The sequence below is a fragment of the Georgenia satyanarayanai genome, assembly GCF_900116375.1.
GTDB classification, from domain to species: Bacteria; Actinomycetota; Actinomycetes; order Actinomycetales; family Actinomycetaceae; genus Oceanitalea; species Oceanitalea nanhaiensis.
On the sequence record NZ_UETB01000001.1, the window covers coordinates 781,959 to 837,231 of the forward strand.

Annotated in this window: 58 protein-coding genes (2 of these 58 only partly in view); 26 read left to right on the forward strand and 32 right to left on the reverse strand. The window is 73.2% G+C overall.

What is annotated here, in order from left to right:
• From DSZ44_RS03465 to DSZ44_RS03475, 3 genes are all read left to right on the forward strand, one after another.
• Positions 1–244 carry the final stretch of a zinc-dependent alcohol dehydrogenase gene (locus tag DSZ44_RS03465; RefSeq protein ID WP_110851154.1) on the forward strand. It extends 905 nt beyond the left edge of the window, so the window shows 244 of its 1,149 coding nt (coding positions 906–1,149); its start codon lies beyond the left edge, outside the window; its stop codon occupies positions 242–244.
• 12 nt (positions 245–256) lie between these two features.
• Positions 257–838 (forward strand): hypothetical protein, encoded by a 582-nt coding sequence (locus tag DSZ44_RS03470; protein WP_110851155.1) that lies wholly within the window; start codon positions 257–259, stop codon positions 836–838.
• A 183-nt stretch (positions 839–1,021) separates the two neighbouring features.
• A complete protein-coding gene (locus tag DSZ44_RS03475; protein ID WP_110851156.1) occupies positions 1,022–2,194 on the forward strand; it encodes a GDSL-type esterase/lipase family protein in 1,173 nt (390 codons plus the stop codon).
• Positions 2,195–2,351: 157 nt separating this feature from the next.
• Here the strand turns inward: DSZ44_RS03475 and DSZ44_RS03480 are convergent, their stop codons facing one another.
• On the reverse strand, positions 2,352–3,371 hold the full coding sequence (locus tag DSZ44_RS03480; RefSeq protein ID WP_220035069.1) for an adenosine deaminase: 1,020 nt from the start codon (positions 3,369–3,371) through the stop codon (positions 2,352–2,354).
• A gap of 760 nt (positions 3,372–4,131) precedes the next feature.
• Positions 4,132–4,284 carry a hypothetical protein gene (locus DSZ44_RS18185; protein ID WP_181424519.1) on the reverse strand — a complete coding sequence of 51 codons (153 nt, stop codon included), beginning with the start codon at positions 4,282–4,284 and terminating at the stop codon, positions 4,132–4,134.
• Between the two features lie 309 nt (positions 4,285–4,593).
• Between DSZ44_RS18185 and DSZ44_RS03490 the strand changes: the two genes are divergently transcribed.
• Positions 4,594–5,493, forward strand: coding sequence for a ribonuclease Z (locus tag DSZ44_RS03490; protein ID WP_110851158.1), 900 nt, complete (start codon positions 4,594–4,596; stop codon positions 5,491–5,493).
• Positions 5,494–5,518: 25 nt separating this feature from the next.
• Here DSZ44_RS03490 and DSZ44_RS03495 read toward each other — a convergent pair whose 3' ends face one another.
• The 4 genes from DSZ44_RS03495 to DSZ44_RS03510 form a co-directional block, all read right to left on the reverse strand.
• A complete protein-coding gene (locus tag DSZ44_RS03495; protein ID WP_110851159.1) occupies positions 5,519–7,327 on the reverse strand; it encodes an amidase family protein in 1,809 nt (602 codons plus the stop codon).
• A complete protein-coding gene (locus DSZ44_RS03500; RefSeq protein ID WP_146237465.1) occupies positions 7,324–8,064 on the reverse strand; it encodes a cohesin domain-containing protein in 741 nt (246 codons plus the stop codon). The genes DSZ44_RS03495 and DSZ44_RS03500 overlap by 4 nt, the downstream gene beginning before the upstream one ends.
• A gap of 144 nt (positions 8,065–8,208) precedes the next feature.
• Positions 8,209–9,315: a GmrSD restriction endonuclease domain-containing protein gene (locus tag DSZ44_RS03505; RefSeq protein ID WP_258369184.1), complete on the reverse strand. Its 1,107-nt coding sequence runs from the start codon at positions 9,313–9,315 to the stop codon at positions 8,209–8,211.
• Between the two features lie 176 nt (positions 9,316–9,491).
• A complete protein-coding gene (locus DSZ44_RS03510; RefSeq protein ID WP_110851161.1) occupies positions 9,492–10,400 on the reverse strand; it encodes a serine hydrolase domain-containing protein in 909 nt (302 codons plus the stop codon).
• Between the two features lie 66 nt (positions 10,401–10,466).
• Here DSZ44_RS03510 and DSZ44_RS03515 point away from each other — a divergent pair, with 66 nt between their 5' ends.
• On the forward strand, positions 10,467–11,261 hold the full coding sequence (locus DSZ44_RS03515) for a deoxyribonuclease IV (RefSeq protein ID WP_110851162.1): 795 nt from the start codon (positions 10,467–10,469) through the stop codon (positions 11,259–11,261).
• Between the two features lie 37 nt (positions 11,262–11,298).
• On the opposite strand, the gene pgi is transcribed toward DSZ44_RS03515, so the two are convergent.
• The 4 genes from pgi to DSZ44_RS03535 all read right to left on the reverse strand — a co-directional run bounded on the left by pgi (position 11,299) and on the right by DSZ44_RS03535 (position 16,847).
• Positions 11,299–12,933, reverse strand: coding sequence for a glucose-6-phosphate isomerase (gene pgi / locus DSZ44_RS03520; RefSeq protein WP_110851163.1), 1,635 nt, complete (start codon positions 12,931–12,933; stop codon positions 11,299–11,301).
• Positions 12,934–13,010: 77 nt separating this feature from the next.
• The gene (locus DSZ44_RS03525) at positions 13,011–14,159 is read right to left on the reverse strand and encodes an FUSC family protein (RefSeq protein WP_110851164.1); all 1,149 of its coding nucleotides are present in this window, start codon (positions 14,157–14,159) and stop codon (positions 13,011–13,013) included.
• The gene (locus DSZ44_RS03530; RefSeq protein ID WP_110851165.1) at positions 14,156–15,700 is read right to left on the reverse strand and encodes an FAD-dependent oxidoreductase; all 1,545 of its coding nucleotides are present in this window, start codon (positions 15,698–15,700) and stop codon (positions 14,156–14,158) included. The genes DSZ44_RS03525 and DSZ44_RS03530 overlap by 4 nt, the downstream gene beginning before the upstream one ends.
• Positions 15,651–16,847: a carboxylate-amine ligase gene (locus tag DSZ44_RS03535; protein WP_110851166.1), complete on the reverse strand. Its 1,197-nt coding sequence runs from the start codon at positions 16,845–16,847 to the stop codon at positions 15,651–15,653. The genes DSZ44_RS03530 and DSZ44_RS03535 overlap by 50 nt, the downstream gene beginning before the upstream one ends.
• 62 nt (positions 16,848–16,909) lie before the next feature.
• Here DSZ44_RS03535 and hrpB point away from each other — a divergent pair, with 62 nt between their 5' ends.
• Positions 16,910–19,417: an ATP-dependent helicase HrpB gene (gene hrpB / locus DSZ44_RS03540; protein ID WP_220035090.1), complete on the forward strand. Its 2,508-nt coding sequence runs from the start codon at positions 16,910–16,912 to the stop codon at positions 19,415–19,417.
• Here the strand turns inward: hrpB and DSZ44_RS03545 are convergent.
• The 4 genes from DSZ44_RS03545 to exaC all read right to left on the reverse strand — a co-directional run bounded on the left by DSZ44_RS03545 (position 19,414) and on the right by exaC (position 23,119).
• The gene (locus DSZ44_RS03545) at positions 19,414–20,475 is read right to left on the reverse strand and encodes a mechanosensitive ion channel family protein (RefSeq protein WP_110851167.1); all 1,062 of its coding nucleotides are present in this window, start codon (positions 20,473–20,475) and stop codon (positions 19,414–19,416) included. The genes hrpB and DSZ44_RS03545 overlap by 4 nt on opposite strands.
• A gap of 27 nt (positions 20,476–20,502) precedes the next feature.
• Positions 20,503–20,805, reverse strand: a complete 303-nt coding sequence (locus DSZ44_RS03550) for a YciI family protein (RefSeq protein ID WP_110851168.1) — start codon at positions 20,803–20,805, stop codon at positions 20,503–20,505.
• 171 nt (positions 20,806–20,976) lie between these two features.
• Positions 20,977–21,501, reverse strand: coding sequence for a DUF779 domain-containing protein (locus DSZ44_RS03555; protein ID WP_110851169.1), 525 nt, complete (start codon positions 21,499–21,501; stop codon positions 20,977–20,979).
• 52 nt (positions 21,502–21,553) lie between these two features.
• Positions 21,554–23,119: an acetaldehyde dehydrogenase ExaC gene (gene exaC, locus DSZ44_RS03560; protein ID WP_110851170.1), complete on the reverse strand. Its 1,566-nt coding sequence runs from the start codon at positions 23,117–23,119 to the stop codon at positions 21,554–21,556.
• A 158-nt stretch (positions 23,120–23,277) separates the two neighbouring features.
• On the opposite strand from exaC, the gene DSZ44_RS03565 reads away from it, so the two are divergent.
• Complete coding sequence (locus DSZ44_RS03565; RefSeq protein WP_220035070.1) at positions 23,278–23,973, forward strand: DUF5701 family protein; 696 nt, start codon at positions 23,278–23,280, stop codon at positions 23,971–23,973.
• Positions 23,974–24,085: 112 nt separating this feature from the next.
• Here DSZ44_RS03565 and arfB read toward each other — a convergent pair whose 3' ends face one another.
• On the reverse strand, positions 24,086–24,511 hold the full coding sequence (arfB, locus tag DSZ44_RS03570) for an alternative ribosome rescue aminoacyl-tRNA hydrolase ArfB (protein ID WP_110851171.1): 426 nt from the start codon (positions 24,509–24,511) through the stop codon (positions 24,086–24,088).
• Positions 24,512–24,868: 357 nt separating this feature from the next.
• Here arfB and pepN point away from each other — a divergent pair, with 357 nt between their 5' ends.
• The gene (gene pepN / locus DSZ44_RS03575; protein ID WP_258369187.1) at positions 24,869–27,496 is read left to right on the forward strand and encodes an aminopeptidase N; all 2,628 of its coding nucleotides are present in this window, start codon (positions 24,869–24,871) and stop codon (positions 27,494–27,496) included.
• Here the strand turns inward: pepN and DSZ44_RS03580 are convergent.
• From DSZ44_RS03580 to DSZ44_RS03615, 8 genes are all read right to left on the reverse strand, one after another.
• Complete coding sequence (locus DSZ44_RS03580) at positions 27,493–28,257, reverse strand: SCO1664 family protein (protein ID WP_110851173.1); 765 nt, start codon at positions 28,255–28,257, stop codon at positions 27,493–27,495. The two genes, pepN and DSZ44_RS03580, sit on opposite strands and share 4 nt — an antisense overlap.
• A complete protein-coding gene (locus DSZ44_RS03585) occupies positions 28,254–28,805 on the reverse strand; it encodes a DUF3090 domain-containing protein (RefSeq protein ID WP_110851343.1) in 552 nt (183 codons plus the stop codon). Before DSZ44_RS03585 ends, DSZ44_RS03580 begins: the two co-directional genes overlap by 4 nt.
• 10 nt (positions 28,806–28,815) lie before the next feature.
• Entirely contained in the window at positions 28,816–29,514 is a 699-nt protein-coding gene (locus DSZ44_RS03590; RefSeq protein ID WP_181424520.1) for an MSMEG_4193 family putative phosphomutase, read from the reverse strand.
• Positions 29,515–29,572: 58 nt separating this feature from the next.
• Positions 29,573–30,352 carry an ectoine/hydroxyectoine ABC transporter ATP-binding protein EhuA gene (ehuA, locus tag DSZ44_RS03595; protein ID WP_110851174.1) on the reverse strand — a complete coding sequence of 260 codons (780 nt, stop codon included), beginning with the start codon at positions 30,350–30,352 and terminating at the stop codon, positions 29,573–29,575.
• Positions 30,339–30,989, reverse strand: a complete 651-nt coding sequence (gene ehuD / locus DSZ44_RS03600; protein ID WP_110851175.1) for an ectoine/hydroxyectoine ABC transporter permease subunit EhuD — start codon at positions 30,987–30,989, stop codon at positions 30,339–30,341. Before ehuD ends, ehuA begins: the two co-directional genes overlap by 14 nt.
• Positions 30,986–31,708 carry an ectoine/hydroxyectoine ABC transporter permease subunit EhuC gene (gene ehuC, locus DSZ44_RS03605; RefSeq protein ID WP_110851176.1) on the reverse strand — a complete coding sequence of 241 codons (723 nt, stop codon included), beginning with the start codon at positions 31,706–31,708 and terminating at the stop codon, positions 30,986–30,988. The genes ehuD and ehuC overlap by 4 nt, the downstream gene beginning before the upstream one ends.
• 13 nt (positions 31,709–31,721) lie before the next feature.
• A complete protein-coding gene (locus DSZ44_RS03610) occupies positions 31,722–32,648 on the reverse strand; it encodes a transporter substrate-binding domain-containing protein (protein WP_110851177.1) in 927 nt (308 codons plus the stop codon).
• Between the two features lie 337 nt (positions 32,649–32,985).
• Positions 32,986–33,975, reverse strand: coding sequence for an LLM class F420-dependent oxidoreductase (locus DSZ44_RS03615; protein ID WP_110851178.1), 990 nt, complete (start codon positions 33,973–33,975; stop codon positions 32,986–32,988).
• 87 nt (positions 33,976–34,062) lie between these two features.
• Here DSZ44_RS03615 and clsA point away from each other — a divergent pair, with 87 nt between their 5' ends.
• The 11 genes from clsA (at position 34,063) to DSZ44_RS03680 (ending at position 44,164) form a co-directional block, all read left to right on the forward strand.
• A complete protein-coding gene (clsA, locus tag DSZ44_RS03620; protein ID WP_110851179.1) occupies positions 34,063–34,668 on the forward strand; it encodes a cardiolipin synthase ClsA in 606 nt (201 codons plus the stop codon).
• Positions 34,665–35,519 (forward strand): DUF881 domain-containing protein, encoded by an 855-nt coding sequence (locus DSZ44_RS03625; RefSeq protein WP_258369188.1) that lies wholly within the window; start codon positions 34,665–34,667, stop codon positions 35,517–35,519. The genes clsA and DSZ44_RS03625 overlap by 4 nt, the downstream gene beginning before the upstream one ends.
• Before the next feature lie 53 nt (positions 35,520–35,572).
• Entirely contained in the window at positions 35,573–35,905 is a 333-nt protein-coding gene (locus DSZ44_RS03630) for a small basic family protein (RefSeq protein ID WP_110851180.1), read from the forward strand.
• The gene (locus DSZ44_RS03635) at positions 35,902–36,657 is read left to right on the forward strand and encodes a DUF881 domain-containing protein (RefSeq protein ID WP_110851181.1); all 756 of its coding nucleotides are present in this window, start codon (positions 35,902–35,904) and stop codon (positions 36,655–36,657) included. The genes DSZ44_RS03630 and DSZ44_RS03635 overlap by 4 nt, the downstream gene beginning before the upstream one ends.
• Positions 36,658–36,760: 103 nt before the next feature.
• Positions 36,761–37,213 (forward strand): FHA domain-containing protein, encoded by a 453-nt coding sequence (locus DSZ44_RS03640; protein WP_110851182.1) that lies wholly within the window; start codon positions 36,761–36,763, stop codon positions 37,211–37,213.
• A complete protein-coding gene (gene ftsR / locus DSZ44_RS03645) occupies positions 37,210–37,974 on the forward strand; it encodes a transcriptional regulator FtsR (RefSeq protein ID WP_258369190.1) in 765 nt (254 codons plus the stop codon). Before DSZ44_RS03640 ends, ftsR begins: the two co-directional genes overlap by 4 nt.
• A gap of 61 nt (positions 37,975–38,035) precedes the next feature.
• The gene (locus DSZ44_RS03650; protein ID WP_110851183.1) at positions 38,036–38,506 is read left to right on the forward strand and encodes a bifunctional nuclease family protein; all 471 of its coding nucleotides are present in this window, start codon (positions 38,036–38,038) and stop codon (positions 38,504–38,506) included.
• A gap of 234 nt (positions 38,507–38,740) precedes the next feature.
• Positions 38,741–39,256, forward strand: a complete 516-nt coding sequence (locus DSZ44_RS03655) for a MerR family transcriptional regulator (protein ID WP_110851347.1) — start codon at positions 38,741–38,743, stop codon at positions 39,254–39,256.
• Positions 39,257–39,400: 144 nt separating this feature from the next.
• Entirely contained in the window at positions 39,401–40,792 is a 1,392-nt protein-coding gene (locus DSZ44_RS18700) for a DUF2510 domain-containing protein (protein ID WP_110851184.1), read from the forward strand.
• A gap of 373 nt (positions 40,793–41,165) precedes the next feature.
• Positions 41,166–42,929 carry a hypothetical protein gene (locus DSZ44_RS18040; protein ID WP_146237466.1) on the forward strand — a complete coding sequence of 588 codons (1,764 nt, stop codon included), beginning with the start codon at positions 41,166–41,168 and terminating at the stop codon, positions 42,927–42,929.
• A 71-nt stretch (positions 42,930–43,000) separates the two neighbouring features.
• Positions 43,001–44,164 (forward strand): class I SAM-dependent methyltransferase, encoded by a 1,164-nt coding sequence (locus tag DSZ44_RS03680; protein ID WP_110851187.1) that lies wholly within the window; start codon positions 43,001–43,003, stop codon positions 44,162–44,164.
• A gap of 80 nt (positions 44,165–44,244) precedes the next feature.
• On the opposite strand, the gene DSZ44_RS03685 is transcribed toward DSZ44_RS03680, so the two are convergent.
• From DSZ44_RS03685 to DSZ44_RS03700, 4 genes are read right to left on the reverse strand one after another with little or no spacing between them, the layout of a single operon-like run.
• Positions 44,245–44,670: a hypothetical protein gene (locus DSZ44_RS03685; RefSeq protein ID WP_110851188.1), complete on the reverse strand. Its 426-nt coding sequence runs from the start codon at positions 44,668–44,670 to the stop codon at positions 44,245–44,247.
• Positions 44,671–44,686: 16 nt separating this feature from the next.
• On the reverse strand, positions 44,687–45,337 hold the full coding sequence (locus DSZ44_RS03690) for a dihydrofolate reductase family protein (protein WP_110851189.1): 651 nt from the start codon (positions 45,335–45,337) through the stop codon (positions 44,687–44,689).
• A gap of 55 nt (positions 45,338–45,392) precedes the next feature.
• Positions 45,393–46,265 (reverse strand): CPBP family intramembrane glutamic endopeptidase, encoded by an 873-nt coding sequence (locus tag DSZ44_RS03695; protein WP_110851190.1) that lies wholly within the window; start codon positions 46,263–46,265, stop codon positions 45,393–45,395.
• A gap of 55 nt (positions 46,266–46,320) precedes the next feature.
• A complete protein-coding gene (locus DSZ44_RS03700) occupies positions 46,321–47,136 on the reverse strand; it encodes an alpha/beta fold hydrolase (protein ID WP_258369191.1) in 816 nt (271 codons plus the stop codon).
• A 156-nt stretch (positions 47,137–47,292) separates the two neighbouring features.
• Here DSZ44_RS03700 and DSZ44_RS03705 point away from each other — a divergent pair, with 156 nt between their 5' ends.
• From DSZ44_RS03705 to DSZ44_RS03735, 7 genes are all read left to right on the forward strand, one after another.
• Positions 47,293–47,844, forward strand: coding sequence for a TetR/AcrR family transcriptional regulator (locus tag DSZ44_RS03705; protein ID WP_110851348.1), 552 nt, complete (start codon positions 47,293–47,295; stop codon positions 47,842–47,844).
• A gap of 50 nt (positions 47,845–47,894) precedes the next feature.
• Positions 47,895–48,614 (forward strand): VOC family protein, encoded by a 720-nt coding sequence (locus DSZ44_RS03710; RefSeq protein ID WP_110851192.1) that lies wholly within the window; start codon positions 47,895–47,897, stop codon positions 48,612–48,614.
• A gap of 87 nt (positions 48,615–48,701) precedes the next feature.
• Positions 48,702–48,929 (forward strand): hypothetical protein, encoded by a 228-nt coding sequence (locus DSZ44_RS03715; protein WP_110851193.1) that lies wholly within the window; start codon positions 48,702–48,704, stop codon positions 48,927–48,929.
• 101 nt (positions 48,930–49,030) lie between these two features.
• Entirely contained in the window at positions 49,031–49,555 is a 525-nt protein-coding gene (locus tag DSZ44_RS03720) for a hypothetical protein (RefSeq protein WP_146237467.1), read from the forward strand.
• A 130-nt stretch (positions 49,556–49,685) separates the two neighbouring features.
• Positions 49,686–50,627, forward strand: a complete 942-nt coding sequence (locus DSZ44_RS03725; RefSeq protein WP_110851195.1) for a hypothetical protein — start codon at positions 49,686–49,688, stop codon at positions 50,625–50,627.
• A gap of 54 nt (positions 50,628–50,681) precedes the next feature.
• Positions 50,682–50,921 carry a PspC domain-containing protein gene (locus DSZ44_RS03730; protein ID WP_110851196.1) on the forward strand — a complete coding sequence of 80 codons (240 nt, stop codon included), beginning with the start codon at positions 50,682–50,684 and terminating at the stop codon, positions 50,919–50,921.
• A 101-nt stretch (positions 50,922–51,022) separates the two neighbouring features.
• Entirely contained in the window at positions 51,023–51,316 is a 294-nt protein-coding gene (locus DSZ44_RS03735) for a DUF4287 domain-containing protein (protein WP_110851197.1), read from the forward strand.
• Here the strand turns inward: DSZ44_RS03735 and DSZ44_RS03740 are convergent, their stop codons facing one another.
• The 5 genes from DSZ44_RS03740 to DSZ44_RS03760 all read right to left on the reverse strand — a co-directional run.
• Positions 51,317–51,793, reverse strand: coding sequence for a hypothetical protein (locus DSZ44_RS03740; RefSeq protein ID WP_110851198.1), 477 nt, complete (start codon positions 51,791–51,793; stop codon positions 51,317–51,319). It abuts the gene before it with no gap.
• A gap of 38 nt (positions 51,794–51,831) precedes the next feature.
• Positions 51,832–52,257 carry a hypothetical protein gene (locus DSZ44_RS03745; RefSeq protein ID WP_146237468.1) on the reverse strand — a complete coding sequence of 142 codons (426 nt, stop codon included), beginning with the start codon at positions 52,255–52,257 and terminating at the stop codon, positions 51,832–51,834.
• A gap of 184 nt (positions 52,258–52,441) precedes the next feature.
• Positions 52,442–54,814 carry an ATP-binding cassette domain-containing protein gene (locus DSZ44_RS03750; protein ID WP_110851200.1) on the reverse strand — a complete coding sequence of 791 codons (2,373 nt, stop codon included), beginning with the start codon at positions 54,812–54,814 and terminating at the stop codon, positions 52,442–52,444.
• A gap of 24 nt (positions 54,815–54,838) precedes the next feature.
• The gene (locus DSZ44_RS03755; protein WP_110851349.1) at positions 54,839–55,246 is read right to left on the reverse strand and encodes a VOC family protein; all 408 of its coding nucleotides are present in this window, start codon (positions 55,244–55,246) and stop codon (positions 54,839–54,841) included.
• Positions 55,247–55,251: 5 nt separating this feature from the next.
• A protein-coding gene (locus DSZ44_RS03760) for a helix-turn-helix transcriptional regulator (protein ID WP_181424521.1) crosses the window boundary here: on the reverse strand, positions 55,252–55,273 show its 3' end. 422 nt of this gene lie beyond the right edge of the window; only the last 22 of its 444 coding nucleotides appear in the window; its start codon lies beyond the right edge, outside the window; the stop codon is at positions 55,252–55,254.

The following is a 55,273-nucleotide window of genomic DNA, read 5'->3' on the forward strand; positions in this document are numbered from 1 at the left end:
GCCGATCTTCAGCGCCGTGAAGTTCGGCGACGCACTCAACAAGGGCCTCACCCTGCGGATGAACCAGGCCCCGGTCAAGCGGCAGTGGCCACGCCTGTTCGAACACATCAGGAACGGGCACCTCAAGCCGAGCGAGATCGTCACCCACCGCATCCCGCTCGAGCACATCGCCGAGGGCTACCACCTCTTCTCGGCCAAGCTCGACGGCTGCATCAAGCCCCTGATCGTGCCCAGCGCGAGCTGAGAGGAGACAGACATGAGCGAGCGCATCCCCGTCTACACCTCCGCCGCACCCCCGGTTCCGTCGGCCGAGGAGCTGCGTGCCCGCATCCCCGGGTGGGGCGTGGACCTCGACCCCGCGGACCGGCCGTCCTACCCCAAGGAGCGCGAGGAGCCCACCGGCGCGCACTGGGACCTGCCGGAGCAGCAGGAGGAGACCTACCCCCGCGAGCAGTCCATCGAGCACATGAGACTCACCCCCGTCTTCGGCACCGTGGCACCGCTGCACGGGCTGTCCGGCGCGATCCGCCGCTACGCCTACGAGCGCTTCAGCGAGGCCCGCGCCGCTCACTGGCTGCTGCTCATCGCCGGGGACCGGGTGGACGCGTTCGAGAGCCACGTGAGGTCCCTCGCGAGCGGCCGGCCCGACAACCCGGTCACCGAGACCGGCGTCGGGACCGAGCTCACGCACGACGGACTCTCCGCGCGCCGGGAGAGCAAGCGAGCGGACGTCAACCACCAGTGGATCGACCCGATCCTCGTCGCCGGACCCTGGGTGCTCGCCGGCGCCGCCGCGGTAGCAGGCGCGCGCCGCCTGCTGCGCGGCCCCAAGGACTGATCCGCCCCGGCGCGAAGGCCCCCACCGCTCGCGTCGCACCTCCCGCTCGTGCGTCGCCCCTTCCAACGCCTCGGGACGAGCGAGAGGTAGGACCCCAACGTTGCGGGCGGTCCCGGTCCGCGCGGTACGGTGCTGGGCGCCGCCGTGACCGGCGAGCGGCACGGGCGACAGGAAGCAGGCGGCGTGAGCCAGAGCTGGACGACGACCCCGATCACCACCGACGTGCTGCGCGGAGTCCTCGAGCTCGAGCGGGGCGCCCACGGAGTGGTGCCGCACCGGCTGCCGGCGTGGGCGCGGGCCCAGTGCGCCGACCCGCAGCTCCACCTCGCCGAGGGACAGCCGGCGGGCGCCCGGCTCGCCCTGCGGACCGCGGCCACCGCCGTCGAGCTGGACGTCCTGCCCACCCGTTACGGCTTCCGCGGTGCGCCGCCCCGGCCCGAGGGAGTCTTCGACCTCCTCGCGGACGGCGTCCTGGTGGCTCAGTCCGTCGCCCCCACGGCCACCACCGTGACCATCGACACGACCACCGGCGCCACCGAGCACCGGCCCGGCGAGGTGGGCACCGTGCGCTTCACCGGCCTGCCGGCAGGGGACAAGGACCTCGAGCTGTGGCTGCCCCACAACGAGGCGGTCGAGCTCGTCGCGCTGCGCACCGACGCCCCGGTCCGGCCCGCCACGGGAAGCGGACGGCCGGTGTGGCTGCACCACGGCAGCTCGATCAGCCACGGCTCCAACGCCGAGCACCCCACCGGGACCTGGCCGGCGCTCGTCGCGCTCGGCGCGGGTCTCGACCTCCTCAACCTCGGGTTCAGCGGCAGCGCCGTGCTCGACCCCTTCGTCGCACGGACGATGCGCGACACCACGGCGGACCTGCTCAGCGTGAAGATCGGCATCAACGTCGTCGGCGGGGACGTCATGCGCCGCCGCGTCTTCGGGCCGGCGGTCCACGGCTTCCTCGACACCCTGCGCGACGGGCACCCGACCGCGCCGCTGCTCGTCGTCTCCCCGCTGCACACCCCGATCCACGAGGACACGCCCGGCCCCGGCGCGTTCGACATGGAGGCGATGGCCGCCGGCCGGACGGCCTTCCGCGCCACCGGCGACCCGGCCGAGGTCGCCGCCGGGAAGCTCACCCTCGCCGTCGTGCGCGAGGAGCTCAGCGCGATCGTCGCCCAGCGGGCGGCCACCGACCCCCACCTGTTCTACCTCGACGGGCGTGAGCTCTACGGGGCCGGCGACTACGCGCAGCTGCCGCTGCCGGACGAGCTGCACCCCGACGGCGCCACCCACCGCCGCATCGCTGAGCGCTTCCGCGCCCGGGTCCTCGGCGGTGCGTGGGGTGCACGCAACCCGTAACAACTCAGCTCTCGGCGGGAGGGAGGCCCCTCCCTTGCCAGCCCCTCCCTCGGCGGGAGGGAGGCCCCTCCCTTGCCAGCCCCTCCCTCGGCGGGAGGGAGGCCCCTCCCTCGCCAGCCCCTCCCTCGGCGAGAGCTGAGTTGATCCTGATCGGTGGTCAGGCGCCGGCGTAGGCGTCCAGCTCGGCGAGGTACCGCTCGCGCTCCCGGCCGCTGAGCCAGGCGATGTCGAAGGAGTTGCGGGCCAGCCGGGCGAGCTGCTCGCGGCCCAGCCCGGCGACCTCGGCGAGGCGCTCGTAGTTCTCCGCCACGTAGCCCCCGAAGTAGGCGGGGTCGTCGGAGTTGATTGTCACCTTGACGCCCTGCTCCAGCAGGCCGACGATCTCGGTCTCCTTGACGCCGTCGACCACCCAGCCGTTGGAGATCGGGCAGCACGTGAGGCCGAGGCCGCGCTCCTGGATGGCCGCGACGAGCTCGGGACGCTCGAAGGCGTTGGAGCCGTGGTCGATGCGGTCCACCCGGATGTCCTCGATGACCTGACGGATGTGCTCGTGGGTGCCCTCCTGGTCGATGTCGCAGTGCATCGTCAGGAGGTAGCCCTCCTGACGGGCGCGGGCGAAGACGGCGGCGAACTTCGCCGGCGGGTTGCCGCGCTCGTCGGAGTCCAGGCCCACGCCGAGGATCCAGTCCCGGTAGGGGAGGGACTCCATGAGGGTGCTCATCGCGTGCTCGGCGGTGAAGTCGCGCAGGAAGCACATGATGAGCTCGGCGTGGATGCCGAGGTCGCGGCGTGCGTCGACCAGCGCCCGGCGCAGGCCACCGACGACCGTCGCGAACGGCACACCTCGGGAGGTGTGCGCCTGGGGGTCGAAGAAGATCTCGGCGTACCGCACGTTCTGGCTCGCCGCCTTGGTGAGGTACGCCGTCGCGAGGTCGTAGAAGTCGTCGGCGGTGACGAGCACCCGCATCGAGTCGTAGTAGACCGTGAGGAAGGAGGCGAGGGAGTCGAAGTCGTAGGAGGCACGCACCTCCTCGGCGGAGGAGTGCTCGAGCTCGATCCCGTTGCGCTGGGCGAGCGCGAACTTCAGCTCGGGCTCCAGGGTGCCCTCGATGTGCAGGTGCAGCTCGGCCTTCGGCAGGCCGGCGATGAAGTCCTGCAGCTCGCTCGTCACGGTCACGCGTGTGCTCCTCTGTCGGTCCGGTGCCCGGCACGCTCGGCCGGCGCACCCGGCAGGCTACCGGGCGTCTGCAGCAGTGGGGCAACCCTGGCCGACAGCGCCGCCCGGTGACACATGGGCACCTCTTCCCATCGCCAGGCAGCGAGCCACCGCGGCATGCTGGCCCGGCGGGCGTCTGGCACCCCGCCCAGCGGGCAGCGGCCCGCGTGGTTCTCGACACGGGAGCGCCCATGGCTGACCTGCGGATCGATCTCGCCGCGCTACGTGCGCTCGGCGCCGACCTCACCGTGGCCCGAGCACGATGAGGGCCCGCACCGCGCCATGCTCGGCCCTCCGGCTGCCATGACGCGCGTCGAGGAGCTGGAGTTCGCCCGTCCCGTCGTCGTGTTCGACGGCGGGACGCCCTACTGGCACCTCGTCGAGGCGCTCGGGACGCTGCCGCTCACCTCCGACGGCATCAGTGCCTTCATCCGCTACGAGGACGAGGTCGCCACCCGGTACGGCTACGTGGTCTCGCGCTGGGTCACGCAGAACCAGGGGCAGCAGTACGCCGGCGTGCTCGTCTACTCGGTGCTGCCGACGGATCCCGGCGACGCCCCGGGACACCCGTCCGACGACCCTCGCTTCCGCGAGACGACCGAGGCCCACGCGACCACGCACGTGGAGGCGGCCCAACGGCTGGCCGGTCCCGCGAGCGACCCGCGCGGACGCGCGCTCTGGGCCGCGGCGGGACCCGGAGGACCGTTCGTGCCCGTCTCGGTCACCCCGTTCGGCCGGCCTCGCTCACGTCACCCTCGAGGCGGCGGGGCTCCTTCCACAGCGCACGGACCTGCTCCTCGCGGCCGAGGATCTGCCCGAGCGCCTCGCGGGCTCGCCCCACCCGGTCGCTGCGGACGTCTACGGCTACACCCACCGGACGCGCGAGAAGGTGGCCGCGCGAGTCGCAGCCCGGCGTGCGAGGCCGGCGGCGACTCTGCTGATCGGCACACTCGAGCAGTTCGACGCCGCAGGGGGCACCGGTGACCACCGTGGACGGCGAGGGGCGGTCCTCGACGCCGCCGGCCGCGGCGACCGCCGCCCCGGCCGAGCGGCGCAGCAGGAAGGCCCTCACCGGCCGGGGCCGCGCACGGCTCCGGGGCGGTGACGAGCTCGTGGGCGCCCGCACGCTCCGCGGGCTGAGCACCGTCGGGCCGTCCCCCCGCCGAGCGGGCACACTCGGCCCATGCGTGAGCTCGTCGTCCTCGGGACCGCCTCCCAGGTGCCCACCCGCACCCGCAACCACAACGGCTATCTGCTGCTGTGGGACGGGCGGGGCTACCTCTTCGACCCCGGCGAGGGCACGCAGCGCCAGCTGACCTACGCCGGCGTCTCGGCCACGCAGGTCCACCACATCTGCCTCACCCACGTCCACGGCGACCACTGCTACGGCCTGCCCGGCGTGCTGTCCCGGATGGTGCTCGACGGCGTCACCCACCCCGTCCACCTCCACTACCCGGCCGGCGGGGAGGAGACGGTCCGGGCGCTGGTGTCCGTCGCGACGCCCGGCCTGGACCTGCACCTCCACCCGCACGGGGCGGCCGGGGAGGTGGCGCCCGGGCTGGAGGTGCGGCCGCTGCACCACCGCGTGGAGACCTACGGCTACCGGCTCGTCGAGCCCGACGGGCGCACCCTGCTGCCCCACCGTCTCGCCTCCGCCGGTCTCAGCGGCCCGGACGTCGGGCGGCTGCAGCGGGAGGGACGGCTGGGCGACGTCACCCTCGAGGACGTGAGCGTGCCGCGACGCGGGCAGCGCTTCGCCCTCGTCATGGACACCGCGCCCTGCGCGGGAGCCGAGGAGCTGGCCGAGGGCGCCCACCTCCTCGTCGCCGAGTCGACCTTCGCCGACGAGGACGCCGAGCTCGCCCGCGAGTACCTCCACCTCACCGCCGGTCAGGCCGGGGCGCTGGCCGCCGCCGGCGGGGTGCGCACCCTCCTCCTCACCCACTTCTCCTCGCGGTACGCGGACCTCACGGTGCTGCGGGACCAGGCCGAGGCGACGGCGGGAGGTGCCGCCGTCGTCGTCGCCCACGACCTCGACCGGGTGCCGATGCCGCGGCGGCGCGAGGTCCGCCCGCCGTCGTGACGACGGCGGGCGGACCGGTCACCCGCTAGCCGAGCGGGCCGTAGAGCGCGGGGGAGGTGCGCGCCCCGGTCGCCTCCTCGAAGGAGAAGGCCAGGCCCAGCAGCGTGCCCTCGGCGTAGTCGCGGCCGAGCAGCTCGAGGTTGACCCCCGCACCGGGCACGGTGCCGTCCTCGGCGGTCGCCTGGCCCATGGGCACGCTCACCGCCGGCATCCCCGTGTTCGGGCTCAGGCGCAGGTTGGTGCCCTGCGTCCCGTAGGGCGTGCCGGTGGGGTAGACGAGGGCGTCGAGGTCGTGCTCCTCGAGGAGCCCGGTGACGAGCTCCTTGCCCTGCGCCAGCGCCAGCGTGTGGCTGCCCTCGGGGCCTGCCCACGCCTCGTAGGTCTCCTCGCTGATCGACGCGCGCTGCTCGTAGGTGCGCTGCCGCGAGACGACGTAGTGGCCCGTGGCGAGGATGTCCTCGATGGTGCGGGCCGTCACCTGCGGCGCGAGGTGGTTCTCGACGTAGTCCTCGAGGTCGTGACGGAACTCGTTGGTGCTGCCGCTCGGCTCGGACAGGACCGCGGCGAGGCCCTCCGGCGCCTCGAGCTCGACGACCGTGGCCCCCTGCTCCTCGAGCGTGGCCCGCGCCTCGGCGAAGAGGCGGACGGTCGTGGGGTTGGTGCCGACCATCGACGGGAGGTAGCCGATCCGGGCGCCGGCGAGGGCGTCGGCGTCGAGGGAGGCGGCGTAGGAGGCGGGCACCTTCCCGGCCTGTGCGGCGGTCGCCGGGTCGGCCGGGTCGACGCCGACGACGGCGTCCAGCGCCAGGGCGGCGTCGGTGACGCTGCGGGTGATCGGGCCCGCGGTGTCCTGGCTGAGCGCCAGCGGGATGATCCCGTCGCGGCTCACGAGCCCGACGGTCGGGCGCACGCCGACGAGCTGGTTGTAGGACGCCGGTACACGGATCGAGCCGCCGGTGTCCGTCCCGAAACCGATGCCGGCGAGGTTGGCCGCCAGCGCCGCGCCGGTGCCGCCGCTGGAGCCGCCGGCGGTGCGGCTCGTGCTGTACGGGCTGGCGACGAGCAACGTGGAGCCGGGCTCTGCACCCGCGGAGAACTCCGAGGCGAAGCCGTAGGCGAACTCGTCCAGGCTCGCCTTGGCGAGGATGACGGCACCGTCCTCACGCAGGCCCTCGACCATGAAGGCGTCGGTGCCGGTGAGGTTGTCCTCCCAGCACCCGCAGCCTCCGGTGGTGGGCATGTCACGGGTGTTGACGTTGTCCTTGACGGCCACCGGGACGCCGAGCAGCAGGCTCGTCATCCCCTCCTCGGCGCGCTCGGCGTCGGCGGCCGCCGCGGCGGCCAGGGCGCCGTCGTTCGTCGCGATGACCGAGTTGAGGGGCCGGCCTGCGGCCTCGGTGTCGAGGAGCGTGCGGTCGTAGGCGGCGATCCGCTCGAGGTACTCCTCGGTGATGGCCACGGACGTCGTCACGCCCGCGTTCATGGCCGCCTGCATGTCGAGGACCGAGGCCTCGACGAGCTCGAAGGGGCCGTCGTCGTAGACCATCCGCTGGGAGACGGCGGCGAGGTCGGCGACGGTGAGCGTGCCGTCGTCGTCGGTGTCGGCGACCTCGCCCCACTCGGTCGCGTCGGCGGGGGAGCCGAGGTGGTCGGCCACGAGGTCGAGGTCCGCCGGGGTCACCCGGCCGTCGCCGCTGAGGTCGAGCTCGGCGTAGAAGGGCGGCAGGACCAGCGTCTCGGCCTCGAGGGGCTGGGCCTGGGCGAGGGCGGCGCCGGTGACGACGAGCGCCCCGACGGCGGGGACGGCGGCGAGGGTGCGGCGGCGGGTGCTCACAGCGCACCTCCCGTCCGGCGGCGGAGCAGCACGGCGGCGCCGCCGAGCGCGGCCAGCACGGCCGCGGCCACGCCGAGCCCGCGGGCGTCGAGACCGGTGGACGGCAGCGAGCCGCCGCCCGAGGTGGGCGGTGCGGCGGTGGGTGCGGGCGCGCCGTCGTCGTCGGTGGGCGTGGGGGAGGGCTCCTCCGGTGCCGGGTCGGGCTCGGTGGGTGCCGGGTCCGGGTCGGTGGGCGAGGGGCTGGGGGTGGGCGCTGCGACGATCATCTCCGCGCTCGCCACGGCGGGCAGCGTCGTCGTCGTGCCGTCGGCGCCGACGAGCTCGACGGCCACCTCGACACTCGTCGTGCCGGCCCCGACGACGGTGAGCTCCACGCCCGCATCGAGGTCACCGGCGAGGGCGGGGGAGCTGCCGAGGCGGCTGTGGACGACGGTCACCCCGGCAGCGGTGGGCTCGGTGCTGTCGAAGCCGCCGCCCGGGCCCGTGACACTGTCGGGGACGACCGCCAGGACGTCGGGGTCGGCCTCGACGGTGAGGGCGTAGGCGTAGACGTCGACCGTGTCCCCGAGCTCGAGCCCGAGGCTGATCGTGTCCCCGACGGTCGCGGTGGCGGGCACGGTGAGGCTGAGACCGGTGGTCTCGGGCGCGGCGAGCGCGGGGGCGGCGCTGAGCACGAGCACGCCGGCGCACAGGGGCGCGGCGATCGCTGCTCGGCGTGGGCGAGGTCTGGGTGGCATGGTCCTGCCTTCCGGGTCGACGTCATCGGCGCAGCCGCGCTGCGCTCCAGGCGCGACGGTAGGCAGCACGTGTTTCGTCCAAGGGTGCTGGACGTTACCGCTGCGTTTCCCGCTCCGGAAGGGGCAGCGGGCGGCGCCGTCAGGTCACTCGCAGCCCACGCCGTCGCCGTCGCGGTCGAGGTGGCGACCGTAGCCGGGGTCGCCCGCGTGGACGGGTGCGGCGCCTGCCTCTCGGGCCGCGCTGCAAGAGGCGTAGGAGACGTCGTCGTCGGGTGCGGTCGGGGTGCCGGGCACGGGTGACGTGACCGCCGAGGCGGCGTCCCCGGTAGGAAGGGGCTCCTGCGGGCAGTCGCCGAGCACCCGCACCATGGCGTCCTGCTCGGCCTGGGTCACCCACAGACCGTAGGCGTGCTTGACGCCCACCTGGCGGGCGACGTAGGCGCAGCGGAAGGAGCGGTCGGGCGGCAGCCAGGTGGCGGTGTCGCCGTCACCCTTCTGCGCGTTGAGCGGACCGTCGACGGCGAGGAGGTTGAGCGGGTCGTTGGCGAAGCGCACGCGGGTGTCGGTGTCCCACTGCTGCGCGCCCTTCTGCCAGGCGTCCGACAGCGCGACGACGTGGTCGACCTGGACGGCGGTGCTCGTGTCGTTGCCGCGGACGAAGGCGATCGTCTCCCCGCTGAACGGGTCGGCCAGGGTGCCGGAGGTGACGACGCAATCGTGGGTGCCGGGGCGGTAGGTGAGGTCGGTGAGGTCGCGGGCGAGGATGTCGTTGCGGGTGTCGCAGCCGTTGCGGTCGGTGTCGACCCAGCCGCTGCCGAAGAGGTCGCGCGCGTAGCCGGTGCGCGGCGCGCGGCCCTTGACCTCGAGCTCGCGGGCGGCGGCGAGCGCGGCCGCCGGCGCACCCGCCTCGGGCGTCTGCTCGGGCGTCGTCGCCGGCTCGGGGGACGGGGAAGGCGGCTCGGTCGTGACCGGCTCCCGGCCGGACGCCGACGCGCGCGGCGCAGGCTCCTCGGCGGTGCTCGGCGCGGGGGACGGCACGGCGACGGGCCCGGCCGGTCCGGCCACCGCACCCCCCGCGAGAGCAACGACGACGCCGATCCCGAGGACCGCACCGAGACCGCGCCGACCGAGCGCGCCGGCCCCGCCGCGCCGGCGCAGCAGCGCCCAGCCGGCCGTGAGGACGAGGTACAGGCCCCCGACGACGAGCGAGCCGGCCGGCTCCCCCCCCGAGGGCGGGGAGGACGAGCGCAAGGGCGAGCCCCACGAACCAGAGCGTCGGGACCCGGGACGCGGCGGTCGGGGCAGGGGGGCGCGCGTCGTCCACGGGCTCGCTCTCACGCAGGGGGTGACCGACGGGGCGTCAGGTCGGCAGGTGTCGACCCAGTATCGGCCGGTCCGCACGCCCGGTGAGGCAGCGGCGCGCCGGGTCAGGGCGCCGGCAGCAGGGGGAGGAGCTCCTCCCAGACCGCCCGGAGGATGTCGTTGGCCACGCCCTCGTGGTGCGCGGTGATCGTGACGACCGCCCGCTGCCGTGGCAGGACCACCGAGAACTGCCCGTACTTGCCGTCGGCCCGCCAGGCGTCCTCGACCGTGCAGCGCCACACCTGGTAGCCGTACCCGACCGTCGACTCGGGGTCGGGGAAACCCTCGGTCGGGACGACGTCGGTGTGCATCGCGGCGACGAAGTCCGCCGGGACGAGCTGGTCGTCCTCCCAGCGGCCCTCCTGGAGGAGCAGCTGCCCGAGGCGTGCGAGCTCGCTGGTGCGCAGCTGCAGGCCCACCGCTCCCAGGCTGTACCCCTGCGGGCAGCGCAGCCACTGCGGGTTGCCGATGCGGAGCGGGTCGAAGAGGCGGGGCACGAGGTAGTCGCGCAGGTCCTGCCCGCTCACGGCCTGGACGATGCGTCCCAGCACATAGCTGCAGGCGTTGCTGTAGGCGAACCGCTGCCCGGGAGGGGAGAGCAGCTCGGCGGTGAGGAACGAGCCGAGGAGGTCCGGCTCCTCCCCGCGGACCGGTGTGTGCCAGGCGGAGGAGGTGCCGCTCGTCATCTGGAGCAGGTGACGCACCGTCACGAGCTCCACCCCGTCGGCGTGCGGCGCCCCCGGGAAGAAGCCGACGACGGCGTCGTCGAGCCCGAGCAGGCCCTCCGCCTGTGCCATCCCCACGGCGACGGCGACGAAAGTCTTGGACGCCGAGTAGACCTCGACGGTGTCGTCGCTGCGGAACCGGTGCTCGACCGGCTCGTGCCCCTCGCGGTGCAGGTGGATGCCGTAGACCCCGAGGTTGCGCTCGGCGTCGCGCAGGCGGAAGCCGGTGAGCAGGGCGGCGTCGGTCATCGGTGTCCTCGCTTCGTCGGGTCGCGGTGCGGCCCACTGTACGGACCAGCGGCTAGGGTCGGTCCCATGGCAGTCGTCGGAGCACATGTCGACCAGACCGACCCGATCGCCGAGGCACAGGCCCGCGGCGCGGACGCGGTGCAGCTCTTCCTCGGGGACCCCCAGGGCTGGAAGGGGCCGGAGGTCCGTTACGCCGGTGGTGCCGAGGCCCTGCGGGCGGCGGCGGCCGCGGCCGGCGTCGCCCTCTACGTCCACGCCCCCTACGTCCTCAACGTCGCGACGACGAACAACCGCATCCGCATCCCCAGCCGCAAGCTCCTGCAGAAGCAGGTCGACGCGGCGGCCGAGATCGGTGCCGCCGGGATCATCGTCCACGGTGGGCACGTCCTGGCCGCGGACGACCCCGCCGTCGGCTTCGACAACTGGCGCAAGTGCATCGACCAGCTCGACGCCAAGGTCCCCGTGCTCATCGAGAACACCGCGGGCGGCACCCGCGCCATGGCGCGCGGCGTGGAGCGGCTCGAGCGGCTGTGGGCCGCGGTGATGGAGGCCGACGGCGGGGCGGACGTCGGCTTCTGCCTCGACACCTGCCACGCCTACGCCGGTGGCGAGGAGCTGGCGGGGCTGGTCGAGCGGGTGCGGGCCGTCACCGGCCGCATCGACCTCGTCCACGCCAACGACAGCCGTGACACCTTCGACTCCGGCGCCGACCGGCACGCCAACCTCGGCCAGGGCAGCCTCCCGCTCGAGGACCTCGCCGCGCTGCTGCGCGAGGCAGGAGCGCCGGTGGTCGTCGAGACGCCCGGCGGCGCCGAGGAGCACCGCACCGACATCGCCTGGGTGCGCGAGCAGCTCGGCTGACGAGCTGCTCCCGGGGCGAGGACGGGGACGTACCGCGTCAGCCTCGGCGTGCCTGGCGGTAGCGGCGGATGAGGGCGTTGGTCGAGGAGTCGTGGGTGAGCTCGGGCTCCTCGTCGGCACCGAGCTCGGGCCCGATCGCCTTGGCCAGCACCTTGCCCAGCTCCACGCCCCACTGGTCGAAGGAGTTGATCCCCCACACGACGCCCTGGACGAAGACCTTGTGCTCGTAGAGCGCGACGAGCTGGCCCAGCACCGCGGGCGTGAGCCGCGGGGCCAGGACGAGGGTCGTGGGAGAGTTCCCCGCAAAGGTCTTGTGCGCGACGAGCTCCTCGGCCGTCCCCTCCGCCCGGACCTCCTCGGCGGTCTTGCCGAAGGCCAGCGCCTCGGCCTGGGCGAGGAGGTTGGCGGTGAGCTGGTCGTGGTGGCCGGGGACGTCGTCGGCGGGGTGGACGAAGCCGATGAGGTCGGCCGGCACCGTCTGGGTGCCCTGGTGGATGAGCTGGTAGAAGGCGTGCTGGCCGTTGGTGCCGGGCTCGCCCCACACGACCGGCCCGGTCTGCACGGAGACGGGCGCGCCGTCCAGGGTGACGGACTTGCCGTTGGACTCCATGTCCAGCTGCTGGAGGTAGGCGGGGAAGCGGGAGAGGTACTCACTGTAGGGCAGCACCGCATGGGTGGCGCAGCCGCGGAAGTTGCGGTGCCAGACCCCGATGAGGGCGAGCAGCGCCGGGAGGTTGCGCTCGAGCGGAGCGGTGCGGAAGTGCGTGTCCATCGCGTGGAACCCGGCGAGCATGTCGCGGTAGTGGCCGGGGCCGATGGCGATCATGAGGGAGAGCCCGACGGCGGAGGTCATCGAGTACCGGCCGCCCACCCAGTCCCAGAACCCGAACATGTTCGCCGTGTCGATGCCGAACTCGGCGACCTGCTCGGCGTTCGTCGACACCGCGACGAAGTGCTTGGCGACGGCGGAGCGGTCACCGAGGGCGGCGACGAGCCACTCGCGGGCGGTCGTCGCGTTGGTGATCGTCTCGATCGTCGTGAAGGTCTTGGACGCGACGACGAAGAGCGTCTCCTCGGGGTCCGCGGCGGCGAGGACGGGGGCGATGTCGTCGCCGTCGACGTTGGAGACGAACGCGCTGGTGATGGCCGGGTCCGCGTAGGGGGCGAGGGCGACCGTGGCCATCTTCGGTCCGAGGTCCGAGCCGCCGATGCCGATGTTGACGACTCGGGTGATGCGCCGGCCGGTGTGGCCGCGCCACTGCCCGCTGCGGACCTGCCCGCTGAAGGCGGCCATCCGGTCGAGGACGTCGTGGACGTCGGCGACGACGTCCTGGCCGTCGACGACCAGCTCGGTGCCACGGGGCGCGCGCAGCGCCGTGTGCAGCACGGCACGGTCCTCGGTCGTGTTGATGTGCTCGCCGCGGAACATCGCCTCGACCCGCTCCGGCACGCCGGCCGCGCGCGCGAGGTCGGTGAGCAGCCGCAGCGTCTCGTCGGTCACCCCGTTCTTGGAGTAGTCGACGTACAGGTCGCCCACCTCGACGGCGAGTCGCCCACCGCGCTCCGGGTCGGCGGCGAAGAGCTCGCGCAGGGTGGTGCCGGACGTCGCGGCGGCATGCTCCTCGAGGGCGGCCCACTGCGGCGTGGTCGAGATGTCGTGTGGCTGGGACACAGCTGCTGCTCCAGGGGCTCGGGGACGGCTGCCCTCATCATGGCGCGTGAGCGCGCCCGGCGCGACGGCCGTCCGTCTCAGTCGCTGCGCTCGACCCGGGCGAGGGAGTCGACGGCGCGTTCGAGGGAGAGCACGATGCCGTCGTAGAGCACCTGGTCGTCGTTCCGCGGGGCGACGTCGCGCGCGTCCTGGACGGCGTCCGAGGCGTGCGCGCTCGACAGCGGTGTCTCGTCGGAGGAGACGTGGGGGTCGGCCGTCCCTGCCGGCGTGGTGTTCTCCAGCGCCGCGGAGATCGTCCGCAGGGCCGCACAGACGCGTGCCCCGCTGTCCCCGGCGAGCACGTCCGACCGGTCGATACGGCCGGAGCCCACGTCACCGAGGAGGAGGTCGGCGAGGTCGCTGACGACGAGTCCGAGCCGGTCGAGCACCCGCGCCTCCTCCTGGAGCGCGTCGATCGACCCGCTGTACCGGCGGGCGCGTCGGTTGCGGTGCGCCGCCTCGCTGATCTCCGTCACCGCGGTGTGCATCTGCGCACGCTCACGCGGCGAGGAGGCGTGGTCGCGCTGCCACTCGGCGAGCGTCGGCAGCTCCTCCCTCTCGATGAGGTCGGCCAGCTCGCCGAGGTCCCCGGCGAGGGTCCTTCGGAAGCGGCGCACCGCGGACTGTGCGGGCGCGAGGGGAAGCGGCGGGAACACGGCGTTGGCGGTGATGCCGACGAGCGCACCGAGCAGCGTGAGGCCGGCGTACGCGCTGACGTAGGCGCCGTCCGGGTTCCCGATGATGAGCGAGAACAGCGCCGCCGTCGGCACCCAGCCGCCCATCGACCCGAACCGGCGCCACCCCGCGAGGACGACGGAGGCCACGACGGCGAGGGCGATGGAGATGACGCCCGTGACGGGCAGGAGGTCGACCCCCATCCCGACGAGCCCACCCATCGCGATCGCGCCGACCGACTGGAGGGAGTCGCGCACGGATCCCGCGAGCGTGAAGGTCGTGGCGATCACCGCGCCGAACGGCGCGTAGTACGGGTACTCGTCCGCGAGCTCGCCCGGGATGACCCCCGCCAGCGCCCAGGCGATCGCGGCGGCGAGGGCCGCGCGGATCGCCAGGGCGATCCGCGGGTTGCGCCGCCACTGCTCGCGCCACCACGACGGGCGGGTGACGTCGCGTGGCAGCGCCACCCGCGTGCGCCACTGCGTGTGCGCGGTCTGCTGCGAGGCGTTCATCGGGCCGGCAGCCCCCGGGTGGCCGGGCCCTCGAGGAGCTCGCCGTCGGCGGCGAAGCGTGAGCCGTGGAGCGGGCAGTCCCAGGACCGCTCCTCGTCGTTCCACCGGACGACGCCACCCAGGTGGGGGCACACCGCGGAGACGGCACGGGTGACGCCGTCGACCGTCGAGACGGCCACGGGGTGCAGGCCCCGGCGCACCACGCAGCCCATGCCCTCGGCGGGGGTGTCGTCCGTGGTGGCCGCCGTCTCCGGCTCCGGCTCCTCCGGCGCCGGCCTGCCGCCGGGCTCGGGGTTCGTCAGGGCGCGGGCGTAGCCGCCGGCCATCTGCGCGGCCACCGCGGCGTTGAGCCGCACCGCCTCGGCCAGCCCGGTCATCTCACGGCGGCGCCAGCTGCGGTAGGCGTCGCCCCACTCGGGCAGGTCCCCGGTGAGGTGTCCGGCGAGCATGTGCGCGGCCGCGACCGCGTTGGTCATGCCCCACTTGGCGAAGCCGGTGGCCACGAGGGCACGGGAGTCCCGCGGCAGGAGGGGTCCCACGTAGGGCAGCTCGTCGACGGGGTGGTAGTCCTGCGCGGACCACCGGCCCACCACGCGCGCGTCGGGGAACCAGCGCCGTGACCACGTGAGGAGGTTCTCCACCCGCGCCCGCGGGGAGTCGGCCCGCCCGACGACGTGGGAGGCGCCGCCCACGATGACGATCTCCCCGTCATCGGCGGGTGCGGTGCGGACCGAGCGGATGGGCGCCCCGGCGGTGATGGACATCTGCAGGCCGGTGGGCTGCGGCACGGCGAGGGCGAGGGCGTAGGAGCGCTGCGGCTCGAGGCGCGCGAAGTAGCCGCCGCGATCGGCGAAGGGGATGCCGGTGGCCAGCACGACGCAGTCGGCGTGCACGGTCCCGCGCGTGGTGACGACGGCGCCGTCCTTGCCGTGCGCGTCGGTGACCCGGGCGGCGGTGCGCACGACCACCCCGGCCGCCTCGGCCTCGAGGACGAGAGCGGCGAGCACGTCCATCGGGTCCACCTGGGCCTGCTCGGGCAGCCAGGTGCCCGCGAGCGCCGGGAAGGGCGCGTCGAAGGACTCGCGCCACTCCACGGGCAGGCCCGCCGAGAGGGCGGCCTGGTGCTCCGCCTCGGCGGCGGGCAGCTGCTGGGGACCGGCGGCGTAGGTGACGGCGGCGCGGCGCTGGACGGGGACGTCGTGGCGGGCACACTCGGCGAGCAGCCACTCCTGCCCGAGCCGGTTGCCGGCGACGTACTTGCCGAGCACCTCAGGGCCGTGCTGGGCCGCGATCGCCGACATCCGGGTCCCTTGGAGCAGGGAGACCTTGGCGGTGGAGTGGCCGGTCGTCCCCGCGCCGACGTAGCGGCCCTCGAGGACGACGACCGTGAGGCCGGCGCGGCCGAGCAGGACCGCCGTCGTCAGTCCTGTCAGGCCCGCGCCGACGACGGCGACGTCGTAGCGTCCACCGACCGGCTCGGTCGCGAGGCGCTCACCTCCCCGACCCGTGTCCGACGCCGATGCCAGCCACAGTGAAGTCATGTCCCTCTCCGTCCAGTCCGTGCGTCGTGCGCACCGCCGCCGCGACGACGTCGCCCAGGCTCCCGGTGCGCTCCAGCTCCCGCCGCTGGCGGTCGGCGCCCGTGCCGACCTCCCGCAGGCGGGCCATGCCCTCCTCGACGAGGGCGAGATCGTCGTCGGCCTCCCGCAGCGCCGGCCGGACGTGGTCGACGAGGGCGCCGACCACCTCCGCCCCGGGCCGCGGGCGGCTGGTGTACGGGTCGAGCAGGTCGCCGGCCAGGCCGAACCGGCTCGCCTGCCAGGTGGCGAGGCGGAGCAGCTGGGTGGGTACCGGAGGCGCAGCCTTCCCGGCGGCCCACTGCTCGGCGGCGGTCTCGACGAGCGCCCGGCACAGGGCGGCCACGACGACGGCGTCACGCGGGTCCTGGCACACGTCCGCCGCCCGGAACTCCAGGGTGGGGTAGGAGCGCGAGGGCCGGGCGTCGAGGTAGACCATCCCCTCGTCGAGGACGACGCCGCTCGCGACCATCGCCTCGACCCGCTCGCGGTAGCCGCGGTGCGAGCCGAACAGGTCCGGCGGCCCCGCCGAGGGCCAGCGGCCCATGACCTGGGCGCGGTAGCTCGCGTAGCCGGAGTCCTCGCCCTCCCAGTACGGGGAGTTGGCGCTCACGGCCAGGAGGGTGGGCAGCCACACGCGCACGCGGTCGAGGACGGCGATCGCCTCCTCGTCGGACTCCACGCCCACGTGGACGTGGCACCCGCAGACGAGCTGCTCGCTGCCGAGCCGCCCGAAGTGGTCGACGATGCGGCGGTAGCGCTCGTCCGGCGCGGCCTTGGCCTCGACCGGGAAGGGGGAGGTGCCGAGGGCGACGACCCGGGCGCCCTCACGTCGGGCGGCCGACTCTGCGTGGGCGCGCCACGACACGAGCTCCTCGTGGAGGTCGACGAGGTGGTGGTGCGGGGCGGTGCCGGTCTCGACCTGCTGACGCTGCAGCTCGCCCTCCAGGGCGGAACCGGCCTCCCCGGGTGTGCCGGCGGGGCCGGAACCGTCCGGGGACGCGTCCCCGATGACGTCGGCCCGCCGCAGCACCTGCTGCGCCACCGAGACGGCCTGGCCCGTGCCGCTGCGTACGAGCAGCAGCTCCTCCTCCACTCCAAGTGTCCTCATCCGGCCAGTGTGTCGTGGGGGCGCCCGGTCGGCACGGCGGGCGGCACACTGGGGGCGTGGCCGTGTCCGATCTCTCCGCGCTCCTCGCCGCTCCGCCGTCCCTGCCCGTGGCCGAGGGCCTGGCAGACCTCGTGCAGGCGGTGACGTCCGGCGGCACCGCCGTGCTGCAGTCCCCGCCGGGGAGCGGGAAGACCACGCTCGTGCCCCCGGCGCTCGCCGTCGCCCTCGGCGGCAGGGTGGTCGTCACCCAGCCGCGGCGCATCGCGGCGCGGGCTGCGGCACGCCGCCTCGCGGGCCTCCTCGGGCAGCCCGTGGGACGCGTCGCGGGCTTCTCCGTCCGCGGGGAGCGGCAGGTCGGTGAGGAGACGCTCGTCGAGATGGTCACCGCCGGCACGCTCCTGCGCCGCCTCCAGCGGGACCCCGAGCTGCCCGGTGTACGCGCCGTCGTGCTCGACGAGGTCCACGAGCGGCAGGTCGACTCCGACCTCCTCCTCGCCATGCTTGTCGAGGCGCGGGCGACGCTCCGCGAGGACCTCGCCCTCGTGGCGATGTCGGCGACCGTCGAGGCCGACCGCGTGGCGGCGCTGCTCGGAGAGGGGACCGCCGTCGTCACCGTCCCCGGTGCCCTGCACCCGGTCGAGACGGTGTGGTGCCCGCCGCCGCGGACCGCGCCCCGGTTCACGCCGCGGGGCACCAGCCCGGAGTTCCTCGCCCACGTGGCGGGCGTGGCCCACCGGGCCCTGGCCGAGCAGGACGGTGACGTCCTCGTCTTCCTCCCCGGCGCGCGGGAGGTCGACGACGTCGCCGCCCGCCTCCGCGGGGGCGAGGCCACCGTACTGCCCCTCCACGGGCGCCTCCCGGCCGCCGAGCAGGACCGCGCGCTACGGCCCGGCGCCGATCGGCGCGTGGTGGTCTCGACGGCGGTGGCCGAGTCCTCCCTCACCGTGCCCGGCGTGCGGGTGGTCGTCGACGCGGGGCTGGCCCGCCAACCACGCACCGACCACCACCGCGGACTGGCCGGCCTCGTCACCCGCAGCGTCAGCCAGGCGGCCGCGGAGCAGCGTGCGGGGCGTGCCGGGCGGCAGGGCCCGGGCACCGTCTACCGGTGCTGGTCGGCCGCGGAGCACGCCATGCTCGCGCCCCACCCCGAGCCGGAGATCGCGACGGCGGACCTCGCCGGGCCGATGCTCGAGCTCGCCCTGTGGGGCGCCCCCGGCGGAAGGGGACTGGCGCTCCTCGACCCTCCGCCGGCCCAGGCGGCCGCGGCGGCGACCGAGCTGCTCGTCGAGCTGGGTGCGCTCGATGCCGAGGGCACGGCCACCCCGCGTGGCCGGGCGATCGCGGACGTCGGCGCGGACCCGCGCCTGGCCCGAGCACTGCTCGACGGCGCCCGGGCGGTGGGCGCGCGGACCGCGGCGGAGGTCGTGGCGATGCTCGCCGATGACGGCGGCGGGGGCGATGCCGACCTCACCGCGGCGCTGCGCCGGCTCAGGGCCGGTGGCCGCAGCGGCTGGCGCCGGGAGGCGGACCGCTGGGAGCGCCTGGCGACCCGGCGCGGTGGGGCGGACGCGCGCCGGGACGACCATGTCACGCAGCTCGACCTCGCCGTCGGGCTCGTCACGGCACTGGCCCACCCGGACCGTGTCGCGCGCCGCCGGCAGAACAGCGACCACTACCTGCTGGCCGGGGGAGCGGGCGCGCGGCTGGCCGGTGGGACGCTGGCCGGCACCGAGTGGCTCGCCGTCGCCGACGCCACCCGCGCGCCGGGTGAGCGCGACGCGCTCATCCGCTCGGCGGCGCCGATCGACGAGGCCACCGCGCGGGAGGCGGCGGCAGGGCTGCTGCGGACCGTGGAGGACGTCGCGTGGCGCGAGGGCCGGCTGGTGGCGCGGCGCGTGGAGCGGCTGGGCGCGATCGAGCTCGCCAGCGAGCCGTTGCCTCGCCCCTCCGCGGCGCTCGTGGCTGCCGCCGTCCAGGACGGGCTGCGCCGTGAGGGCCTGGACCTCGTGCCGTGGCCGGCGGGGGCGGTGTCCCTGCGCCGGCGTCTCGCCTTCCTGCATGCCGCCCTCGGCGCGCCGTGGCCCGACGTCTCGGACGACGCGCTGCTCGAGCGGGTCGAGCAGTGGCTCGGGCCCGACCTCGCCGGGGTGCGCAGCAACCGGGACCTGGCCCGTCTCGACACGACGACGGCGCTGCGGCGGCTGCTCCCGTGGCCCGAGGCCGGCCGGCTGGACGAGCTCGCCCCGGAGCGGGTGACCGTCCCGGCGGGCTCGGCGCTGCGGGTCGACTACTCCGACCCCTCGCGGCCCACGCTCGCGGCGCGCCTCCAGGAGGTCTTCGGGTGGGGCGGCGCGCCGGCGCTCGCCGGCGGACGGGTGCCGCTCGTACTCGAGCTGCTCTCCCCGGCACGTCGCCCGGCGGCGGTGACGGCGGACCTCGCCGGGTTCTGGCGCACGGGGTACCCCGGGGTGCGCGCCGACCTGCGTGGGCGCTACCCGCGGCACCCGTGGCCGGAGGACCCGGCGACGGCCGCCCCGACGACGCGCACGAGCAATGGACGGCGGACCTAGGCGGGCTGCTCGCCGCCCGCCGCCGGGTCCGGCGACATGGTGAGGCGCCGCACCGGCAGCGCCTGCGGGTCGTTCTCCCGCAGCCACACGACGAGGTGCTCGCGCACGTCGCAGCGCAGCGTCCAGTCGTCGCCGGTGTTCGCGGTGGTCACCAGGGCGCGCACGGTGATGTGGCCACCGGTGGAGTCGGTGACGAGGAGGGACTTCCCGCGGCCGTCCCACGCGGGGTGCTGGGACACGTACGCGTCGAACGCGGCGCGCAGCGCGTCGATGTCGGTGCGCCAGTCGAGCTCGAGGTGGACGACTCCGGTGACCGTGTCTCCTGTGCGGCTCCAGTTGATGAAGGGCTGGGAGGTGAAGTAGGTCGAGGGCAGCACCTTGTGGCGCTCGTCCCAGATGCTGACGACGACGTAGGACAGCGTGATGTCCTCGATCGTGCTCCACGTGCCGTCGACCTCGACGACGTCCCCGATCCGCACCGCGTCGGTGAAGGCGATCTGCAGCCCGGCGAAGAGGTTGCCCAGGCTGCTCTGCGCCGCGATGCCCACCACGACGCTGAGGAGGCCCGCGGAGGCGAGGATCGTCGCACCCACCTGCTCCACGCCGGGGAAGGTCATGAGGACCATCGCGACGCCGAGGACGACGAAGGCGGCGTTGACCAGGCGCTGGATGAGCAGCATCTGGGTGCGGGTGCGCCGTCGGTCGCGGTCGTCCTCCTTGCGGGCGACGACGCGGCGGCGGGTGTGCTCGAGCCAGGCCACGACGATGGTGGCGGCGAACCACACCGCCGAGGCGATGGTGAGCACGAGCAGGACGTGCAGCCCGATCTCGCGCACGGTGCCTCGTTCGGCCGTCGCCGCGAACGCGACGCGCAACGCGATCGCCAGGAGCAGGGCGGCCAGCGGCCGGCGCACCCGCAACCATCCCTGGACCAGCGCGGGTACCCGGGCGCGCCCGCGCCGGATCGCCCGGTCCACGACCAGCATGACGACGACGACGACCGCCGCGGCCGAGGCGACGGCGACGACCCATCTGAGGAACGGCCAGAGCTCATCCATACGTCAGGCCTAACAGACGAAGGCGGTCTACTGCGAGGCGTGCTCGGCGAAGGCACCCATGATCGGGTTCCACGGCCGCACGGTGCGCTGGGTGATGAGGTGCGCCTTGAGGAAGGGGTCCTCGTCCAGGAGCCGCTGGGCGCCGTCGACGTCCTGGGCGAGGACGAGGAGCAGCGCGCCCGGGGCGGCGTTGTCCCGCCACGGGCCGGAGGCGAGCAGCGAGCCCTCGTCCAGCAGCCCCTGGAGGAACTCGCGGTGGGCCGGCCGCACGGTGGCGAGGTCGTCGGTGCGGGCGGTGTCGTAGGTGTACTCGACGGCGAAGACGCTCATGCGGCCCCAGGGTAGCCGGGCCGCCCCCTCCCGCCGAGCGCTGAGTTGTTACTCGTCAGAACCCACCGCTGCCCCCGCCCCCTCCCGCCGAGCGCTGAGTTGTTACTCGTCAGAATTCAGCGCTCCGCGAAAGGAAGGCCCCCTCCCGCGAGCGCTGAGTTGTTACTTCGGTCAGCCGCCGGGGATGGCGCAGGCGTCGGCGACGTCGGTGACCACCTGCGGGCGGGTGGCGGCCGGTGGCCGGGCCCCGGTGTCCCAGTCCGCGCCGGTGAGGACCGGCTGGTCCTCGAGGGCTCGCAGCTCGGCCGGGTTGAAGACACGGGACCGGGTGAGGAAGCGAACCCCGTGGGGCCCCTCGACGCTGAAGCCGGCGCCGCGGCCGGGCACGACGTCGAGCACGAGCTGGGTGTGCCGCCACACGTCGAACTGCTGCGGGGAGATCCACACCGGCACGCCGTCGGCGTCCGACGGCGCGTCCGGCAGCACGTGCCCGGTGAACAGGCGCAGGTCCAGGACCCCAAGGAGCACCTCGCGGTCGCCCACGAGGAACTCCCCCTGGGGGTAGCACATGGGGGAGGAGCCGTCGCAGCAGCCGCCGGACTGGTGCATCATCAGCGGCCCGTGCTCCCCGCGCAGCCGGTCGAGCAGCTCGGCGGCGGCGGGCAGGGCCACCACACGCGGCACTGTCACGTCCATCGTGCTCCCTCGGGTGGGCCGGGGCCGCCGGCGCGGCGGCCCCGGCAGCCGTCTAGAAGTAGCCCTGCGCACCGGGCGCGTAGGACACGAGCAGGTTCTTCGTCTGCTGGTAGTGGTCGAGCATCATGAGGTGGTTCTCCCGGCCGATGCCCGACTGCTTGTACCCGCCGAACGCCGCGTGCGCCGGGTACTGGTGGAAGGTGTTCGTCCACACCCGCCCGGCCTGGATGGCGCGGCCCGCGCGGTACATCGTGTCCGCGTTGCGGCTCCAGACCCCGGCGCCCAGACCGTAGAGGGTGTCGTTGGCGATCTCGATCGCCTCGTCGAAGTCCTTGAACGTCGTCACCGACAGCACCGGGCCGAAGATCTCCTCCTGGAAGACCCGCATCTTGTTGTGCCCCTTGAACACCGTCGGCTGGATGTAGTAGCCGCCGTCGAGCCCGTCGACCCGGTCGACCTCGCCACCGATGAGCACCTCGGCACCCTCCTGGCGGCCGATGTCGAGGTAGCTCTTGATCTTCTCGAACTGGTCGGAGGAGGCCTGCGCGCCGACCATCGTCGTCGGGTCGAGGGGGTGGCCACGCTTGACCGCCGCGACTCGCGGAAGAGCCCGGGCCATGAACTCGTCGTAGATCGACTCGTGGACGAGCGCGCGCGACGGGCAGGTGCACACCTCGCCCTGGTTGAAGGCGAACATCGTGAAGCCCTCGACCGCCTTGTCGAGGTAGGCGTCGTCAGCGTCCATGACGTCGGCGAAGAAGACGTTGGGCGACTTGCCGCCGAGCTCCAGGGTGACCGGGATGATGTTCTGGGTGGCGTACTGCATGATCAGCCGGCCGGTCGTCGTCTCTCCGGTGAACGCGATCTTCGCGATGCGCGGGTTGGTCGCGAGCGGCTTGCCCGCCTCGAGGCCGAAGCCGTTGACGATGTTGAGCACGCCGTCGGGGAGCAGGTCCCCGATGAGCGTCATGAGGTAGAGGATCGAGGCGGGCGTCTGCTCGGCCGGCTTGAGGACGACGGCGTTGCCGGCCGCGAGCGCCGGCGCGAGCTTCCACGTCGCCATGAGGATGGGGAAGTTCCACGGGATGATCTGGCCGACGACGCCGAGCGGCTCGTGGAAGTGGTAGGCGACGGTGTCGTCGTCGAGCTGGGAGATGCCGCCCTGCTGGGCGCGGATGGCACCGGCGAAGTAGCGGAAGTGGTCGATCGCGAGCGGGAGGTCCGCGGCGAGCACCTCGCGGACCGGCTTGCCGTTGTCCCAGGTCTCGGCGACGGCGAGCCGCTCGAGGTTCTCCTCCATCCGGTCGGCGATGCGGTGGAGGACGAGCGCGCGCTCGGCGACGGAGGTGCGGCCCCAGCCGGGCGCGGCAGCGTGCGCGGCGTCCAGCGCGAGCTCGATGTCCTCGGCGGTGCTGCGGGCGACCTCCGTGAAGGCCTTGCCGTCCACCGGGCTGGGGTTGGCGAAGTACTGGCCCTTGACCGGTGGCACCCACTGCCCGCCGATGTAGTTGTCGTAGCGCTTCTCGTAGCTCATCACCGCGCCGTCGGTGCCGGGTGCGGCGTAGACGGCGGACTGCGGGGCTGCGGTGTCCTGGGGGACGTCGGTCTCGATGGTCATGAACGAGTACTCCCTCGTGTCTCGATCTGCCGGGGGTAGCCGGAGGCGACTCCACGTTGAGCCGCCTTCCTCGACGATATGTCGTGGATCACGTCCTGGGAAGAGCCGGGGCTCCCCGGGCGTTGCGCCTGCTGCCCGTCAGCCGAGAGGACCTCGCCATGCCCCAGCAGACCGTCACCCACCCCGCCGACCTGCCCACCGTCGTCGCCGGCCCGTCGGCCGCCCAGGCCGCCTTCGACCCCGCCGCGACGCCGGAGGAGGAGCTCGAGCGTCAGCTGCGCGCCTACGTCGAGCTCGGCTTCCCGGCGCTGCTCGGCACCGACGAGGCCGGCCTGCGCGCGCTCGTCGAGCCGCTCCGCGCGGAGCTCCCGCCCGCCGGTGCGCCGACGTCCGTGCCGCCCGGGGACCACGTTTTCCTCGTCCTCGTCCTCGCCCTCGAGCGGCCCGGTGACGCGGTCCCGGCGCTGCGCCTGGGGCGGCGCAGCGGCGTCAGCGTCATCGACGACGACGAGCTCGCCACCTACCGGCCGGTCGTCGACGCGCCCGACCGGTCCGCCTACCTCCTGCGCGACGTCGACACCGGCTCCCGCTTCCTCAGCGTGACGCCCGAGGACGCGGTCGCCGAGATCCGCGCGGAGGGCCGGCGCCCGCTCACCGTCGCCGAGGGGCTGGCGCTTGTCGTGCTGCGCCCGGACATGCTGCGCCCGGGCCGCTGCTTCTCCCTCGCCGGCTCCCGCACCGGTACCAACCAGCGCGTGCCGGCCGTGTGGATCTCCGAGCGCCGCCCCAAGCTCGGCTGGTGCTGGGACCGCAACCCCCACACCTGGCTGGGTACCGCCTCCGCGGCGCTCTGACCCCCGCACCCGCCCCCTCGCCGAGTACGCACCTACGGTCACGGGCACGCGCTCGCCGGGCGCTCCTGGTGACCGTAGGTGCGTACTCGCGGGAGGGACGGGGCGGAGGCGCTCAGTCCGTGGGGCGGCGTCTCAGGGACTTGGTCTGGCTGCGCCTCGTCTTGGCCTCGGCGCGGCGCCGCTGGGCACCGCGGGATGGCTTCGTGGGCCGGCGCCGCGGAGGCGGGGGAGCGAGCGCCTCGCGCAGCACCTGGGCGAGGCGCTCGGCTGCCGCCTCGCGGTTGCGCAGCTGGGAGCGGTGCTCGCTCGCGGTCACGGTCAGCCGCCCGTCCACCAGGCGCCCGGCCAGCGCCTCGAGCACCCGGGCGCGCTGGTGCTCGCTCAGCGCGGGCGTGGCGGCGAGGTCGACGGTCAGCTCGGCCCGCGAGTCGGTCGTGTTGACGCTCTGGCCACCGGGTCCGGAGGACCGGGAGAAGCGCCACTGCAGCTCCTCCTCGCGCAGCGCGACGGAGGACGTCACGCGCAGGTCGCCGGCCATGTCCCCAGCCTCTCACCCTCGCGCCCCACCCCCCTTACGTCGAGCGCTGAGTTGTTCCGCTGAACAACTCAGCGCTCGGCGCGCACGGGGGAGTCGCGCCGCTGAACAACTCAGCGCTCGGCGCGCACGGGGGAGTCGCGCCGCTGAACAACTCAGCGCTCGGCGCGCACGGGGGAGTCGCGCCGCTGAACAACTCAGCGCTCGACGCGCACGGGGGAGTCGCGCCGCTGAACAACTCAGCGCTCGACGCGCACGGGGCAGGCGTCTCCGCGGAACAACTCAGCGCTCGGCGCACGTGGGGGAGGTGAGGCGGTGCCGCGTGGCCCCGGGCGGGCCGCCCGTGCTTTGCTCCTCCCCGTGAGCAACCTGACCCGGACCGAGACCCGACGGCGCGCCGAGCAGCTGACCCTCCACGCCGTCACCATCGAGCTCGACCTGCGCGACGCCCGCGACCCGGCCACCGCGACCTTCCCGACGACGACGACCCTGCGCCTGTCGAGCACCGCCACCACGACGTGGCTGGACTTCCTCGGCCCGCGCGTGCACGCCGTCGTCGTCGACGGGCAGGAGCAGGTGGTGCGCGTGGCGGACGGGCGTGTGGCCGTCGACGGGCTGCGCACGGACGGGGAGTCGACCGTCGTCGTGCGCGGGGAGGCGGCGTACTCGCGCACGGGGGAGGGGATGCACCGCTTCGTCGACCCCGTGGACGGCGAGACCTACCTCTACACCCAGTACGAGCCCGCCGACGCCCGCCGGGTCTTCGCCTGCACCGAGCAGCCCGACCTCAAGGCGCCGTACACCGTCGTCGTCGCCGCCCCCGCCGAGTGGCAGGTGCTGTCGAACTCGGCGGCCGACTCGGTCATCGAGTGGGAGGACGGCTCGCGCACGTGGACCTTCGCGCCCACCCCGCCGCTGTCCACCTACATCACGGCTGTCGTCGCCGGCCCCTACCACCGGGCCGAGGGCCACTGGTCGCGCGGGCTGGCCGACGGGTCCACCCTCGACGTCCCGCTCGGCCTGTGGTGCCGCGCCTCGCTCGCGCCCTACCTCGACGCCGAGGAGTTCCTCGAGGTCACCCGACAGGGCCTGGACCTCTTCCACGACGCCTTCGACTACCCCTACCCGTGGGGCAAGTACGACCAGGTGCTCGTCCCGGAGTACAACCTCGGGGCGATGGAGAACCCGGGCCTGGTGACCTTCACCGAGAAGTACCTCTTCCGCTCCCAGGCCACCGAGGCGCAGCGGGAGGGCCGGGCGACGACGATCCTCCACGAGATGGCTCACATGTGGTTCGGTGACCTCGCCACCATGCGCTGGTGGGACGACCTGTGGCTCAAGGAGTCCTTCGCCGACTACATGGGCACCTACGCCACGGCCACCGCCACCCGCTTCAGCGGCGCGTGGACGAGCTTCGCGCTGCGGCGCAAGGCCTGGGCCTACCGGCAGGACCAGCTGCCCACGACCCACCCCGTCGTCGCCGACATCCCCGACCTCGAGGCCGCCAAGCAGAACTTCGACGGCATCACCTACGCCAAGGGCGCCTCGGTGCTCAAGCAGCTCGTCGCCTTCGTCGGCCCCGAGGCCTTCCTCGCCGGTGCGCGCACCTACTTCCGGCGCCACGCCTACGGCAGCACGACGCTGCCGGACCTGCTGGCCGCGCTGGCGGAGGCCTCCGGACGCGACCTGTCCTCGTGGAGCGGGCAGTGGCTGGAGACGACGGGACCCTCGACGCTCACCCCCGAGCTCGAGGTCGCCGACGGCACCGTGACCGCCCTGCGCGTACGGCAGGACGACGACGGCGGCGTGCTCCGCGACCACCGGCTCGTCGTCGGCTGCTACTCCGCCGGCGACGACGGCGCGCTCGTGCGCACGCACCGCATCGCCACCGACGTGTCCGGTTCCGTCACCGACCTGCCCGAGGCGGCCGGCATCCCGGTCCCCGACCTCGTCCTGGTCAACGACGACGACCTCACCTACGCCAAGGTGCGCCTGGACGAGCGGAGCACCGCCACGGCGCTGCGTGACGCGGGCACGATCGAGGGCGCCCTGTCCCGCGCGGTGCTGTGGTCCGCGTTGTGGAACGCGACCCGCGACGGCCTGCTGCCGGCCGCGGCCTTCCTCGACGCCGTCGTGTCCCAGCTGCCGGCGGAGCGGGAGATCGGCATCGCCCGCGACCTGCTCGCCCACGCCGCCGGCGCCGTCGAGCACTACCTGCCGACCGCGGCGCGAGCCGGGGCCCGGGTGCTGCTCGCGGAGGAGACCTTCACCGGGATGGAGCGGCACGAGCCCGGCTCGGGTCTGCAGCTGGTGTGGGCGCGCGCCTTCGCCGACGCGGCGGCCCGCGCCCCGGAAGCCGCTGACCGGGTGCGGGCGGTCCTCGCCGGTGAGGTGCCGGGGCTGCAGCTGGACCCGGAACTGCGCTGGTCGCTGTGGCAGGCGCTCGCCGCCACCGGCGCGGCGGGCCCGCAGGAGCTGGACGCCGAGCTCGCCCGCGAGGACACCGCCACGACCCGTCTCGCGCACCGGGCCGCCCTGGCCGGCCGTCCCGACGCGGAGGCCAAGGCGCAGGCCTGGGCCGCGCTCGGGCTGCCGACCCAGGACGCGGCGCTGGGGGACAGTCCGCTGTCCAACGACGAGGTCGACGCCGTCATCGCCGGTCTCACCCAGCCGCTGCACGTCGAGCTGCTCGCCGGGTACGTCGAGCCGTACTTCGCGCTGCTGCCCGGGATGTGGGCCGACCGTTCGATCGAGATCGCCGAGCGGTTGGTCGGTGACCTCTACCCGGACTGGGTGGACGGGCGGGGGAGTGCGCCCGAGGACCACCCCGTCGTCGCGCGCACCCGCCGGTGGCTGGCCGAGCACGAGGACGCGCCGGCAGGGTTGCGGCGCACGCTCCTCGAGCAGCTCGACGACCTCGAGCGCGCGCTGCGCGCCCGGAGCACGGGCACCAGCCCGGACAGCGCCGCCCGCAGAGGGCACGTCTAGAGGGGCGGCCAGGGGATCGCCGGGTACCCCTCGCGCGGGGCGGGCAGCCGTCCCGTGGCGAGGAGCCGGTCACAGCGCACCTCGAGGGCGGAGAGCTCCGGTCCGGTGAGCAGCTCAGCGAGCGCGGCCCCGAGGTCGTCGTCCAGGGCCGCACGCACGCGGCCGACGCCCTCGGCCTCCTCGGCGTCGAGCTCGCGGCCGGCCCACCCCCACAGCACGGTCCGCAGCTTGTGCTCCTCGTGGAAGGTCAGGCCGTGGTCCACGCCGTACCGGTGGCCGCCGGCCATCGCCAGCACGTGCGCGCCCTTGCGGTCGGCGTTGTTCGTGACGAGGTCGAAGACCGCCATCCGCCGTAGCGCGCCGGAGTCCTCGTGGACGAGGGCGACCTCGCGGTCCTCCTCGTCGACGCCGCTCAGGACGTGGCACCAGCCGTCGTCGGGCACCTCGTCGGCGGGGACGAGCGTGACGGCCTCCTGCGCCGGGTCCGGTGGGCACCACAGCTGCACCATCCCGGTGCCGAGCGGTCCGTCACGCAGCCAGGTCCGCGGCACGACCTCCCACCCGAGGGCCTCGGAGAGCAGGTAGGAGGCGACCTCGCGCCGGGCCAGCGTGCCGTCGGGGAAGTCCCACAGGGGCCGCTCGCCGGCGACCGGCTTGTAGACGACCCTCACGTCCTCGATCCGGCCGACGAAGGTGGCGTTCGAGGCCGTCGTGATCCGCGCGTCGAGGACGATGTCCCCGCCGTCGAGGTCGGGTGTCACCGGAGGTCGTCGGGGAGCTCGCAGACGTGCCCGTCCGGGTCCATCGGCTCGCCGCACCGGGGGCACAGCGGCCGGCCGGCGGCCACCACCTCGCGCGTACGCTCGGCGAAGGCACGGGCGGCGCCCACCGGGATCCGCACGACCAGCGCCTCCTCCGGCTCCGGACCGACCGGCTCGAGGGTCTGCGGGTCGACCGGCTGGGCGGGGACGGCCTCGATGACGAGCTGAGCGGTCGACGGGTCCCAGCCCAGGCCCATGATGCCGACGCGGAACTGCTCCTCGACCGGCTGGTCGAGGGCGTCGTTGTCGACGAGCTCCGCGGGGACACGCTCGGGGACGCTGAACCGGTTGCCCTCGGTGTCCATGAGCTCGTCGAGCAGCTCGTCGATCTTCTCGACCAGAGCGGCGGACTGCTCCTTCTCCAGGGCGACGCTGAGCAGCCGCGTGCCGGCACGGACCTGCAGGTAGAAGGTGCGCGACCCGGGCCGCCCCACCGTGCCGATCACGAGACGGTCGGGCCAGTCGAAGGTGTGGACGGTCTGAGGCACGGGACCCATGCTACGAGGCGGGCGCGGAGGCTGCCGGTCCGGCGCCGCCCCCGACCTGCGGCTCGTCCGGCCGGGCGCGGAGCCAGGAGAGGTCCCCGGCCTGCGTGTTCACCGCGAGGACGTGGGGCTGGCTGGGGGTGTAGCGCACGATGGAGGCGGACGCGGGATCGGCGTGGAGCCGCTGGAACAGGTCGAGGTGCAGGCCCAGCGCGTCCGCCAGGACCGCCTTGAGGAGATCACCATGGGTGACGGCGGCCCACACCGCCGCAGGGCCGTGCTCGGCCTCGACGGCCGCGTCGATGCGCCGGATCGCGCCGACGGCGCGAGCGTGCATCGCCACGAGCGACTCCCCGCCGGGGAAGACCGCGGCCGACGGCTGCCGCTGGACCACCGACCACAGGTCCTGCTTGGCGAGGTCGGCGAGCGTGCCGCCCTGCCAGTCGCCGTAGTCGCACTCGGTGAGGTCGTCCTCCAGCCGGGTGGCCAGGTCGGCGTCCTGGTGGTCGAGGACGGCCTGAGCGGTCTGGCGGCACCGCTCGAGCGGGCTGGAGACCACGGCGACGAGCGGGACCGCGCCGAGCCGGACACCGGTTCGTGCCGCCTGCTCCCTCCCGGTTCCGTCGAGCTCGACGCCCGGGGTGCGCCCGGCCAGCACCCCGGCCGTGTTCGCGGTGCTCCGGGCGTGCCTCACGAGGATGACGGTGGCCATGGGCACCGATCCTAGGGCTGGTCACGCCGCCGGGCGTCGAGCTCAGGACTCGCCGAGCTCAGAGGACCGCCTGGAGGAAGGCCTTGGTCCGAGGCTCGCGGGGGTTGGAGAACATCACGTGCGGCTCGGCGTCCTCGATGATGCGCCCCTGGTCGAACATGAGGACCCGGTGGGAGACCTCCTGGGCGAACTGCATCTCGTGGGTGACGATGAGCATGGTGATGTTCGTCGTCTCGGCGATGTTCCGCAGCACGCTGAGCACCTCACCGACCAGCTCGGGGTCGAGCGCGGAGGTGACCTCGTCGAGCAGCAGGATCTCGGGGTCCATCGCCAGCGCCCGGGCGATCGCGACCCGCTGCTGCTGCCCGCCGGACAGCCGGCTGGGGTGGGCGTCGGCCTTGTCCGAGAGCCCCACGAGCTCGAGCAGCTCGTGGGCACGCTGCCGGGCCTCCTCCTTGCTCTTCCCGAGCACGTGGACGGGCGCCTCCACGATGTTCTCCATCACCGTCATGTTGGGGAACAGGTTGAACTGCTGGAAGACCATGCCGATCTTCGTGGCGACCTTCGCGACGTCCTTGGGCTTGCGCGCCACCCGCTTGCCGCCGCGCTCCTCGTAGGTGAACGGCTCACCGTCGATGTAGATGTAGCCGTCGGTGAGCTCCTCGAGCGTCATCACCAGGCGCAGGATCGTCGTCTTGCCGGAGCCGCTGGGGCCGATGAGCGTGACGCGCTCACCCTTGCGGACCTCGAAGTTGAGGTTATCGAGAACCGTGTTGTCACCGAAGCGCTTGACGACGTTCTCGAAGCGGATGACTGGCGCGGAATCAGTAGCGGGCAAGTCGGGCCTCCAGTTTCCTGACGAGGATGGACGTGGGGTAGCTGGCCGCGAGGAAGATGAGGCCGGCCAGGGTGAAGGCCTCGACGTAGGTGAACGTGCGCGAGCCGTAGTTCTCCGCCGCGCTCACCAGCTCGGGCACGGTGATGACGAACAGGAACGGGGTGTCCTTGAACATCGAGATCACCCAGGTGCCCAGCGCCGGGACGGTCGTGCGCAGCGCCTGCGGGATGACCACGCGGGTCCACGTGCGCTGGCGGGGCAGGGACAGTGCGGTCGCCGCCTCCCACTGGCCCTTGGGGACGTTGTCGATCCCCGAGCGGTACACCTCGGCCATGTAGGTGGAGTAGTGGATCCCGAGCACCCCGATGCCGATCCAGAGCGGTTCCCAGTCGGTGAAGGCGTAGTAGACGAACAGCAGCTGGATGACCACCGGGGTCATCCGGATGAACTCCATCACCCAGTGCACGGGGCGGGCGATGAGCGCCGGGGCCGACCGTCGCACGACGGCGACGACGAGCCCGAGGACCGCGGCGATGGCCGAGCCGAGGACCGTGGCGAGCAGCGTGACCTCGAAGAACGCGGAGAGCAGCTGCGGCAGCGCGTCGGCGGCACGCTCCCAGCTCCAGACGTCGTTCATGAGTTCACCACCCCCGCCTTGGCGGCGCGGGGCCGGAAGATGTTCCTCAGGGGCGGGCCGATCCCGAGACGGCTCTTGGCGCGGGCCTCGGCGAGGTTCGCGACGAGGACGAGGACGTAGGCGATGAGGAAGTAGACCACCATGCCCACGCCGTAGGAGAAGAAGGTGTCATTGGTCATCTGGCGCAGCTGGTTGGTCACGAAGGTGATGTCGTGCAGCACGATCACGACCGCTACCGCGCTGCCCTTGAGGAGCATGATCCCCAGGTTGCTCAGCGACGGGATCATGATCGCCCAGGCCTGCGGCCACACGATGCGGAACAGTCGCCGTCTGGGGGAGAGGCTGAGCGCGACGCTCGCCTCCCACTGGCCCTTGGGCACCGAGTTGAGCGCGCCGCGCACCACCTCGGCGCCGTAGGCGCCGTAGTTCAGGCCGAGGGCGAGGATGCCGGTGAACAACGAGCTGAGCTCGATGCCGAAGAGCGGCAGGACGTAGAACAGCCAGAACAGCTGGACCAGCAACGACGTCCCGCGGAAGAACTCGACGAACACGCGCGCGGCACCGCGCGCCACCACGTTGTGGTGACGCGCGGTGATCCCCAGGATCGCGGCGAGGAGGAAGGCAAGCACGGAACCGCCGACGGTCAGCTGGAGGGTCACGAGGATCCCGTCCAGCAGCCGTGGCAGCACCGTTGCCAGTGCGTCCAGGTTGTCGCTCATGTGTGGAGGGCGGTCAGCCGAGCTCGCCGGCGCAGAGGTCCTCGGTGGTCAGGGTGAAGTCGCCGGCGGGACGCTCGCCCGCGGTGAAGCCCCAGTCCCCGACGACCGAGAGGTACTCGTCCTCGTCATCGACGATGGGCGCGAGCTGCTCGTTGTAGGCGTCGCGCAGCTCGGTGTCCTCGGTGCGGAACACGGTGCCGCCGGCGCCGAGCTGCTCCACGCCGTCGATGGTGGCGACGAAGGTGTCGGTGACCTCGACGCCCGGGTCCTCCCCGGCGTTGTCGACCATCCAGTTGAGGGAGATGCCGGTGAGCGCGAAGACGTCGGCGCGTCCACCGGTGACGGCGTCCATCCCGTCCTGCGGGTTGCCGACCTCGATGGCGTCGATGCCGAGGTCCGCGGCGTAGGTCGCCTCGATCGCACCGGTCATCGCGGCCATCTGGACGTCCTGCGCCTCGGCGATGGACTGCATGTCGCTGAGGTTGTCCGGGTTGCCCTCCGGGACCAGCAGCGCGGTGGTGTACTGGAACTCCGGCTCGGAGAAGATCGCCTGCTCGCAGCGCTCGGGCAGGATCGACATCCCGGCGGCGACGACGTCCCAGCGGCCGGCGTTCAGCCCCTGGATGAGCTGGCCAAACTCGGCCTGGACGCCCTCGACGTTCTCGATGCCGAGCTCGCCCCAGATGCGCTCCTGGAGCGCTACGGAGGCGCCGACCAGCTCGCCCTCGTCGTTCTCGAAGCTGTAGGGCGCCTCGCCGGCGAAGCCGACGGTGATGGTGCCGGCCTCCTGCAGGGCCTCGAGCTTGCTCTGGCCCTCACTCGGCTCGGCTGCGCCGTCGTCGCCGCCGCTGTCGTCGCTGCACGCTGCGAGTCCCAGGGCGAGCGCTGCCGCGGCCGCCGGGATCGCCACCCGTCGGCGGGTAGAAGTCGTGGTCATCATGGTCCCTTCGGTTTGCACGAGGCTGTGGTTCACGCAAACCCCCTCCGGGCCGCAGGGCGCAGCGCACGGAGACGGCCAGTCGCCCCGAGTGGTCATGGTGCTCGGCCACGCTAGGGAAGTGCGGGAGGGACCTCAAGGCCCCGGACCGCGCCGGACACGGGCAGTGTGGCCCCGGACGCACCACCCCGCAATCCGCGCGGTGGTGCGCCGCGACCGTCCCCGGGGCGGGGTCCTCGCGGGACCCGGACAGGGCCAGGACGGGCCGCCCGATCGTTATGGCAACGTGACGTTCTTGACCGTGAGATGCCCAATTCGACGCCGGCCCTTTACTTACGACTTACCGCAGCGCGGGCGCCACCTCGCGTTCGAAGAGCTCGATGCCGCTCGTGTCGTAGGCGGCCTCGGGGAAGTAGAAGATCCCGTAGGCCATGCCCTGTGCCTCCAGCGCGCGGAGCTTCTCGACGACCTGCTCGGGCGTCCCGCACGCGGGCATGTCGCGCACGCCGCGCAGCTGCGCCTCGACGCCGTCCTCGTCCACGCCGACCGAGCGGAGGCGGGCGGCCAGCTGATCGAGCCGCTCCTGGACCTCGGCCTCGTCCCGTCCGATGGCGACGTTGTAGTTGGCCGAGCGGGTGATGCGCCCGAAGTCGGTCCCGACCTCGCGGCAGTGCTGGGCGAGGAGCGCGGACTTCCGGGCGAAGCCCTCGGGGGTGCCGTCGAAGTTCGTGTAGTCGGCGTAGCGGGCGGCGATCTTCAGCGTCACCTTCTCGCCACCACCGGCGATCCACAGCGGGACGCCGCCCTCCTGGAGGGGGAGGGGACGGCAGATCGCGCCGTCGACCTCGTAGTGCTTCCCGGAGAAGGTGGCCCGGCCCTCGCGCCAGGCCTGGCGCATGATCTGCACGCCCTCGTCGAGCATGGCCAGCCGTTCGCCGGCCCGGGGGAAGCCGTAGCCGTAGGCGCGCCACTCGTGCTCGTACCAGCCGGCCCCGATGCCCATCTCCAGTCGTCCGCCGCTGACGTGGTCCACCGTCGCGGCGACCTTGGCGAGGTACATGGGCGGGCGGTAGGCCATGCACGTGCACATCTGGCCGAGCCGGACGCGGTCGGTGCTCGCCGCGAGTGCCGCCATGAGCGACCACGCCTCGTGGGTGGCCTCCTCGCTCGGCACCGGGGTGGTGTGGAAGTGGTCGTAGACCCACACCGACTCCCACGGGCCGGCGTCGGCACGGCGGGCGAGGTCACGCATGAGGGGCCACTGCTGGGCGTCGTCGATGCCGACGAGGTCGAACCGCCAGCCCTGGGGAAGGAACATTCCGAGTCGCATGGTCGAGAGAGTACGGCCAGGTCACAGCGTGGTCACGCCGGGCGCGCTCCACCCGTCCTGTCCGCCCTCGTGCGTACCCTGGACCCCGTGAGGACCACGGAGAGGCCGGCGCGCGTCGCCGAGGAGCGCGTGTGGACGATCCCCAACGCCATCAGCTTCCTGCGCCTGGCCCTCATCCCGGTGTTCGCGTGGCTCATCGTCACCGAGCACGACGCCGCGGCAGTGGTCGTCGTCGCCCTCGCCGGCTTCACGGACTGGGCCGACGGCTACATCGCGCGGCGCTTCAACCAGGCCAGTCGGCTCGGGCAGATGCTCGACCCGGCTGCCGACCGGCTCTACATCCTCGTCACACTCATCGGGCTGGCCTACCGCGACATCATCCCGTGGTGGCTGCTCGCCGTCATCGTCGCCCGTGAGCTCGTCCTCGCCGGCACGATCCCCGTGCTCCTGCGGCACGGGTACGGCACGCTGCCGGTCCACATGGCCGGCAAGGCCGGCACCTTCTGCCTCATGTACGCCTTCCCGCTCCTCCTCCTCTCCTCTGCGCCCGGCGCACTGGGCACGGCGGCGTCCACGGCGGGCTGGGCGATCGCGCTGTGGGGTGTGGGGCTGTACTGGTTCGCCTGCCTGCTCTACCTCGAGCAGGTGGCGTGGATCGTGCGCCGCGACCGCCGGGCGGCGAGCCCGGCGTGACGCACCAGCCCGGGCGCCCCGACCAGTCGATGACCCTCCTGCGGGAGGTCGTCGAGCGGCCCCTCGACCCGGGCTACGCCGCTGCCGCCCAGCGCCGCGCCGAGGGGAGGGCCCCTGCGCTGCCCTGGTGGCGCAAGGGCATCGTCGTCGTCCTCGCCGCCGCCCTCGGCCTGGGTGCCGTGTGGGCCGCTCGGGAGCTGCGCGCCCCGACCGACGGCGCCGGTGACGCGCGCGCCCTGCTCCTGTCCCAGGTGTCCGACGGCGCCGCACGCGGGCAGCAGCTGCGCGCGGACAACGCCGCCCTCGTCGAGCAGATCGACCGCCTCCAGGAGGAGTCGCTGCGGGGCACGGACCCCGAGTTCCTCGAACGGGTCCAGCTCCTCACCCTCAACGCGGGCAGCGCGCGCGTGCGCGGGCCGGGCCTGCGAATCACGCTCGACGACTCCCGTGACGCGCAGGCTGGCGAGCCGGGAGCGGACCTGGGCCGAGTCCAGGACCTCGACCTCCAGGTGCTCGCGAACGCGCTGTGGTCGGCGGGCGCCGAGGCGGTGGCCATCAACGGGCACCGGCTCTCCGGGCTCAGTGCCATCCGCTCTGCTGGTCCCGCGATCCTCGTGGACCTCGCCCCGCTCGCCCGCCCCTATGTCGTCGAGGCCGTGGGCGAGCCCGGTGACATGCAGGCCCGGCTCACCCGGAGCACGGGTGGGGCGCACCTGGGCACGCTGCGCGAGTCCTTCGGGATCTCGGTGAGCATCGAGGAGACCGAGGAGCTCGTGCTGCCCGGCACCACGGCGCGCACCCTGCGCCACGCCGAGCCGCTGGAGGGGCACACCGAACGGGAGGACGGATGATGGGACGTCACGAGGAGCCGTGGCACGTGCACGGACCGAAGGAGGAGCGCTGAGTGTTCGCCGTCATCGGGCTCATCGTCGGCGTCGTCGTCGGCATCGCCGTCGAGCCGACGGTTCCGGCGGTGCTGCAGCCCTACCTGCCGATCGCCGTCGTCGCCGCCCTGGACGCCCTCTTCGGGGGCCTGCGCGCCTATCTCGACGGCGTCTTCGACGACCGCGTCTTCGTCGTGTCCTTCCTCTTCAACGTCCTCATCGCCGCGCTGCTCGTCTTCCTCGGTGACCAGCTCGGGGTGGGCGCCCAGATGACGACGGCGGTGGTCGTCGTCCTCGGGATCCGCATCTTCTCCAACGCGGCCTCGATCCGCCGGCACATCTTCAAGGCATGACGCGCCACGGGGAGACGACAGCGACCGGTGGGGGAGCCGGGCGCCTGCGCCACCTGCTCCTGGGCCGCCACCCCACGTGGGTGCACGTCCTCATCGTGCTGCTCTGCGCGGCGGTCGGCTTCGCGCTGGCCGTCCAGGTGCGCCAGACCCAGGAGGACACCTACGCGACGATGCGCCAGGACGACATCGTCCGGCTCCTCGACGAGCTCAGCGTGCGCAACCGCGAGCTCACCGAGGAGGGCATGGAGCTGCGGCGCGAGCTCGGGGAGCTGGAGTCGGGGTCCAGCTCTCGCGCGGCCGCGCAGGAGGCGGCCGCGGAGCAGGCACGGGTCCAGGGCATCCTCGCCGGCGCGCTGCCCGTCACCGGCCCGGGTGTCGAGATCGCCGTCCACGACCCCTCCGGAGCCGTCAGCGCACCCGTCTTCGTCACCGTGCTCGAGGAGCTGCGCAACGCCGGCGCGGAGGCCATCGAGCTCAACGACCAGCGGATCACGGCCTCGAGCTGGCTCGGGACGCGGCCCGGGGGACTGGTCGTCAGCGGCGTGGACATCAGCCCTCCCTACGTGTGGCGGGCCATCGGGGACCCCCAGACCCTCGCCGTCGCCCTCGACATCCCTGGCGGTGCGCTCGCCTCGATCCGGGCGGCGGGTGCGGCTGCCGAGGTGACCCAGCACGAGGACCTCTCCATCACCTCCGTGCGCTCCCTGTCCGAGCCGGAGTGGGCCACGCCCGCTCCCGTGGAGGACCGCTGAGCCCTCACCCCCCGGTGTCTGTCACAGGAGCCCCGCGGGGAACTATGGTGGTGTCCAGCGCCGGGTGACGAGCCCGGTGGTGCCGCCGAGGGGAGTACACGTCATGGGAATCGAGCCCGAGCCGCAGGACTTGTCGAGCACGACCGCCCGCTTCGGGGCGATCGGCGCCAGCGACGAGACCGCGGAGCGCTCCGACGTCCCCCCGCCCGACCGCGCCGCGATCGACGGGCTGCCCCCGGGCCACGCGCTGCTCATCGTCCAGCGCGGCCCGACGGCGGGCGCACGCTTCCTCCTCGACACCGAGCGCACTCTCGCCGGTCGCCACCCCACCGCCGACATCTTCCTCGACGACGTCACGGTCTCCCGCCGGCACGCGGAGTTCCTCGCCCACGAGGGCGGCTACGTCGTGCGCGACGTCGGCTCGCTCAACGGCACCTACGTCAACCGGGAGCGGATCGACTCCGCCGTTCTCCACGCCGGTGACGAGGTGCAGATCGGCAAGTACCGCCTCACCTACCACCCCAGCCCGCACAGCAGCGACGCGCCGGCCTCGTGAGCTCGACCGCCCGCCGCACCACCGAGTCCCGCCCCGAGGAGCCGCAGGAGCAGCCGCGGCCGTGGCCCCCGGGCGCCTCCACCGAGCCCACGATGAGCATCGGTGCCGTGCTCGCCGCCCTGCAGCCGGAGTTCCCGGCCGTGCGCATCTCCAAGCTCCGTTTCCTCGAGGAGCAGGGCCTGGTCAGCCCGAGCCGCAGCGGCTCCGGGTACCGCATGTACAGCCAGGCGGACGTCGAGCGTCTGCGCTTCGCGCTGACCGCGCAGCGTGACTCCTTCCTGCCGCTGCGTGTCATCCGCGACCAGCTCGAGGACCTCGACGCCGGGCGTCCCGTGGAGTCGGTCCCCGGCACCCGGGTTGTCGCCCGCGACGGCGAGCTCGTCCGGCCGCGACCCTCGGCTCGCGTGCGAGCGCAGGAGATCGCCGACCTCACCGGGGTGAGCCTCGCCGAGATCGAGGAGATCGCCGAGGCCGGCCTGATCGTCGCCGACGCGCGCGGACGCTACCCCGGCCGCGCCGTCGACGTCGTCCAGCACGCCGCGGCTCTCGCACGCCAGGGCATCAGCCCGCGCCACCTCCGCACGGTGCGCACGGCGGCCGAGCGGCAGGCGGACACGATCGAGCAGGTCGTCGCACCGGTCCGCGCCCAGCGTTCGGGCGCCGGGCGGGAGCGCGCCGCGGCGCGCGCGCAGGAGCTCGGTGAGCTCTACGGGCGGCTGCACGCCGAGCTGCTCCGCGCCGCCGTCGACGACCTCGACTGACGCGCGGGGCGTGCGGCGCATTTCGCGCGCACCCCCGCCGCGATGGTCGTACCGTTGCGACATGCAAGAGATGGACGTGCTCGGCGTCCGCGTCAGCATCCCGGAGAACGAGGTCGTCGTCGTCCTGGCCGTCCGTGACGGGGGTCGAGTGGTGCTGCCCATCGTCATCGGCCCGCGCGAGGGCGCGTCCATCGCGACGGCGCAGGCGGGCATCGTGCCCGAGCGTCCGCAGACCCACGACCTGTTCATCTCCCTGCTCGACGCCACGGGGGTGCGTCTGGACCAGGTGCGCGTCACCAGCCTCGAGCAGGGCACCTTCCATGCCGAGCTCGTCCTGTCCTCGGGGCAGCACGTCGACTCACGGCCCTCGGACGCGATCGCCCTCGCGCTGCGCGCCCGCTGCCCCGTGCTGTGTGACGAGGGCGTCCTCACGGCGGCCGGCGTCGTCATGGACGCGGAGGACGAGGCCGAGGTCGTCGCCGACTTCCAGGCGTTCCTCGAGAACGTCGAGCCGGAGGACTTCGAGCCCTGAGAGCGCCCCGCGTCACCTGCACCTCAACCTTGACTTGAGACTGAGACACGCTGGTCCGACACGCTCGAAGCGGCGCGCCGGGCGTGTCGTTGACTGGGGTGCCCCCTGGTCATAGCGTGGGGTCATCAGGGCCGGAGCACATCTCGTGCGCGGCGTGGACGAACGGGAGTGCACGTGAGCGGCAGCGACGCGACGGCCGGCGCAGCGAGCGGGGTGCCCCAGCGGGCGCAGGGGATGCTCTTCGGCGACTCCCTACCCGACCTCGACACCGAGACCGGTTACCGCGGGCCCACGGCCTGCCGGGCGGCGGGGATCACCTACCGTCAGCTGGACTACTGGGCACGGACGGGCCTGGTCGAGCCGAGCATCCGCAACGCCAGCGGCTCCGGCTCCCAGCGTCTCTACAGCTTCCGCGACATCCTCGTCCTCAAGGTCGTCAAGCGGCTGCTCGACACCGGTGTCTCGCTGCAGCAGATCCGCTCCGCCGTCCACCACCTGCACGAGCGGGGCGTGGACGACCTCGCCGGCATCACCCTCATGAGCGACGGCGCGAGTGTCTACGAGTGCACGAGCGCCGACGAGGTCATCGACCTCGTCCAGGGCGGCCAGGGGGTCTTCGGGATCGCCGTCGGTCGCGTGTGGCGCGAGGTGGAGGGCTCGCTGGCCGAGCTGCCGACCGAGCGCGCGGAGCGCGGCGCCGAGGTCGAGGACGAGCTGTCCCAGCGCCGGCGCGCACGCGACGCCGGCTGACAGGACGTCTGGACGAGGGGCTCGGGGTATCACCCGGGCCCCTCGTTGTGCTCCCCGGAGGGCCGCGGCGGCGGGGGAGAGGTCCCCATGCCGCGGAGCGGTCCGTGGTCGGAGGACGGTGCCACTTCCTTCTAATATCGGAGCATGAGCAATCCCATCGCCGGTTGGTACCCGGACCCCTCAGGAGACCCGAGCAAGCTTCGTTACTGGGACGGCACGTCCTGGACCGAGCACTTCGCGCCCGCGCAGGGCGCCGCGCAGCAGGCGGGGGAGGCCGGCACGAGCAGTGACGGGCAGTCGACCGGAGAGCAGCGGACGACGGCGCCGGAGTCGTTCGGCGGGCAGCCCACCGAGCAGCTTCCCGCCCAGGGAGCCGAGCAGCCCACGACCGAGCAGCTTCCCGCCCAGCCCGGCGGCCACGACCAGCACACCGCGGTCTACCCGACCGGCCAGTACGGCCAGCAGCAGCCGGGCTACGGGCACGAGGCCTACGGGCAGCAGGCGCAGCAGCCCTACGGACAGGCCGGCTACGGGCAGGCCGACTACGGCCAGCAGGACTACGGCCAGCAGCCGTACGTCCCGCACCAGGACGGTCAGCAGCCCTACGGGCAGTCGCCCTACACGAGCGGCCAGCCCAGCTACGGCCAGCAGCCCGGCACCGACGAGGGGGGCTCGGGCAAGGGTCTGGTCATCGGCATCATCCTCGCCGCGCTCGTCCTCATCGCGGTGGCCGTGACCGCCGTCGTCCTCCTCCTCGGCGGCGACGACGACGCAGACCCAGGATCGGCGCCGCGGCCCACGCCGGCCGCCACGGCGACCGACGAGGAGGTCGCGGAGGACCCTGCGACCGACGAGGCGACCGAGGAGACGACCGAGGACGCCACCGACGCCCCCGGCGGAGGAGCGGTGAGTGGCGGTGAGATCACGGTCGGCGAGTCCGTCACCGGCTCCATCGCCGCGGGGGAGACCTGGACCGGCACCATCACCGTCGACGAGGCGGCACCGATCGTCGTCGACGTCGCCGCGGAGAGCGGTGACCTCACCCTGTCACTGACCGGCGGCGCGATCGACGTCGAGAACGACGACCACGGCCGCTTCAAGGTGAACGGGGAGGCGAGCTCGCTCGACCCCGCCCTCGGCGCGTACCTCGAGCCGGGGGAGTACGAGGTCGCGGTCGCCGCGTACCACAGCAGCGTCGAGACGGACTTCACCGTCACGACCATGGTCCCGGAGATGGTGACGCCCGGCGAGCCCGTCGCCGTGGACCTCGCCGAGGACGAGGTGTGGCTGGCCGCTGTCGAGCTGACCGACCGCAGCACGGTCGTCCTGGACTCGGTGTCCACCGAGGGCGACCCCCAGCTGGGCATCTTCACGTCCACGGGGGAGCTCGAGGGGGTGGACGACAGCGACGAGGGTGCCGGCGGCACCCTGGACCCGTACCTGGAGCTCACCCTGCCGGCCGGCGTGCACGTCATCAGCTACAGCTCCTGGAGCGGCTCCCCGCTCTCGGCGGAGCTGTCCATCACCGTCGAGTAGTCGTCCGTCACTGACGCCGACGCCCCCGGGAGAACCCCTCCCGGGGGCGTCGTCGTGCTCTCCGCCCGACCCGGCGGTGCCGGTCCGCCCGGGTGCGCAAACGGGCGCCGCGCGGTGCCCGCGCGTCTGCCCGCGCAGGTGCGTGGCACCGTCGCAGGTCGGCGATGCTGGCGGGGCCGGCTCAGCGTGACGAGCACTGTCGGCCGCGTGCGGCGAGGGACCGATGATGGCGAACCAGTTTGAGGTGCGTGCGCAGGAGGACCGGGGGCCGGGAACGGGCCGTCGCGGCCCCGGGCCCGTCGGGCCCGAGTCTTCGCACGGGGCAGCTCGGGGTGGAGCGGGTCGCGCGGTCGGAAGGCTTCGACCGGAGCAGGTGCTGGCACGTCAGCGCCAGGTCGGCAACCGTGCCGTCTCGCGGGTGCTGAGCACGCCGACGGACCACCGGTCCTCACCGGCACCGGGGTCGACGCCGGGGGAGGGGACAGCCGGTCCGGCGAGCGCGAACGACGGGCGGAGCACCGGTGGCGTGGAGGACGCCGTCGAGACGCTCAAGCAGTCGCTCCGCGTGCTCGACCTCGGCGGTGCCCAGCGGGCGCTGGGCGCGCTGACCGCCGCGGCCCCCGCCGCCCTGAGCTCATCGGCGCCGGCCGCGCTGGAACAGGTCGCGAAGGCGGTGCCCCTCGTGCGGCAGGCCGAGTCCGTCGCGCTCGATCCCGAGGGAGCGGTCGACGAGGTGCTCGGGCCCGTGGCTCGCGGCCTCGACGACTCGCCGGAGCTCGCCATGACGATCATCCACGACCGCCCGGAGGCGGGCGCGGAACCGGCGGCCTCCGTCGTCGCAACCGCGCCACCGGCCGAGACCGGTGACCTCACCACCGACGTGCCCGCCCGAGGGACGGCCGGCATGGCCGACGTCTGGGCGGGCATCCGCGAGAGCGTGGTCCAGAAGTGGCACAACCTCGACGTCGCGGCGATCCTCCGCGACATCGTCGTCACCGCCATCTGGCCGTGGCCGACCGTCCTGGCGCAGCTCCACCAGCTCTGGACCGACTGGGCCACCGCCGTCGACGACCTGTACGTACCGGCCAGCCCCCTGACCGACCCTGTCGGGTTCCTCCGGGACGTCGGCGCGAACCTCTCGCACCTGCTCGAGCTGCCTCTGGCTCTCTACCGCCACCTCACAGCGATCGGGCTGTCCCTCATGGGGTGGGTGACGATCGGGCTCATGCTTGTCGGTGGTTTCGGGGGGAGCGTTGCAGGCACCGTGCTCGGGGCCCTCGCCGGGGCGCTGGCGACCCTCGGTATCGGCGCCGGCGCCGGCGGAGCGGCCGGTGCGGCAGGTGGTGGATGGACCGGAGCAGGCGTCGGGACCGGCGTGGCCATGGGTATCGGTCAGGCGCTGCTCGTGGCGTTCGTCGTGGGGGAGGGGGCCGCGCTCGGCAAGGCCCTGACCGAGCTCCTGGTCCACCGACAGACCCCGCAGGAGCAGACCCGCGACTACAACCAGGTCGCCGACAGCGGGCTGGTTCTCGCGTTCCTCGTGCCGCTGGCGGCGGCGGGGTGGTTCGGCGCGAGCTTCGCTCGCAGGGCTATGGCCTCCTTCGTGCGGGTGCTGCCCGCGCCTGTCCGCCGCGCGGCGGAGAAGGTGAGGGAGGGCATCGGCCAGGTGAGGGAAGGGCCCGGGCGGGAGCGATCCCCGGACCAGCAGACTCCTGAGGAGAAGCCGCCGCCGACCCCGGTGCCCGCGACGGCCCGACGGCGACTGTCGGTCGAGGAGCTGCGGGGGCTGTGGCAGCGCAAGGAACGGGTCCTGGTGTGGAAGACGAGGAATCAGGACATCGCCGCCAACCAGGACATCAAGGCGAACCCGGATCTGGCGACGAAGCCCAACCCGACGGCACCGGACCGGATCCACATGTACCAGAGCATCGAAGGGGCACCACAGTCCTACGGCGACCAGTGCGTCCTGCTCACCCTGGAGGAGGCACAGCAGCTGGGGTTCCGTCCCCTGGGCCGGGCCTTTGCGATCGATGCCTTCGAGTGGGTCTGGGACTACGGCGTCCTGCCGCCGAACGTGGGCACCTGGTTCACCTTGGACGACCTCGCGGCGTCCGGCTACAAGGTCACTGGGCGCTGACCGGGTCGCGGCACGCGCGGAGGGAGCGCGGCAGCGGAACGACCCTGACGCCGTGCTGGGACAATGTCGGGATGAGTGCACCCGCGTTCGACCTCAGCCGGCTCCGCAGGTATCCCGACGTGGAGGCTCCCGACCTCCTCGCCGTCGACGCGGCCGACCGGCTCGTCCTCGAGCAAGCCGCCACGGCGCTCGCCGCGGCCGGCTCGGGGGAGGTCGCCGTGATCGGCGACCGGTACGGCGCGCTCACGCTCGGTGCGATCGCCCTGCACGGCGCACGCGACGTGCGGGTGCACCAGGACGCCGTCGTCCAGGAGCGCGCCCTCGTGGCCAACGCCGAGCGGGCCGGCCTCGCCGGAACCTCTCGGTCCCTGGGCCTCGTCCCGGAGCTCGTGACCGGCGCGCGCGTCGTGCTCCTGCAGCTGCCGCGCGGGCTGGCGGCGCTCGAGGAGATCGCCGAGCTGGTCGCCGCCCACGCGGCACCCGACGTCGTCGTCGTCGCGGGCGGGCGCCTCAAGCACATGTCGCGCGGCATGAACGAGGTCCTGGGGAAGCACTTCGCCGACGTGACGGCGTCCCTCGCGCGACAGAAGTCACGCTGCCTCGTCGCGCGACTGCCGACGCCACCCGGGACCTTCCCGTCCTTCCCGCGCCGGCACTTCGACGACGAGCACGGCCTGTGGATCGCCGCTCACGGCGCCGCCTTCGCCGGCCCGTCCCTGGACCTCGGGACGCGCTACCTCCTGACGTTCCTGGGGGAGATGAGCCCCCTGGCGCGCGACGCCGTCGATCTCGGCTGTGGCACCGGGGTGCTCGCTGCGCAGCTCGCCGCGGCCCGCCCGGACCTCCACGTCGTCGCGACCGACACGTCCAGCGCCGCCGTCCGCTCCGCGCGCGCCACGGTCGAGGCGAACGCGCTGGACGAGCGCGTCGAGGTGGTGCGGGCCGACGGGCTCGAGAGCCGGCCACCCGTCTCCGCGGACCTCATCGTGTGCAACCCGCCCTTCCACGTCGGTGCCAGCGTGCAGCCGGACGTCGCGATCGCGCTGTTCAAGGAGGCCGCCCGGGTGCTGCGACCCGGTGGTGAGCTGTGGGCGGTGTTCAACTCGCGGCTCGGTCACGCCGGCGCGCTGCGCCGCATCGTCGGGTCCACCAAGGTGATGGGGGACAACGGCAGGTTCACGGTGACACGGTCGATCAAGCAGCCGAGCCGTGGGGAGAGGGGCGCGGCACGGTAGGGGCCGGGCCGCGTGCCGCGGGAGCAGAACCACGGTGGAATGACATAATGTACATTATCGGCGGTACGCACGTGGGGCGCTCAGGCCGGCTCGCTCGCTCTGGTGACCGTCCACAGCACGATGACGACCGCGTCATCGTCAGTGGGCTCGTCGAGACAGAGCTCGGCCTGCTCGGGATAGCTGGCGACGAACGGTTCCTCTCCGCCGCCCGCCTCGACGGCGTCGCCGATCTGGATGGCGCGACCTCGATCGTCCAAGACGTTGCCGTCGTCGTCGAGCCTGGTGCCGGAGGGCCAGATGACGACGGTTGCGGGCTCGCCGTGCGAGCCGACGAGTCCCAGGCACCCATTCTCGTTGACACCCAACGTGCCGAACCACGCCGCATCAGCTCCACTCACGTCCATGCCCTTGATGAGTGCCACGTGGCCTGCGGCCTCGGCGGTGCGCACGCCGCCCGCTGCGCCACAGGACGCCAGCAGGAGCACGGAGACCGCGGAGACCAGCACGCGCCGCCGTCGGACGCTACCCACTCGAGCGCCTCGTGAGCGTCAGGTGGGTGACACCGCTGGGCGTCGAGACCACCTCGATGTCATAACTGTGCTCCAGCCCTTCGAGGCCGTCCCACAGCGACGCACCGCGCCCGAGGACGATGGGCACCTGGACGAGGTGGATGTGGTCGACGAGGCCCGCGGCGATGAACTGGCGCGCGACGGTCGCCCCGCCACCGATACGGACGTCGAGGCCGCCCGCGGCCCGACGGGCGACGTCCAGCGCCTCCGCCGGTGAGGCCTCGAGGAAGTGGAAGGTCGTGCCGCCCGCCATCTCGATCGCCTCTCGCGGGCGGTGGGTGAGTACGAGGACCGGAGTGTGGAACGGTGGCTCGCTCCCCCACCAGCCGCGCCATTCCGCGTCGTCCTGCCAGCCGGGCGGCCCGAACTTGCCCGCCCCCATGATCTCCGCGCCGATGCCCGGCTCGTGCCAACGAGCCATCGCGTCGTCGACCCCGGCACTGCCCGCCGGTGCGCCCACCAGCCGGGCCCCGAAGCTGGTGGCGAACATCCACTCGTGGAGCCGCTCCCCCGCGTGACCCATCGGGGTCTCGAGGCTCTGCACCTCCCCCGCGACATAACCGTCGAGTGAGATCGACAGGTTGTGGATCCGGGTCCTGGACATCGCTACCTCCTCCGGCCGACCGTGCGGTGGTGCTGACCGCCGACGCGAGCCGAAGTCATCGCGGCGGCCCGACGTCGGGCTCGGGCCGGGCCCAGCTCTCCTGGCCCGGCCAGAGGAACCCGGCGATCGTCGTCGACGTCGCGAAGGCCACCACCGCCGTCGCCACGACGAAGACGGTCTCGTTGCTCACCGTGGCCTCGAGGTACTGGCTGGAGATGACCAGCTGCATGACCACCTGGAACGCCAGGTGCCAGCCCACCGCGGCCCAGACCGAGCCCGAGATCAGCCGGATGCACCCGACCACCACCCCCATCCCGAAGAACAGGACAAGCCGCTCGAGGAGGACGCCCCACCCCTCGGTGATCACCCACAGCGCCGTGCCGAACAGCATGAAGAGGAGCGCCTGGACGAGCACGGCGAGCCACGGCGCCACGGCGGCGGTGAGGTTGCGGTAGACGTACCCGCGGAAGAGCAGCTCCTCGGGGAACGCCTCGTAGACGAGGACCAGGACGACGAGCAGGAGGACGACGCCGACGGTCTCGGCGAGCGTCGCGTCGATCTCGATCCGCAGCCACCCGGCCGCCAGCGCGACCGCCAGCCCGACCGCGGCCGGCAGCAGCCAGCTCAGGGCTCCGTAGAGCAGGTCGCGGGCCGCGCGCTTTCCACCGGACAGCCCCAGCGTCCCGACGGGGCGCCTGTCCAGGAGCCGGCGCGCCGCGACGACGAGTGCCCCGGCGATGAGAAGCGCCGCCAGGGCACTGACGGCGTGCCTCGCCAGTGAGAGGCCTTCGCCCCACACTCGAGTGGTCAGTGCCGCGATCGCCAGCCAGCCCAACAGGGCACCCGTGACGACGACGGCCAGCCGCGCCGCGACAGGCAGACGCGGGGGCGCCGCCTCGGCCACCTGTCCGTTGCCCGGATGGGTCATCTCTCGACGCTATGCCAGCCCCTCCGTCCCCCGCAGCCATTTTGTCCGAGGTCCGTCACCCGGCGCGGACGAACCAGTCGACGGCGAGGTCGACCACCGCGTCGGGTGCGTCGTCGGTGATGAAGTGGGCGGCGTCGTCGACGTAGGCGAACTCGGCCCGGTCCGCGTACCGCTCCGGTTCCCGGCAGGTCCGGCCGACGAGCTCCTCGGTGAAGGCGTAGTCGAGCCGGCCGAAGACGACGAGGGTCGGCACGGTGAGCCGCCGGCGCCGGTAGACGCCGCGCATGATCCGCCACCCCTCCGCCGCGACCATGTGGCGGCACAGCGGACGGACGGCTGCGTCGACCTCGGGCCGGGCCATCGGTGCGAGGTGGGCGGCCACCGTGTCCCCGGCCATCGGACGGGCGAGGTACCTCGGAGAGAAGGTCCCGCGCAGCGACCTGCCTGGCCGGTGCCAGATGAACGGGGGCAGATGACGAAAGGCTCGGCGCATTGCCGGGTCGAACGTCATGAAACCGGGCGGAACGGCGAGTTGCGTCGCTGTCCGCACACGGTCGGGGTGCGCATAGCAGAGCTGCATGGCGGTGATGGAGCCCATGTCGTGTGACACGAGATCGACCCGGTCGAGGCCCAGCACGTCAAGCAGGGCGACGACGTCGCGCAGCCGGGTCTCCCGGTCGATGCGTGGGTCGTCGGCGCTCGTCCAGCCCGCACCGCGCAGGTCGGGGCACAGCACGCGGTAGCCGTGCCCGGCGATGGCCGGGGCGATGTCGTGCCACTGCCACCAGTGCTGCGGGAAGCCGTGCAGGAGCATGACCGGCGGTCCCTCCCCGATGGTGGCGAGGTGGGTGCGCAGCCCCGGAGTGTCCACGACTCGATGATCGAACCCGGCAGCCTCGGGCAGCGGCGGCGACCACCCCGCAGTGTCGACCGGACCGGCGTCGGGGTGAGCAGGAGTGTCCATGACGGCCCTCTTCGTTCGTCGGACTACTATGAACATAGTAAACCTGTCCGAAGGGGGATGTCCATGGCCGGGACCCGGGAACGAGCACTTGAGGCGGCGGTGGCACTGCTGGGCACGGACGGCGTCCGCGCCCTGAGCCACGCGCGCGTCGACGACCGCGCGGGGCTCCCCCCGGGCTCGACGTCGAACTGGTTCCGTACCCGCCGGGCACTGCTCGCTGGTGTCGTGGACTGGATCGCCGAGAGCGAGCGGGCCGACGTCGACCCCACCGGCATGCCGCACGTCGCCAGCCCCTCCGACCTCGTCGAGGCCCTGTGCGCGATGGTCGAGATCGAGACCGGCCGGTTCGCCGTCCGCACCCGCGCGCGCTACGCCCTGTTCCTCGAGCTGTCCGGCGACCCGGAGCTGGCCGAGCCGCTGCGTCACCAGCGCCAGGAGTTCGAGTGGTGGACGGAGACGGTCGTTGCTGCCGCCGGCATCCCGGACCCCGTGCCCGCGACACGGGCGCTCATGGCCCTCGCCGAGGGGCTACTCCTCCACCGCCTCACCGTGGACGCCGCGCTGAACATGCGACCCGCGATCGAGCGGGCGGTGCGCGCACTCGCAGCGACCTGATGTCTCGCCGGGGGTGTACCACTCCTCTGGCCCGGTCCTACCGTTGTGCCATGCGTCTGGAGAACATCGTGCTCGACGCCGGGGACCCGGGCCGGGTCGGCCGGTTCTGGGAGGCCGTCCTCGGGGGCGAGCGGCTCAGTGACGGGCCGGAGGGGTTCGAGACCCGGCTCCCGATTCCCGACGGCCCGGTCATCGACCTGTGCGTCCAGCCGGTCCCCGAGCCACCGGCCGAGCCGCTGCGGCTGCACCTCGACCTCCTCGGCGGGGACCGGCAGCTCGAGCTCGTCGACAGGTTCCTCGCGCTCGGTGCCCGACACCTCGACATCGGGCAGGGCGACGTGCCGTGGGTCGTCCTCGCCGATCCGGAGGGCAACCCGTTCTGCGTCATGGAGCACCGGGACGTCTACTGCGACACCGGGCCGGTCGCCGCGCTCCCTCTCGACTCCGCCGACCCCGAGCGAGACTGCGAGTTCTGGTCCTGGCTCACCGGCTGGACCAGGGCCGACGGCGTCGCGCCCTGCTCGCTGCGGCACCCCTCCCGGCGCGGGCCGCTGCTCGAGCTCTGCCCTGAGCCGGCCCCCAAGGGCCGCGCGAAGAACAGGGTCCACCTCGACGTCCGGCTCGATCCCGGCGACGATGCCGACGCCGTCGCCGCGGGTATCGTCGAGCGTGGCGGCCGGGAGCTCGACCCGGGCTGGGGCGACCTGCCGTGGCGGGTGTTCGCAGACCCGTCCGGCAACGAGCTGTGCGTGCTGCCCGCCGTCACCTGACCTCTCCGAGCTCGTCGCCGCCGAGACTCGACGCCAGCTCGCCCGGTGGGAGCGACTGACAGAGGTACCGGTCCCGGCCGATCTACGATGGCGCGCAAGGTCACGATCTGGCCCGGACAGGTCGTCGTCCCGGTCTTCCCGACCGACTTCACCTGGGACGACGAGGCCGGCGAGCTCTCCGGGTTCACCCACACGTTCTCCCTGGGCGACGCCGTGTCACTAGGGGGCGGTGACAGCGAAACGACTCCGTCGATCGTTGAGCACCTTCCGACAGGCTGCGAAGGCGATCAGTACTTCGTCGTGCACTCCGCGTGAGGACCGGTGCCCAGCTCGATCAACGACAATGATGGCGTCCGGCGTGGAACTCGAGCAGCCGCCTGGGCGTTAGTGGCTCGACACCGAACGAGGGAGCGTACGTGGGTAGGCAAGGCGGACAAGGAGCGGCGGCGGACGCCGTCGTCAACGGTGTGCTGACCGGGGGCTGGTACGCGCTGCCTGACGTCGTCGCGTCGCGCCGGGCACGCGGGTCGCTCAAGGTGGCGGTGATCGTCGGCGGTGCGGCGTGGGCCGCACGAGCCGTACGAGCCGCACAGGCGGCCGACGGCGACACCGTGGACGCCGCCGCTGAGGGCGGCGGAGACGCGCCAGCAGCCGAGGCGGTCCCCACCACCCTGGTGGCACGGATGGCGACCGAGCCGGCGATCGACGCGCAGGCACTCGGGCTGGGCGGCACCCCACCGAACGGCGTCGGGCCGGTGAGGATGGTGGCCGGTGTGGCGCTGGTTGTGCTGAGCGTCGTGGGGACGGTGGCGGGCGAGCGGGCGATCTACCGGTGGGGCGAGCGGCTCACGGCACGCGGCGTCCGGTACGCGCACACCCGGATCGGGCTGGCGGCCGGCGGCGTCATGGGTCTCAGCACCTGGGCCTTGGCGCGTGACTGACGACTGAGGGTCCGGCCCGAGATCTCATCCGCCCTGACGGGACGTCATCGCGACCGTAGCGACCAGTGCCGAGACCCGGCGAGATGCCGTTTCGACGACTCCGGGCACGGGCGGGCGTAGGGTTCCGCGCATGGACGTCGTGGCGTGGCTGCTCGACTCGGACCCCGCCCTGCGCTGGCAGGTGCTCGCCGACCTCACCGACGCACCGCAGGACGAGGTGGCCGCCGAACGTGCCCGGGTCGCCACGACCGGGTGGGGGGCGCACCTTCTCGCCGAACAGGCCGACGACGGACGCTGGGACGGCGGCATCTACCGCCCCGGGTGGGTGGACGAGTCCCGTCCCTTCTTCGACGCGTGGACGGCCACCCACTTCGCCCTCCAGCAGCTCGCCGACCTCGGGCTCGACCCGGCGAGCCCGCAGGCCGAGCGCGCCCTCGGCCTCGTGCGGGAGCACGTGCGCTGGGAGCACGAGGGCGAGCCCTTCTTCGACGGCGAGGTCGAACCCTGCATCAACGGCGTCGCGCTGCGCACGGCCGGGTACTTCGAGCAGGACGCCTCCCCCATGGTCTCCACCCTGCTGGCCGGCCGGCTGCCCGACGGCGGGTGGAACTGCTGGGCCGAGCACGGCGCCTCGGTCTCCTCCTTCCACTCGACCGTGTGTGTCGTCGAGGGCCTGCTCGCGTGGGAGCGTGCCGGCCACGACGAGCCCGACGTCCGCGAGGCCCGGCTCTCCGGCGAGGAGTACCTCCTCGATCGGGGCCTGTTCCGCCGTCGCTCCGACGGCACCGTCGCCGACCCGCGGATGACGATGCTCTCCTACCCCGTGCGCTGGTACCACGACGTCCTGCGCGGCCTCGAGCACTTCCGGCTGGCCGACCGCCGCGACCCGCGGCTCGCGGAGGCGGTCGAGCTCGTCCGGGGCAAGGCGGACGAGAGAGGGCTGTGGACCCTGGAGCTGCACCACGAGGGACCCACCCTTCTCGACCTCGGTGAGGGTGAGGGCTTCCCGAGCCGGTGGGTGACCCTGCGGGCCCTGCGCGTGCTGCGCTGGTGGGACGGCGGACCAGGGTGAGATCAGGGCGGTCCCCGATGTCGCGGCGTGGGACCCGACCCTAGCGTTGGGGTCATGAACACCTTCTTCGACAGCATCCGCCGCACTGGCTTCCGGCGCGGCCCCCAGCGGATCCTTGGCGGCGTCTGCGGTGGTGTCGCCGCCCGCCTGGGCGCCAACGTGATGATCGTGCGCCTGCTCCTCCTGCTCGCGTTCCTGCTGCCGGGCATCGGGTGGGTGCTCTACGTCGCCCTCTGGGCCCTGCTCCCGTGGCAGGACGGCAGCATCCCGCTCGAGCGGGCACTGTCCCGCTGACGCGTACGGCGCGTCCCTGGCGACGAACGGCGGGGTTGACCGCCTCTGTACGGTGAGGCACACCGGGGCGCGCGCCGGCGCTCCCGCGGAGAGGAGCAGCGATGTCCTTCCAGGCCTACCTCGACGCCGTCGAGACGAATACCGGCCTCACGCCGCGCCAGCTCCTGCAACAGGCCAACGAACGCGGCTTCGGCGCAGGGACCAAGGCCACCCCCATCGTCGAGTGGCTCCGGGACGAGTACGGGCTCGGGCGCGGCCACGCCATGGCAATGGTCCAAGTCATCACCAAGGGCGACCAGATCAGTGCCACGCACGTCGGCTCCGGCGGTACCCATGCCGACGCCTCCGACCGGCTGTGGCTCGACGGCAAGGACACGAAGCCCGAGGGTTGGTAGTCAGCCGTCCGCAGCGCCGACGCCGTCGAACGGCGTGATGAGCGCGAGCCCCGGCTCGGTGCCCTCGATCCCGAAGTCGGAGTCACTGAGATAGAGCCGGAGCCGCCCCGCCGCGTCCAGGGGGTCACCGTCGGGGTACGCGCCTCCTACCTCACACGTGCGCGGCGTCGAGGCGACCTCGATGACGGTGCCCACCTCCGTCGTCCCCTTGAGGACCCGGTCGACCTCGACGTCCCACACCGTGGCGGTCACCCCGAACATGGCCCGCTCCCCCACCCGCTCGACCGGCCGGCCCTCGACGACGACGTCGGCCAGCTCGGTCCGGGCCGCGTCATCGTCGGCGGGCACCCACGAGATGCAGGACTCCCCGGCGGCCGGCGCACCGCAGGCAGCGACCATGGCAGCGAGCAACCCGACGACGACGGCGGCGGCGGCGGCGGCTACGGTCTCGGGCCGGCGTGGACGACGTGGCTCCATACCTGTCTGTGTCACGACGGTCGTGGCCCTTGCACGCCTCAGCAGTCCAGCTCCACGTGGTTGGACTCGTCCGTCGTGCTGCCCGTGGAGATCCCCGCCGCGGCCCAGTAGACCGGGTCGATGAACCGTGCTCCCTCGTGCGTCATGATCGCGAGAAGGGTCGAGTCGTAGGCGTTCCCGTCGCCGTCGACGCCCTGGACGCGGGCGAGCGTGCCGTCGACGTAGCCCTCCGGAGCGTCGAACGGTCCCGTGCATGTCAGTGTCGGCGCCACCTCCGGCGCCCGCGGCGCAGTCCCCAGCGAGGACCGGCAGCTGAGGTCGGTCGTCGCGAGGTCGCACAGCTCATCAGGGGTCGCGCGCGCGTCGTGCGCGTCGCCGAGCAGCGCGGCCACCTCCGCGGCCGCCGGGACGGCGGCGTCGCCGGCGCACGAGGCCGTGAGGACGCCGACGGCCGCTGCGCCCACCGACACCCATCGCGCTCGACGGCCTCGACCGGCCATGTCCCTGCTCCGCTCTTCCCTGTCGTGTTGGGGCACCTGTATACCGGCGTGGGCCGCCTGCTTCTCGCCGTTTGCACACGGGGATGCCGCAGTGCGTCGTCGTCGGTGTCTACGCCGACGGGGACTTTTCCTCGTTGGCTGAGGCTGCTCAGGCGCCGACGTACGCGGCCAGGTGCTCGCCGGTCAGGGTGGCCCGGCCCGCGACGAGCTCGGCGGGTGTGCCCTGGAAGACGACCCGTCCGCCGTCGTTGCCGGCGCCCGGGCCCAGGTCGACGAGCCAGTCGGCGTGGGCCATGACGGCCTGGTGGTGCTCGATGACGACGACCGTGCGGCCGGAGTCGACGAGGCGGTCGAGCAGCGCGAGCAGCTGCTGGACGTCGGCGAGGTGCAGGCCGGTCGTCGGCTCGTCGAGGACGAAGACGGACCCCTTCTCCCCCATGTGGACGGCGAGCTTGAGCCGCTGGCGCTCCCCGCCGGAGAGCGTGGTGAGCGGCTGGCCGAGGGTGAGGTAGCCGAGACCGACGTCGGCGAGGCGCTCGAGGATGGCGTGCGCGGCCGGGGTGCGGGACTCACCGTCGGCGAAGAAGGCCTCCGCCTCGGCGACGGGCATCTCGAGCACCTCGGCGATGTTCCGCCCCCCGAGGGTGTACTCGAGCACCGCAGCCTGGAAGCGCCGGCCCTCGCACTCCTCGCACGTGGTGCTCACGGTGTCCATGAAGCCGAGCTCGGTGAAGATGACCCCGGCGCCGTTGCACACCGGGCACGCACCCTCCGAGTTCGCGCTGAACAGCGCCGGCTTGACGCCGTTGGCCTTGGCGAAGGCCTTGCGCACCGGCTCGAGCAGGCCGGTGTAGGTGGCCGGGTTGGAGCGCCGCGAGCCCTTGATCTGGCTCTGGTCCACGACGATGACGCCCTCGCGGCCCCCGAGGTTGCCGTGGATGAGGGAGCTCTTGCCGGAGCCGGCCACGCCGGTGACGACGGTGAGGACCCCGGTGGGGACGTCGACGTCGACCCCGGTGAGATTGTTCTGCCGCGCGCCGCGGATCTCGAGGGCGCCCGTGCGCTCGCGGACGGTGTCCTTGAGGTGCACCCGGTCGTCGAGGTGGCGGCCGGTGAGCGTGCCGCTCGACCGCAGACCCTCGAGGCTGCCCTCGTAGACGATCTCCCCGCCGCCCGTGCCGGCCCCTGGACCGAGGTCGACGACGTGGTCGGCGATGGCGATCGTCTCCGGCTTGTGCTCGACGACGAGGACGGTGTTGCCCTTGTCGCGCAGCTGCGTCAGCAGGGCGTTCATCCGCTCGATGTCGTGGGGGTGCAGCCCGACCGTGGGCTCGTCGAAGACGTAGGTGACGTCGGTGAGGGAGGAGCCGAGGTGGCGGATCATCTTGACGCGCTGGGCCTCTCCGCCGGACAGCGTGCCCGAGGGGCGCTCGAGGGACAGGTACCCCAGCCCGATGCCGACGAAGGAGTCGAGCAGGTGGCGCAGGTTGCCCAGCAGCGGGCCGACGGAGGGCTCGTCGAGCCCGCGCACCCACTCGGCGAGGTCGCTGATCTGCATCGCGCAGGCATCGGCGATGCTGGTGCCGCGGATCGTCGACTCGCGGGCGTGGGGGGCCAGCCGGGTGCCCTCGCAGTCGGGGCAGGTCTGGTAGACGACCGCGCGGTCGACGAAGGCCCGGATGTGCGGCTGCATCGCGTCACGGTCCTTGGCGAGCATCGACTTCTTGATCTTCGGGACGAGGCCCTCGTAGGTCATGTTCGCCCCGCCGACGGGGACCTTGACCGGCTCCTTGTAGAGGAAGTCGTGGAGCTCGCGCTTGGTGTAGTCGCGGATCGGCTTGTCCGGCTTGAGGAAGCCGGACTCCATGAAGAGCTTGACGTACCAGCCGTCGGCGACGTACCCCGGGACGGTGATGGCGCCCTCGGCGAGGGACTTGGAGTCGTCGTAGAGCTGGGCGAGGTCGATGTCGGTGACCGCGCCGCGTCCCTCGCAGCGGGGGCACATGCCGCCGAGCTGGTTGAAGGTCGCCTTGACGGCCTTCTTCCCGCCGACGGAGATGGCCCCCTGCGAGGTGACGGACGGGACGTTGAAGGAGTAGGCGTTCGGGGAGCCGACGTGCGGCTCACCGAGGCGGCTGAAGAGCATGCGCAGGAACGCGTTGGCGTCGGTGACCGTGCCGACGGTGGAGCGCGGGTTCGCGCCCAGCCGTTCCTGGTCGACGATGATCGCCGTCGTCAGGCCCTCGAGGACGTCGACGTCGGGGCGTGCCTGGGTGGGCATGAAGCCCTGGAGGAAGGTGCTGTAGGTCTCGTTGATGAGCCGTCGCGACTCCGCGGCCACGGTGTCGAAGACGAGGGAGCTCTTGCCCGAGCCGGAGACCCCGGTGAAGACCGTGAGCCGCCGCTTGGGGATGTCGACGTCGACGTCCCGGAGGTTGTTCTCCCGGGCGCCGCGCACCCGGATGAGGTCGTGGGTGTCGGCCTGCGTCACGGGGGCCGTCGAGGTGTCCGTCGTCGTCATCCGGGTTCTCCGCTCGGGGTGTCGTCAGCTCTGCTGGAGCCGGACGGTGTTTCCGGCCGGGTCGCGGAACGCACAGTCCCGCACGCCCCAGTCCTGGTCGGTGGGCTCCTGCATGACCTCGACGTCGGCGGCCTGGGCCCGCTCGAAGGCGGCGTCGAGGTCGGGGGTGGCCAGGAGGACGCTGGCGAAGGTGCCCTTGGCCATCATCTCCGCGATGGTCTGCTGCTCGTCCTCGGTGATGTTGGGGTCCGCCGCCGGCGGGTAGAGGACGATCGAGGTGCCGGGCTGGCTGGGCGCGCCGATGGTGATCCAGCGCATGGCGCCCTGGCCGACGTCCTGGCGGACCTCGAGGCCGAGCGCGTCCCGGTAGAAGGCGAGCGACGCCTCCGGGTCGGTGGTGGGCAGGAAGCTGGCGTGAATGGTGATGTCCATGGCGTTCACGCTAGGGGTAGGGCTGCG

Excerpts from the sequence above, each read along its gene's own strand:
- DSZ44_RS03470 (WP_110851155.1), top strand. The coding sequence starts at position 257 with ATGAGCGAGCGCATCCCCGTCTACACCTCCGCCGCACCCCCGGTTCCG.
- DSZ44_RS03490 (WP_110851158.1), top strand. The coding sequence starts at position 4,594 with ATGCGTGAGCTCGTCGTCCTCGGGACCGCCTCCCAGGTGCCCACCCGC.
- DSZ44_RS03500 (WP_146237465.1), bottom strand. The coding sequence starts at position 8,064 with ATGCCACCCAGACCTCGCCCACGCCGAGCAGCGATCGCCGCGCCCCTG.
- DSZ44_RS03510 (WP_110851161.1), bottom strand. The coding sequence starts at position 10,400 with ATGACCGACGCCGCCCTGCTCACCGGCTTCCGCCTGCGCGACGCCGAG.
- DSZ44_RS03515 (WP_110851162.1), top strand. The coding sequence starts at position 10,467 with ATGGCAGTCGTCGGAGCACATGTCGACCAGACCGACCCGATCGCCGAG.
- DSZ44_RS03525 (WP_110851164.1), bottom strand. The coding sequence starts at position 14,159 with ATGAACGCCTCGCAGCAGACCGCGCACACGCAGTGGCGCACGCGGGTG.
- DSZ44_RS03530 (WP_110851165.1), bottom strand. The coding sequence starts at position 15,700 with ATGACTTCACTGTGGCTGGCATCGGCGTCGGACACGGGTCGGGGAGGT.
- DSZ44_RS03535 (WP_110851166.1), bottom strand. The coding sequence starts at position 16,847 with ATGAGGACACTTGGAGTGGAGGAGGAGCTGCTGCTCGTACGCAGCGGC.
- DSZ44_RS03545 (WP_110851167.1), bottom strand. The coding sequence starts at position 20,475 with ATGGATGAGCTCTGGCCGTTCCTCAGATGGGTCGTCGCCGTCGCCTCG.
- DSZ44_RS03550 (WP_110851168.1), bottom strand. The coding sequence starts at position 20,805 with ATGAGCGTCTTCGCCGTCGAGTACACCTACGACACCGCCCGCACCGAC.
- DSZ44_RS03555 (WP_110851169.1), bottom strand. The coding sequence starts at position 21,501 with ATGGACGTGACAGTGCCGCGTGTGGTGGCCCTGCCCGCCGCCGCCGAG.
- exaC (WP_110851170.1), bottom strand. The coding sequence starts at position 23,119 with ATGACCATCGAGACCGACGTCCCCCAGGACACCGCAGCCCCGCAGTCC.
- DSZ44_RS03565 (WP_220035070.1), top strand. The coding sequence starts at position 23,278 with ATGCCCCAGCAGACCGTCACCCACCCCGCCGACCTGCCCACCGTCGTC.
- arfB (WP_110851171.1), bottom strand. The coding sequence starts at position 24,511 with ATGGCCGGCGACCTGCGCGTGACGTCCTCCGTCGCGCTGCGCGAGGAG.
- DSZ44_RS03590 (WP_181424520.1), bottom strand. The coding sequence starts at position 29,514 with ATGGCCACCGTCATCCTCGTGAGGCACGCCCGGAGCACCGCGAACACG.
- ehuD (WP_110851175.1), bottom strand. The coding sequence starts at position 30,989 with ATGAACGACGTCTGGAGCTGGGAGCGTGCCGCCGACGCGCTGCCGCAG.
- ehuC (WP_110851176.1), bottom strand. The coding sequence starts at position 31,708 with ATGAGCGACAACCTGGACGCACTGGCAACGGTGCTGCCACGGCTGCTG.
- DSZ44_RS03610 (WP_110851177.1), bottom strand. The coding sequence starts at position 32,648 with ATGATGACCACGACTTCTACCCGCCGACGGGTGGCGATCCCGGCGGCC.
- DSZ44_RS03615 (WP_110851178.1), bottom strand. The coding sequence starts at position 33,975 with ATGCGACTCGGAATGTTCCTTCCCCAGGGCTGGCGGTTCGACCTCGTC.
- DSZ44_RS03635 (WP_110851181.1), top strand. The coding sequence starts at position 35,902 with ATGACGCGCCACGGGGAGACGACAGCGACCGGTGGGGGAGCCGGGCGC.
- DSZ44_RS03640 (WP_110851182.1), top strand. The coding sequence starts at position 36,761 with ATGGGAATCGAGCCCGAGCCGCAGGACTTGTCGAGCACGACCGCCCGC.
- DSZ44_RS03650 (WP_110851183.1), top strand. The coding sequence starts at position 38,036 with ATGCAAGAGATGGACGTGCTCGGCGTCCGCGTCAGCATCCCGGAGAAC.
- DSZ44_RS03655 (WP_110851347.1), top strand. The coding sequence starts at position 38,741 with ATGCTCTTCGGCGACTCCCTACCCGACCTCGACACCGAGACCGGTTAC.
- DSZ44_RS18700 (WP_110851184.1), top strand. The coding sequence starts at position 39,401 with ATGAGCAATCCCATCGCCGGTTGGTACCCGGACCCCTCAGGAGACCCG.
- DSZ44_RS03680 (WP_110851187.1), top strand. The coding sequence starts at position 43,001 with ATGAGTGCACCCGCGTTCGACCTCAGCCGGCTCCGCAGGTATCCCGAC.
- DSZ44_RS03690 (WP_110851189.1), bottom strand. The coding sequence starts at position 45,337 with ATGTCCAGGACCCGGATCCACAACCTGTCGATCTCACTCGACGGTTAT.
- DSZ44_RS03695 (WP_110851190.1), bottom strand. The coding sequence starts at position 46,265 with ATGACCCATCCGGGCAACGGACAGGTGGCCGAGGCGGCGCCCCCGCGT.
- DSZ44_RS03705 (WP_110851348.1), top strand. The coding sequence starts at position 47,293 with ATGGCCGGGACCCGGGAACGAGCACTTGAGGCGGCGGTGGCACTGCTG.
- DSZ44_RS03710 (WP_110851192.1), top strand. The coding sequence starts at position 47,895 with ATGCGTCTGGAGAACATCGTGCTCGACGCCGGGGACCCGGGCCGGGTC.
- DSZ44_RS03715 (WP_110851193.1), top strand. The coding sequence starts at position 48,702 with ATGGCGCGCAAGGTCACGATCTGGCCCGGACAGGTCGTCGTCCCGGTC.
- DSZ44_RS03725 (WP_110851195.1), top strand. The coding sequence starts at position 49,686 with ATGGACGTCGTGGCGTGGCTGCTCGACTCGGACCCCGCCCTGCGCTGG.
- DSZ44_RS03730 (WP_110851196.1), top strand. The coding sequence starts at position 50,682 with ATGAACACCTTCTTCGACAGCATCCGCCGCACTGGCTTCCGGCGCGGC.
- DSZ44_RS03735 (WP_110851197.1), top strand. The coding sequence starts at position 51,023 with ATGTCCTTCCAGGCCTACCTCGACGCCGTCGAGACGAATACCGGCCTC.
- DSZ44_RS03740 (WP_110851198.1), bottom strand. The coding sequence starts at position 51,793 with ATGGAGCCACGTCGTCCACGCCGGCCCGAGACCGTAGCCGCCGCCGCC.
- DSZ44_RS03750 (WP_110851200.1), bottom strand. The coding sequence starts at position 54,814 with ATGACGACGACGGACACCTCGACGGCCCCCGTGACGCAGGCCGACACC.
- DSZ44_RS03755 (WP_110851349.1), bottom strand. The coding sequence starts at position 55,246 with ATGGACATCACCATTCACGCCAGCTTCCTGCCCACCACCGACCCGGAG.